Source organism: Pseudomonas sp. S2_E01 (assembly GCF_054668365.1).
This window is the reverse complement of the sequence record NZ_CP162762.1, coordinates 282,744-339,898: the sequence shown is the minus strand read 5'-3', so window position 1 is coordinate 339,898 and position 57,155 is coordinate 282,744. Positions and strand designations below refer to the sequence as shown.

Sequence of the window (57,155 nt, the reverse complement as noted above, 5' to 3'; positions counted from 1 at the left end):
ATTCGGCTTGCACCCCGTGGCACCGGCTTGCGGCCGGGTGCGGGTGGGGGCTGATGTCGCAGCTGAGCGCCTCGCATGGACTTACCCTCGCGGCTCTTCGTTGTCGGCAATGCTTGCCGCCAGGATTGCCAGCACCAGTTGCTGGAAATCCAGGCCGGCGGCACGTGCCGCCATCGGCACCAGGCTGTGATCGGTCATGCCCGGTGCGGTGTTGACTTCAAGGAACCAGAATTGACCGTCAGCATCCTGCATCACGTCTGCCCTGCCCCAACCGGCGATACCCAACGCCTCACACGCCTTGGCCGTGAGGTCCATCAGTTCCTGTTCCTTGGTGCTGTCCAGCCCGCATGGAATGCGGTACTGGGTATCGTTGGCGATGTACTTGGCGTCGTAGTCGTAGAAACTGTGTGTCGTGCCCAGGGCGATCGGAGGCAACACCTGGTCACGCAGCGTGGCGATGGTGAACTCGGGACCTTGAATCCATTGCTCGACCAACACTTGCGAATCGTAGGTACTGGCCGCTTTCCAGGCGTCGATCAAGGCGTCGCAGGAAGTCACTTTGGCCATACCGATACTTGAACCTTCATGGGCCGGTTTGACGATCAAAGGAAAGCCCAGTTCCGTCGCTGCCGAAATACAATCGGCCTCGCAAGTCAACACGGCGTGACGCGGCGTCGGGATGCCGAGGCTGTGCCAGACCTGCTTGGTCCGCAGCTTGTCCATGGCCAACGCCGACGCGAGGATGCCGCTGCCGGTGTACGGAATGCCCAGGCACTCCAACAGCCCCTGCATGCTGCCGTCCTCACCGCCACGACCGTGGAGAATGATGAAGGCCCGGTCGATTTTCTCGCTCAGCAGCCGCTGCAACAGATCGTCTCCGACGTCGAGGCCGAATGCGTCAACGCCAGCGTCTTGCAGCGCCTGGAGGACCGCGTTGCCCGATTTCAGGGACACCTCACGTTCGGCACTCTTGCCGCCGAACAGCACGGCGACGCGACCGAAGTCCTTCGGCGCGACAGTGGAGACGAGGTTCGCGTATGCAGCAGTCATTTCAATTTCCCCACGGCCGGTGCCGCCACGGCGCCGGTGAACAACGGACTTTTCAACAGATTCGGAGCGAGGCCGCCCACATCACCAGCGCCCTGGCACAGCAGGATGTCGCCGGCACGCAGCAGCGGCTTGACCACGGGCGCGAGGTCGACACCGCGCTCGATGTAGATCGGGTCGAGCTGGCCGCGCTGACGGATGCTGTTGCACAGCTTGCGGCTGTCAGCGCCCGGGATCGGCTCTTCGCCTGCCGGGTACACTTCCATCAGCAACAGGACGTTGGCGTCGGCCAGCACCTGGACGAAATCGTCGTACAGGTCACGGGTCCGGCTGTAGCGGTGCGGCTGATAAACCATCACCAACCGGCGCTCCGGCCAGCCACCGCGTACGGCCTTGATCACGGCGGCGACCTCGGTCGGGTGGTGACCGTAATCGTCGACCAGCATCACGTTGCCGCCTTCGACCGGCAGTTCGCCGTAGACCTGGAAGCGTCGACCCACGCCCTGGAACCCGGACAGCCCCTGGACAATGGCTTCGTCACTGACGCCTTCGTCGGTGGCGATGCAGATGGTCGCCAGTGCGTTGAGCACGTTGTGATTGCCCGGCATGTTCACCGAGACGTCCAGTGGCTCACGGTCAGGACGCAGTACGGTAAAGAACGTCTGCATACCCTGCTGGCGTACATTGATCGCACGCACGTCGCAGTCGTCGCCGAAGCCATAGGTCACGGTCGGACGTTTGACCTGAGGCAGGATTTCACGCACGACTGGATCATCGAGACACACCACGGCCAGGCCGTAGAACGGCAGGTTGTGGAGGAACTCGACAAAGGTTTTCTTCAGTTTGTTGAAGTCACCGTCGTAGGTCGCCATGTGGTCGGCGTCAATATTGGTCACCACGGCCACCAGCGGTTGCAGGTGCAGGAAGCTGGCGTCACTTTCATCGGCTTCCGCGATCAGGTAACGACTGGTACCGAGTTGTGCATTGGTGCCCGCGGCGTTCAGGCGGCCACCGATGACGAAGGTCGGGTCCAGGCCACCGGCGGCAAACACCGAGGCAATCAGGCTGGTGGTGGTGGTTTTGCCGTGGGTACCGGCAACGGCAATGCCGTGGCGATAGCGCATCAGCTCGGCCAGCATTTCGGCGCGCGGCACCACGGGAATGCGACGCTCCAGCGCGGTGGCAACTTCCGGGTTGGAGGTGTTCACCGCGCTCGACACCACCAGCACGTCAGCGGCAGCGGCGTTTTCGGCGCGGTGACCAATGAAAATCTGCGCACCAAAGGTTTCCAGGCGCTCAGTCACCGGCGACGCTTTGAGGTCGGAGCCGGACACTTCATAACCCAGGTTCAGCAACACTTCGGCGATGCCGCACATGCCCACGCCGCCGATACCCACGAAGTGGATGTGACGGATGCGGCGCATTTCCGGTTGTGGCATGGCTTTCTGATTCTCAACCATGGGCCACCTCCAGGCAGGTATCGACCACGTTACGGGTGGCATCGGGTTTGGCCAGGCGACGGGCAGCGGCCGCCATGTCAGTGAGTCGTTGTGGTTGCATCAAAACCTCTGTCAGGCGAGCGGCAAGATCCGCTGCACCAGTCGTTCTTTGCGGCATCAGGAAGGCAGCACCTTCGCGGGCCAAATAATCGGCGTTGCGGGTCTGGTGGTCGTCGATCGCGTGGGGCAAAGGCACCAGCATCGAGGGCAGACCGGCGGCGGCCAGTTCACTGATGGTCAATGCGCCTGCACGGCACACCACCAGGTCAGCCCAGCCATAGGCTTGGGCCATGTCTTTGATGAAAGGCTGCACTTGCGCCTCGACGCCAGCGGCGCCATAGCGCTCTGCAGTCACTTCATCGTGTTTTTTGCCAGCCTGATGGAACACTTCCGGGCGCAGGTCGGGAGCGACTTGCGCCAGGGCTTCTGGCAGCAACTTGTTCAACGGTTCTGCGCCCAGGCTTCCGCCCAGGATCAGCAAACGCGCCTTGCGACCTGCCAGGGCAGGTCGCGGGGTGTCGAGGAACAGCTCGGAGCGCACTGGATTACCCGTGGTCCGTCGGCTGTCCGACAGGGTAAAGGTGTCGGGGAACGCTTCACAGACTCGGGCGGCCAACGGCACCAGCAACCGATTGGCGGTACCGGCCACAGCGTTCTGTTCGTGAACGATCACCGGCACACCGGCCAGTTTGGCCGCAACACCGCCAGGACCGGTCACATAACCGCCAAATCCGACGACACATGCCGGGCGCAACTGACGAATGATCGTGCGCGCCTGCCAGATCGACTTGAGCAACATGAACGGCGCCTTGAGCAGGGACAACTTGCCCTTGCCACGCAGGCCACTGGCGTTGATTCGATGCAACTCGATACCGGCCATCGGCACCAGGTCGTTTTCGATGCCGCGCGGCGTCCCCAGCCAATGCACCGTGTAGCCGCGCATCTGGAATTCGCGTGCACAGGCCAGCGCCGGGAACACGTGGCCACCGGTGCCGCCGGCCATGATCAGGACGTTAGCGCCCATGTCTTGGCTCCTCGGCAAAGTCGCTCTCATGGAACTCCATTTCCTCGCTGCCCAGGTGGGTCCGACTCTCCCACTCGATACGCAGCAGCAAACCCAGACAGGCGCAGCAGATCACCAACGAGCTGCCGCCGTAGCTGAGGAACGGCAAGGTCAGGCCCTTGGTTGGCAGCAGGCCGACGTTCACCCCGATATTGATCAGGAATTGACCAATCCAAAGGAAAGACAAGCCATAGGCGATATAGGCGGCGAAGAACTGCTTGGACTTCTCGGCCCAATAACCGATGTACATGCCGCGCACACAAACGAAAACGAATAGCGCCACGGTCAACAACGACCCCACGGCACCCAGTTCTTCGGCCAGAACCGAGAATACGAAGTCAGTGTGGGCTTCGGGCAGGTAGAACTGCTTCTGCACGCTATTGCCCAAGCCAACGCCGAGCCATTCGCCACGACCAAACGCGATCAGCGCCTGGGACAACTGATAGCCGGCACCGAACTGGTCGGCCCATGGGTCAGCGAAGTTGGTCAGGCGCGCCATCCGATACGGCTGCACTTGAATCAACAACACCACCGCCGCGACGGCCAGGACCACCATCAGCGAGAAACGGAACAGTCCGACCCCACCGAGGAAGAGCATCGCCGCTGCGGCCCCCATCATGACGACGGTGGCGCCGAAGTCCGGCTCCATCAGCAGCAGGCCGGCCATCGGCAACAGCACGATGAACGGCTTGAAGAAACCCATCCAGCTCTCGCGCACTTCTTTCTGGCGACGCACCAGGTAACCGGCGAGATAGATCACCACGAAGACCTTGGCGATCTCGGACGGCTGGACGTTGAAGAAGCTGAAGCCGATCCAGCGCATCGAGCCGTTCACTTCGCGGCCGATCCCGGGGATGATCACCATCACCAGCAAGCCAAACGCACCAATGAGCATCATCCAGCCCAGGCGTTGCCAGGTGGCGATCGGGACCATCATCGTGACAATGCAGGCACCCAGACCCAGCGCCACGTAGATCAGGTGGCGAATCATGTAATACAGCGCGCTGCCCGATTGCACCGCCGCCACTTCGGTCGATGCCGAGGCAATCATCACCAGCCCCAGCCCCAGCAGCGCCAGGCAGCCGGCCAGCATCGGGAAGTCGAGGTCGATACCACGCCCGGTGATGATCGGCGACGGATACGGCTTGATGATGTTCAAAAGGCTCATGCCAGATCCTCCACTGCATGGACGAACTGGTGACCACGGTCTTCGTAGTTCTTGAACATGTCGAAACTGGCGCAGGCTGGCGACAGCAGCACCGCGTCACCGGCTTGCGCAACGGTGCGGCATTGCTCCACCGCTTCGACCAGCGACGCGACACGGATCAGTTGCACACCATCGCCAATGGCCGCGCCGATCTTGTCCGAGTCACGACCCATCAGGATCACGGCACGGCAGTTGGCAGCCACCGGATCGCGCAGGTCCTTGAATTCGGCACCCTTGCCATCGCCACCGGCGATCAGCACCAGCTTGCCGTCAATGTCGGCCCCCAGGCCTTCGATGGCGGCCAGTGCAGCGCCCACATTGGTGGCCTTGGAGTCGTTGTAGTAACTCACGCCGTCCAGGTCTCGGACCCATTGGCAGCGGTGCTCGAGGCCCGCGAAGGTGCGCAGGCTCGAGAGCATGGCATCGAACGGCAGGCCGACCGCATGCCCCAGCGCCAAGGCCGCGAGGGCGTTGGACTGGTTATGGGCACCGCGAATTTTCAACTCGCGCACCGGCATCAGGTTCTGGAATTCGAAGGCCAGATATTTCTCGCCGTTCTCTTCGCGGATACCAAAGGCCTTGAAATCGGGTTTACCCAGGCCGAAGGTCCAGCAAGGTTGACCTTCGCCCATCAACGGACGGGTCAGGGCGTCCTGGCGGTTGACCACAAACTGCCGGGCACCGCGGAAGATCCGGTGCTTGGCCAGGTGATAGGCCGGCAGGCCGCTGTAGCGGTCCATGTGGTCTTCGCTGATGTTGAGCACGGTCGCCACTTCGGCGTTGAGCTGGTCGGTGGTTTCCAATTGGAAACTCGACAGCTCCATGACGTACAGCTCGATGTCGTCATCCAGCAGGTCCAGCGCCGGCGTGCCCAGGTTGCCACCCACGGCGACGCGCTTGCCTGCGGCTGCAGCCATTTCGCCCACCAGGGTGGTCACGGTGCTTTTCGCGTTGGAACCGCTGATGGCCACGATCGGTGCCTTCGCGTGACGCGCGAACAGCTCGATGTCGCCGGACAACTTCACGCCACGGGCCGCGGCCGCCTGCAGGGCCGGGGTCGCCAATGCCAGGCCGGGGCTCACGTAGAGCTCATCGGCACGGCACAGGAATTCGACGTCCAGCTCGCCACAACGCACTTCCACGTGCGGATAGTCACGCTTGAGCGTGGCCAGTTCCGGCGGGTTTTCGCGCGTATCGGCCACGGCAAACGACGTGCCCCGGCTCGCCAGGAAGCGAACCAGGGACATGCCGCTCTTGCCGAGGCCGACAACGATGCGGAAGTGGTCAGAAGCGATCAGAGACACTCGTTCTACCTCAGCTTCAGGGTGGCAAGGCCGATCAGCACGAGAATCACGGTGATGATCCAGAAACGGACGATCACGCGTGGCTCGGGCCAGCCCTTGAGTTCAAAGTGGTGGTGTATCGGCGCCATGCGGAACACACGGCGACCGGTCAATTTGAAGGAGGCCACCTGGATGACCACCGACAGGGTTTCCATCACGAACACGCCGCCCATGATGAACAGCACGATTTCCTGGCGAACGATCACCGCGATGGTGCCCAGGGCTGCGCCGAGCGCCAGTGCGCCGACGTCGCCCATGAAGACTTGGGCCGGATAGGTGTTGAACCAGAGGAACCCCAGGCCCGCACCGATCAGCGCGCCGCAGAACACGATCAGCTCGCCCGCGCCCGGTACATAAGGAATGAGAAGGTATTCGGCGAACTTCACGTTACCCGACAGGTAGCAGAAGATCCCCAGGCCACCGCCGACCATCACGGTCGGCATGATTGCCAGGCCGTCGAGGCCATCGGTCAGGTTGACCGCGTTGCTCGAGCCGACAATCACGAAATAGGTCAGGACGATGAAGCCCGCGCCCAGCGCGATGCTGTGGTCCTTGAGCATCGGCAGGATCAGCGTGGTCTCGACCGGCGTTGCTGCGGTCTTGTACAGGAAGATCGCCGCCGCGAGGCCGAACACCGACTGCCAGAAATACTTCCAGCGGCTTGGCAGGCCACGGGAGTTCTTCTCGATGACCTTGCGGTAGTCATCCACCCAGCCGATGGCGCCGAACAGCAGGGTGACCAGCAAGACCACCCAGACATAACGGTTGCTCAGGTCAGCCCACAGCAGCGTGCTGACGCCGATCGAAGACAGGATCAGTGCGCCGCCCATGGTGGGCGTACCCGACTTGGACAGGTGCGATTGCGGACCATCGTTGCGAACGGACTGGCCGATCTGACGGTTCTGCAGGGTGCGGATCATCCAGGGGCCATAGCACAACGACAAGACCAGCGCGGTCAACACACCCAGAATCCCGCGCAGGGTCAGATACTGGAAGACCGCGAAGCCTTTGTAGAACTGTTGCAGATACTCCGCTAGCAGCAGCAGCATTAATGTTTCTCCGGACTGGACCCGCACAAGGCCGCGACGATGTTTTCCATCGCCGCGCTGCGCGAACCCTTGATCAAAATGGTGGTGTTTGTGTCTTGCTCGGCGCCCAGGGCCTCGATCAGCGCTGCCTGGGTGGCAAAGTGATAAGCCTGTTCGCCAAAAGCGTTCACGGCGTGAGTCATCATCGGACCCACGGCATACAGAGCCGAGACCTTGCCACGGGCGTACTCGCCCACGTCGTGGTGCCCCTGCTGCGCCCAGTCGCCCAATTCGCCGATGTCCCCGAGCACCAGGACGGTGCGGCCGGGAAAGCCGGCGAGAATATCAACGGCTGCGCACATGGAAGTGGGGTTCGCATTATAGGTGTCATCGATCACGCGCATGCCATTGCTGGCCAACTGCGCCACGGTGCGGCCCTTGACCGGCTGCACCGCGCCAAGGCCGGTGGCGATACCGAACAACGACACGCCCAGGGCATACGCTGCCGCAGCAGCGGCCATGGCGTTGGCCACGTTATGGGTGCCGAGCAGGTTCAGTTGAACGTGCTCCACACCTTCGGGGCTGTGCAGTTTGAACGACGGGCAACCACGAGCATCGGTGGACAGGTCGCTGGCATGGAAGTCCGCCTGGCTGTTGGTCAGGGCGAATGTCAGCACCCTGCGACCGGCGGCGCGGGTTTTCCAGATGTCGAATGCCTTGTCGTCAAGATTGAGCACGGCGACGCCATCGGCGGCCAGCCCTTCGATGATCTCGCCCTTGGCTTCGACGATCTTGTCCGGGCCGCCAAACTCGCCAACGTGGGCAGTCCCGGCGTTGTTGAGGATGGCGACGTGGGGTTTGGTCATAGCGACGGTGTAGGCAATCTCGCCGAGGCGCGATGCGCCCAGTTCGATGACGGCGGCGCTGTGCTCTGGCGCGAGTTCGAGCAGGGTCAGCGGTACGCCGAGGTCGTTATTCAGATTGCCACGGGTGGCGTGCACAGGCCCGCGCGTGCGCAAGATGCTGGCGAGCATTTCCTTGACCGTGGTCTTGCCGCTGGAACCGGTCACGGCGGCGACGGGCTTGTCGAAGGCTGCACGGTTCAACGCACCGAGTTGCCCCAGCGCCTGACGGGTATCGCCGACCTGCAGTTGCGGCAAGGTGCTGTCAGAAACTTCCCGCTCGACCAGCGCGCCAACGGCGCCTTTAGCCGCGACCTCATTCAGATAGTCATGACCATCAAAACGCGGACCGGTCAGCGCGATGAACAACTGGCCCGGTTGGATGGCCCGGCTGTCGATGCTGACGCCGTTGAAAGTGGCTTCCTTGCTGACCAGGCGGCCGCTGAGGGCGGTGGTCAGTTCACTGAGTTTCAAAGCTTTAAGCATGGGCCACCTCCCACGCGGTCAGGGCGCGATCGGCCTCGACCAGGTCCGAAAAATCATGGCGCTCGCCGTTGATTTCCTGGTAGTCCTCGTGCCCCTTGCCGGCCAGAACGATCACATCGTCCGCCGAAGCTCCGGCGATCAACTGGGCGATGGCCTGGCCGCGACCCGCCACGAAGGTGACGTTATCCACATTCGAGAAGCCGGCGCGGATGTCATCGAAAATCACCGAGGGATCTTCGGTACGCGGGTTGTCATCGGTGACCAGGACGCCATCGGCCAAACGCTCGACCACTTCGGCCATCAGCGGACGCTTGCCGCGATCGCGATCACCGCCGCAACCGAACAGGCAGAGCAATCGGCCCTTGGCGTGGGGACGCAGCGCCGTCAGTACTTTTTCCAACGCATCCGGGGTGTGGGCGTAGTCGACCACCACCAGCGGATGAGTGCCGCCACCCAGGCGCTGCATGCGCCCTGCCGGGCCTTCGAGCTCGGGCAGGACCTTGAGAATTTCATCCAGTGCGTAATCCAGACCGAGCAAGGCGCCAATGGCGGCCAACACGTTGCTCAGGTTGAACCGGCCGAGCAAGGTACTGCGCAAATGGTGCTCGCCTTGCGGCGTGACCAGCGTGGCGCGTACGCCTTCGTCGTCGAATTGCGCATCGCGGCAGAACAGGTAGGCGCTGCGGTCGAGCAAGCTGTAGGTAATCAGCCGCGGCTCACGTTTTTCACTGGCCAGTTGCTTGCCGAAATCGTCATCGAGGTTAACCACCCGGCATTTCAGGTCGTTCCAGGCGAACAGCTTGGCCTTGGCTTCGCCGTAGGCCTGCATGGTGCCGTGGTAATCCAGGTGATCGCGGGACAGGTTGGTCATCACCGCCACGTCGAACGCCAATGCACTGACCCGGCCCTGGTCCAGTCCGTGGGACGACACTTCCATGGCGACAGCCTTGGCGCCGGCCTTTTTCAAGTCGGCCAGGGTCGCCTGCACCGCAATCGGGTTCGGGGTGGTGTGCAGGCCGCTTTGCAGCGCGCCGTAGAAACCGGTGCCCAATGTTCCAACGATGCCGCAGTGCTGGCCGAGCAGGTCCAGAGCCTGGGCCACCAATTGGGTCACACTGGTTTTGCCGTTGGTGCCGGTAACGCCCACCAGGTTCAGGTGACGGCTCGGCTCACCGTAAAAACGTCCGGCGATGTCCGACAGTTGCGCCGCGAGCCCCTTGACCGGAATCAGCGGAACGTCGGTGATCGGCAACACGGTGGCGCCTTCGACTTCATAAGCCACCGCCGCCGCACCGCGCTGCAAGGCATCGCCAATGTGCGCGCGGCCATCGAAGCGTCCGCCCGGCACGGCCAGGAACAGGTCGCCGGCGCGCACATTGCGGCTGTCGATCGTCAACTCACGGATCAGCAGATCGCGGCCAGCGTGGGCGAAAATCTTGTTCAGGCTTAGAGACATCAGCCGCGCCCTCCATTGGCTTTCAGTGGAATGGCCGGAACCGCGTTGGCCTGTTGGACCGGCGGCAAGTTGTCCGGCGTGATATTCATCAGACGCAAGGTCCCGGACATCACTTTGCTGAATACGGGCGCAGAGACCAGGCCACCGAAGTAGCCGGCCTTGGTGGGCTCATCGATGACAACGACGATGGCGTAGCGAGGGTCGCTCATCGGCCCGAAACCGGCGAACAGTGAGCGATAAGAGTTTTCGGCATAGCCTTTGGTGCCGACCGAGGTTTTACGTGCAGTACCGGACTTGCCGCCCACGTGATACGCCGGCACTTGGGCACGGAATACACCGCGCGGTGCTTCGATCACTTGCTGCAGCATGGTCTGCATGGTTTTCGCGACGTTTTCCGGCAGCACTTGCGTGGTTTGCGGTGCCTTGTCGGTCTTGATCAGGGTCAGTGGTGCCAGGCGGCCGTTGTTGGCCAGGGCCGAGAAGGCATGGACCAACTGGATTGCAGTCACGGAAATACCGTAGCCGTAGGACAACGTCGCCGTTTCGGCCTTACGCCATTCGCGGTAGTTGGGCAGGTTGCCCACACGCTCACCCGGGAAGCCCAGACCGGTGTCCTGGCCGAGGCCGAGCTTCTGCGCCAGACGGAAGATGGTTTCGCCACCGATGTCGAAGGCCACCTTACTCATACCGACGTTACTGGAGTTGATCAGGATGCCGGTCATGTCCAGCACCGGACCTTCGGTCTTGGACACGTCCTTGATGGTGTATTTGCCGATCTGCAGCGTGCCCGGGTAAACCTCGACGCTGTCGGTTGGTTTCCAGCGTCCGGTTTCGATCGCGGCACTCATGGAGATCGCCTTCATGGTCGAGCCTGGCTCGAACACGTCGATCATCGCGCGGTTACGCATCATTGCCGGCTGCAGGTTGCGACGGTTGTTCGGGTTGTAGGTCGGCTGGTTGACCATGGCGAGGATCTCGCCGCTCTTCACGTCCATGATCACCAGGCTGCCGGCCTTGGCACCGTTCTCGATGATCGCGTTACGCAACTCGCGGTTGGCCAGGTATTGCAGGCGCAGGTCAATGGACAACGCCAAGGGCTTGCCGGCCTTGGCGTTTTTTGTCACCTGAACATCTTTGATAAGTCGCCCGCGCCGGTCCTTGATGACCTGTCGCTTGCCGGGCACCCCGGCGAGCCACTCATCGTAGGCCAGCTCGACGCCTTCACGCCCGTGATCATCGATGTCGGTGAAGCCGACCATGTGCGCGGTCACCTCACCAGCAGGATAGAAGCGGCGGAACTCTTCGATGCCGTAGACGCCCGGTACTTTGAGGTCGAGCACGGACTGGCCCTGCTCGGGGGTCAACCCACGAACCAGGTAAATGAATTCCTTGTTGGCTTGCGCCTCAAGGCGCTCGGCCAGGGCTTTCGGATCCTGACCCAAGGCAGCCGCCAGTGCTGGCCACTTCTCTTTGGCCAGTTGCATTTCCTTGGCATTGGCCCACAGCGTGGTGACCGGCGTACTGACGGCCAGCGGCTCGCCGTTACGGTCGGTGATCAGGCCACGGTGTGCCGGAATCGGGATATGGCGAACACTGCGCGCGTCGCCTTGGCCTTTGAGGAAGGCACGGTCAACCACTTGCAGGTCGATGATGCGCCAGCAAATGGCCGCGACCATGACGCCGAGCAGGCCCAGCACCAGGCGAAACCGCCACGGGAACAGTGCGCCTTCAAGCTTCATCATGGCGCCACCATCTGCACGTCAGCGGCGCCAGGAATGTGCATCTTCAGTTGTTCGGTGGCCAGCACTTCGATACGGCTGTGGGCGGTCCAGGTGCTCTGCTCGAGAATCAACCGCCCCCACTCGGCCTGCGCCTTGTCGCGCACGCTCAACTCGTTGTACAGCGTGTTCAATAACTGACGGTTCCAGTGGGCGCTGTAGGACACGCCGATGGCCGACACGAGCACGCCAACAAACAGCAGCAACATGAAGAAGCTGCCGCCTGGCAGGGGTTTGGCGAAAAGCTTGCTCACCGCAACTTCTCCGCAACGCGCATGACGGCGCTGCGAGCACGTGGGTTGGCTTTGAGTTCGGCCTCGGAGGCGGACTGCGCTTTGCCATGGACTTTGATTTTGGGTTCGAAAGCCACGTGACGAACCGGCAGGTTGCGCGGCAGGTTGTCGGCTTCGCCTTTTACCAGCTTGCGCATGAACAGTTTGACGATGCGGTCTTCCAACGAGTGAAAGCTGATCACCACCAGGCGACCACCGACTTCCAGGCATTCCAGTGCGGCCTCGAGGCCGGCTTCCAGATCACCCAGTTCGTTGTTGACGTGAATACGCAGGCCCTGGAACGCACGGGTCGCCGGGTTCTTGCCCTTCTCCCATGCCGGGTTGGCGACTTTCAGCACTTCAGCCAGGTCGCCCGTGCGCTCGAATGGCGCGATGTCGCGACGCTCGACCACGGCACGGGCCATGCGTCCGGAGAATCGCTCTTCACCGTATTCCTTGAATACGCGGGCAATTTCTTCCACTGGCGCGGTATTGACGAACTCGGCCGCGCTGATGCCGCGGGACGGGTCCATGCGCATGTCCAGCGGACCATCGTTGAGGAAGCTGAAACCGCGCTCAGGGTCATCGAGCTGTGGCGAGGATACGCCCAGGTCGAGCAAAACGCCGCTCACCTTGCCGGCCAGACCACGTTCGGTCACTTCCGACCCAAGCTCGGCAAAGCTGCGCTGCACAACGACAAAGCGGCCGTCTTCGGCCGCTAGCGTCTGCCCGGTGGCAATCGCTTGAGGATCCTTGTCGAATCCGAGCAACCGGCCATCGGGACCGAGCTTGCTGAGAATCAACCGACTGTGCCCTCCGCGCCCGAACGTGCCATCCAGATAGCAGCCATCAGCACGCACGGCGAGAGCCTCGACAGCCTCGTCAAGCAGTACGGTGATGTGGTTAAAGCCGCTATCAATAGTCACAAGATCAAATCACGCAGTTCATCAGGCATGGCGCCCGGTTGTTGAATAGCAGCAAGGTCGGCGGCAGAAACCGCGTTCCAGGCATCTTCGTCCCACAATTGGAACTTGTTCAGTTGGCCCACCAACATCGCGCGTTTATCCAACCTGGCATATTCACGAAGACGCGGCGGTACCAGAAAACGACCACTGCCATCGAGCTCGAGGTCGACGGCATTACCAATCAGCAAACGTTGCAGACGACGGTTCTCTTCGCGAAGCGAAGGCAGTGCGCGCAGCTTGGTTTCAATAATTTCCCACTCATCGAGGGGGTAAACACACAAACATGGATCAACGGCATCAATGGTGACGATCAACTGTCCGGAACTACGCGAAACGAGCTCGTCACGGTACCGGCTCGGCATGGCGAGACGGCCCTTTGCGTCGAGACTGATAGCGTTAGCTCCGCGAAACACGTCAGCGTTTCTCCAAATATTAGCGTTTTGCTCTCAAAAAACCCACTTCATGCCACTTTCCGCCACTTGCGCACACTATAGGAACGCGCCCACTGCACCGTCAAGGCGCGGATTAAAGGAAAACCCTTACAGAACTGAGATTTAGGAGCACATCAGGAGGGGTAACGAGAATCTGGAGGTGGAATCTGCCCAACAATTCGAATGAACACAGAAAGCTGCGCTCACAAGTTAAAGTAATTTATTAAGAGTAAGATTTTTTCGGTATTACAAGGTGGGTTCTGCGAATCATTTACAAGGAGGGAAATTGCCATTACGCGCACCCTGCTCATGACTTTAAACAGGGAGAAAGGAAAAGGTGGAGAGTCGATCTGTAAGCCGGGTTCTGTCTTGAACAGTCATTCGTCTACGATGGCCATCACTGGACATCTTTAGCAACCTACCCGGTCCCAGCGCGGGCCACGCCTTGGGACCCTATTTGGTCTTGCTCCAAGTGGGGTTTACCTAGCCACGAACTGTTGCCAGACGTGCGGTGCGCTCTTACCGCACCTTTTCACCCTTACCGGTGCCGAAGCACTTAGGCGGTTATTTTCTGTGGCACTTTCCGTAGGCTCACGCCTCCCAGGCATTACCTGGCACTTCGCCCTATGGAGCCCGGACTTTCCTCCCCCCCTAATTTTCATAGCGGGCAGCGACTGTCCGATCGACTCTCCGCCGCAAAGGTTAACGGCAGAGCGCCCGAAGAACAAGCGCTAAACGCCTCCAGGCGCGTCGCGCGTCGGCTTTCACTCGCCTTTCTGTTTCTCCAGGGCGACCTGATAAAGAACGTTCTTGCGCTCGCCGGTAATTTGCGCCGCCAAGGCTGCGGCCCGCTTGAGCGGCATCTCCTCGAGCAACAGGTCGAGAATGCGCATGGCTTCACTGCTCACGGCATCCTCGGTCTCGGGGGCGGACCAGCCAGCGACCAGCACAACGCACTCCCCGCGCTGCTGGTTGCTGTCCGACTCGACGAACTCGCGCAGCTCGGCCAGGGGCAAGCCCTTGAGCGTTTCAAAGGTCTTGGTCAGCTCGCGGGCCAGCAACGCCGGGCGCTCGGGCCCGAATACAAGTTCCATGTCCTGCAGGCACTCAAGAATGCGATGCGGCGCCTCATAAAAAATCAGCGTGCGCGGCTCTTCCCTGACCTGCTCCAGGCGGGAACGTCGGCCGACAGTCTTGGCCGGCAAAAAGCCTTCGAAAATGAACCGATCCGACGGCAGGCCCGCTGCGGATAGCGCAGCGATCAAGGCGCAAGCCCCCGGCACCGGCACCACATTGACGCCCGCCGCTCGAGCCTGGCGAACCAGGTGATAACCAGGATCGGATATCAGCGGCGTTCCGGCATCGGAGATCAGCGCCACGTCATCGCCCGCCAGCAAACGGGCGATGAAGCGGTTACCTTCGTCGCGCTCGTTGTGCTCATGGCAGGCAGCCAGCGGCGTGGAAATACCAAAATGCTGCATCAATCGCTGGGAATGACGCGTGTCTTCGGCAGCGATCAATGCCACCTCCCGCAGGATTTTCAGCGCACGCGCACTGATGTCGTCCAGGTTGCCGATGGGCGTCGCCACCACATAAAGCGAGCCAACAGCGGAATTCAAAGCACCTGGGGCAGTCAAAGCGCACACCTCATGAACGGTAAAAGCCGCCATTGTAACCCTTGGCGACGCTTTCGACAGGCACTGACAAACGCGGTTTTTTCGAGGTTTCATGCCGGCCTGCGACGATTGCATGAGCTAAATTGATCGATTCACGCCAGTAACATCGCGCCCCGGCCAGTGCTTGGGTACAATTCCACGCTAATTTGATCGAGTATCAGGAACACTACATGATCGCTTGCCTGCGGCTGTTTACTGCCCTCTGCCTCGCTGCCCTACTGGCGGCCTGCGCCAGCTCGCCGTCCTCCAGCCTTGACGAAATCCCACGGACCGCGGATGCCAGCATCGAGCAACTGCTCGATCAGGCTGCGAAAAGCAAAACGCCGGAACAAGCGGCACTGTATCGCTTGAGTGCAGCCGACCTGGCCTATCGCCAGGGCAATGCCGGCCAGTCCGCGCAAATCCTGCAACAGGTACCGGTCGAGCAACTCAAACCGGGCCAACAGGTGTTCGCCAACACCCTGGCGGCTGAACTCGCCATGACCCGCAACCAGCCAAAAGCCGCGCTAACGGCCCTGAACCACCCGAGCCTGCAACAACTGGCCGAGCTGCCGGTCGAGCAACAGGTTCGGACCGGCACGGTGCGCGCTCGCGCCCTGGAAGCCGACGGTCAGACCCTTGCGGCCGCTCGTGAGCGCATCTTCATTGCTCCGATGCTCAGCGGCGAAGCAGCCAGTAAAAACCACGAAGCGATCTGGACACTGATCGCTTCGCTGCCGACCGACCAATTGCAACCGTCGAGCAACGACGACCTCGGCGGCTGGCTTGCCCTGGCGCTGGCGGTGAAAACCGCCGGCACGCTGGAACAACAGCAAGCGGCCATCGACCAGTGGCGCGCCCAGAACCCGAAACACCCGGCCGCCATCCAGTTGCCACAAGCGCTGACCAACCTCAAGGAACTGGCCAGCCAGCCCCTGAGCAAGATCGCCCTGCTGCTGCCACAAGACGGCCCGTTGGGCTCGGTGGGCAAAGCCCTTCGCGACGGTTTCATGGCCGCTCACTACCAGGCTCAACAGGCCGGCCAAAAGCCGCCAGCCATTGCCTTCTATGACAGCTCGCGCCTGACGTCGCTCGACGAGTTCTACCGCAAGGCGCAAGCCGACGGTGTGCAACTGGTGGTCGGCCCCCTGGAAAAGCCGCTGGTCAAACAACTCAGCACTCGCCCCCAATTGCCGATCACCACGCTGGCACTGAACTACAGCGAGGGCACGCAGGGTCCGGCGCAGTTGTTCCAGTTCGGCCTGGCTGCCGAGGACGAAGCTCGCGAAGTGTCCCGCCGCGCTCGCGCCGACGGCCTGCATCGCGCTGCGATCATGGTGCCGAAAGGCGAATGGGGCGATCGCGTGCTGCGCGCATTCAGCCAGGACTGGCAAGCCAATGGCGGCAGCATCGTGGCCACCGAGCGAGTCGATCAGCCGGTGCAACTGGCCCAGCAGATTGCCGACATGTTCCAGCTGCGCCAGAGCGAAGGTCGCGCCAAGAGCCTGCAAAGCACCGTTGGCTCGCAGGTGGCTGCCCAGCCTTCGCGTCGTCAGGACATCGAGTTCATCTTCCTGGCCGCCACGCCTCAACAGGCCCAGCAGATCAAACCAACCCTGAACTTCCAGTACGCCGGTGACGTACCGGTCTACGCCACCTCTCACGTGTTCAGTGCCAGCGGCGACGTCAACCAGTACAACGACATGAACGGCATTCGCTTCTGCGAAACCCCGTGGTTGCTGGAAGCCAACGACCCGCTGCGCCAACAAGTCACCGCGCAATGGCCACAAGCGGCAGGCAGCCTCGGTCGCCTGTATGCGATGGGGGTCGATGCCTATCGCCTGGCCCCGCGCCTGGGTCAACTCAAAGCCCTGCCAGACAGTCAGATCGAAGGTCAATCCGGCAGCCTGAGCATGACGCAGAACCAACGCGTCGTTCGTCAGTTGCCCTGGGCCGAGTTCGTCGACGGCCAGGTTAAACGCCTGCCGAACACCCCGCGCTGATGCCCGAGAGGTCACGCCAGCAACGCGGCAAGGATGCCGAGCGCCATGCGCTCGAGCATCTGCAACAACAGGGTCTGCGCCTCCTGGCGCAGAACTGGTTGTGTAAACGGGGTGAGCTTGATCTGGTCATGCTGGAGGGCGATACAGTAGTATTCGTTGAAGTTCGCTACAGAAAAAACACTCAATGGGGTGGCGCACTCGATAGCATCGATAAGCGCAAACAGCAGAAACTGATCCTTGCCGCGCAGTATTTTCTTCAGCGCGAGCCGCGTTGGGCCAATTCCCCCTGCCGTTTCGACGTGGTCGCCATCGACAGCGATCACGATGAGTTGAATTGGCTGCAGAATGCCTTCGACAGCTGATCACCTGCCCCGGACACCTACACCCAAATTTTGCTCTTTGCTTTGCGGGCTGCACATTCATGTGGGCCGCGCCAATTAAGGTCACACAGATGGACATGCAATCCCGAATTCGCCAGCTTTTTCAGGCCAGTATCGATACCAAGCAAATGGCGATGGACGTACTTGCACCGCACATCGAGCAAGCCAGCCAGGTCATGGTCAACGCCCTGCTCAACGAGGGCAAGATGCTGTCCTGCGGCAACGGCGGGTCTGCCGGCGACGCCCAGCACTTCTCGTCCGAGCTGCTCAACCGTTTCGAGCGCGAACGCCCGAGCCTGCCGGCCATCGCCCTGACCACCGATAGCTCGACGATCACCTCGATCGCCAACGACTACAGCTACAACGAGGTCTTCTCCAAGCAGATCCGCGCGCTTGGCCAGCCGGGCGATGTGTTATTGGCGATTTCCACCAGCGGCAACTCCGCCAACATAATTCAAGCGATCCAGGCCGCACATGATCGCGAAATGATTGTCGTAGCATTGACGGGACGTGACGGTGGCGGCATGGCGTCGCTGCTGTTGCCCGAGGACGTGGAAATTCGCGTACCGGCCAACGTCACCGCACGTATCCAGGAAGTCCACCTGCTGGCGATCCATTGCCTTTGCGACTTGATCGACAGCCAACTGTTCGGGAGTGAAGAATGACCCCTAATCGCCTTGGCCTTCTGGCCTTGACCCTGTGCCTTGGCATCAGCGGCTGCACCTCGGTGGTTAACGCCAGCCGGGAAGCACCTATCGATGACGACCGCGGCACACGTACCCTGGGCAGCAAGATCGACGATTCCCTGATCGACACCAAGGTCGGCGTGAACGTGCGCAAGGCCGACCCGGCCCTGGACAACGAATCGCACATCGTCGTCACCAGCTACAACGGCATTGTGCTGCTCGCCGGGCAAACCCCGCGCGAAGACCTCAAGGCCAAGGCCGAACAGGCCGCCGCCGCAGTGCAGCGCGTCAAAAAGGTCCACAACGAACTGCAAGTACTGCCACCGTCAGGCTTCCTGGCCCGCCAGAACGACACCTGGCTGACCTCGAAGATCAAGACGCAGATGCTCACCGACCCCAACATCCCGGGCTCTCGCATCAAGGTGGTCACCGAGAACGGCATCGTCTACCTGCTGGGCCTGCTGACCAAGCAGGAAGCAGCCCAGGCGACCAATCTGGTGCAGAGCGTTTCCGGCGTGCAGAAGATTGTGAAGTTGTTCGAATACATCGACTGATAGCTGTATTCCCATCCCTGTAGGAGCGAGCACGCTCGCGATGATAGCCCAGACACCGCGGGCCTTCAGACAGCCCGCGTCATCGCTAACGACCATCGCGGGCAAGCTCGCTCCTACGGGGGACTCGGGCACAAAAAAGGCGATCCATCTGGATCGCCTTTTTTTTATTTCACCACTTTCAAACTTGGACGACCGCTGGGACGCGGCGGTTCATCGTCCGGTGGAGGCAGGTCATCATCCGGCTCGATCTCGTCCTCGCCTTCCATAGGCGATTCCAGATCGAAGACCATGCCCTGGCCGTTCTCACGGGCGTAAATGCCCAGAATCGACGCGATAGGCACGTACAGGGTGTGAGGCACCCCACCGAAGCGCCCTTCGAAACTGACGGCTTCGTTGTCCATGTGCAAATGACGCACAGCAGCCGGCGATACGTTGAGTACGATCTGGCCGTCACTGGCGAAACCTTGAGGCACCTGTACCGACGGATACTCGGAATTGACCAGCATGTGCGGGGTGCAATCGTTATCCACAATCCACTCGTAGAGCGCGCGGACCAGATAAGGTCGACTGGAGTTCATAGCGGCTCCTTAAGCCTTAGCGCATATCGCGCTCGACACCAGACAGACTCGCCTGGAAAGTCTCACGCGCAAACTGGCGCTCCATGTAATCAAGCAGCGGCTTGGCAGGCCGCGGCAGTTCAATACCCAGAATCGGCAATCGCCAGAGTATTGGCAATAGGCAGCAATCCACCAGACTTTGTTCCTCACTGAGGAAAAACGGCTTGTCGGCAAACAGCGGCGACACGCCAGTCAGGCTTTCACGCAGTTCCTTGCGAGCGACAACGCGAGCAGCTTCCTTGGTTCGCGAATCCAGGATCAGATCTACCAGGCCACACCAGTCACGCTGGATACGATGAATCAGCAAACGACTGTTGGCACGCGCCACGGGATAAACCGGCAGCAAAGGCGGGTGCGGGTAACGCTCATCCAGATATTCCATCACCACGGTCGACTCCCACAATGCCAGGTCACGATCGACCAGGGTGGGCAGGCTTCCATAGGGGTTCACCTCAATCAGTTTAGGCGGCTGGCGGCCAGCTTCCACGTAAATGATCTCGGCGCTGACACCCTTCTCTGCCAGTACGATGCGCACCCGGTGGGAATAGTGGTCGGCGGGGTCGGAGTAACAGGCCAACCGATTGGTCACGCCCATGGCGGTCCTCCTCGCTTGTAGAATTTATCGAAAGCGGAAAAACGAGCGCGCCCAGAGGGTGCCTCCCGTAACGCCTGGATGACCAGGATCGTTACACTTTCAGAGGCGCCCTTGGGCGCGCGCGATTAACAGCAATTGCTTGAAACGTTATCAGTGCACGTCTTTCCAGTATTCGCGCTTGAGCAGGTAAGCGAATACAAAGAAGAACGCCAGGTACAGCAAGACATAAGTACCAATGCGCTGATGTTGCAACTTAACCGGGTTAGCCGAATAAGCCAGGAAGGTTACCAGATTCTTCACCTTCTCATCGAACTGCTCTTCGGTCAGAGCACCGCTCTTCGGCACGATGGTCAGCTGGTCGCACGCTTCATGAGTCAATGCGGTACCGGTCAGCGGATCATATTGCTTCTTGCCGTCTTCGACGATCTGCACTTGTTTGCAACCTACGACCTGGCGACCTTGCAGGCCCACCAGTACGTTAGGCATACCCACGTTCGGGAACACCTTGTTGTTCACACCCCAAGGACGCGCTGGATCTTCGTAGAACGACTTCAGGTAACCGTAGAGCCAGTCAGTACCACGAACGCGAGCCACCAGGGTCAGGTCAGGTGGCGCAGCACCGAACCAGGTCTTGGCGTCCGCCGGCTGCATGCCGATATTCATGTGGTCGCCGATCTTGGCGCCCGTAAGCACCAGGTTCGACAACATCAGATCATGGGGAATGCCCAGGTCGTCGGCAACACGTTCATAGCGCTGGAACTTGGCGCTGTGGCAGCCCATGCAGTAGTTGGCGAATGTACGTGCGCCATCCTGCATGGCGGCCTTGTCGGAAACGTCGATATCGACCTTTTCCAGCTCCGGACCACCATGTTCAGCCGCGAAGGACAGTACAGGCAAAGCAGCAAGAATCAGTACAGCAAATAGCTTTTTCATCAGCCAGTCACCCTATCCGGAACCGGTTTGGTCTTCTCGAGCCTGGTGTAGAACGGCATCAAAATGAAGTAGGCGAAGTACAGGAAGGTGCAGACCTGCGACAGCAACGTACGGCCAGGGTTTGGCGCCAGTACGCCCAGCACGCCCAGGATCACGAACGAAATGCAGAACACCCACAGCCAGATCTTGCTCAGCCAGCCTTTGTAGCGCATCGACTTGACAGGACTACGGTCCAGCCACGGCAGGACGAACAGGACCGCGATGGCCGCGCCCATGGCAATAACACCGAGCAGCTTGTCCGGAACCGCGCGCAAGATCGCGTAGAACGGCGTGAAGTACCAGACCGGAGCGATGTGCTCTGGGGTCTTGAAGGCGTTCGCCACTTCGAAGTTAGGCTTCTCGAGGAAATAACCACCCATTTCCGGGAAGAAGAACACGATCGAGCAGAAGACAAACAGGAACACCACGACACCGACGATATCTTTCACGGTGTAGTACGGATGGAACGGAATACCGTCCAGCGGGATGCCGTTTTCGTCTTTGTGTTTTTTGATATCCACGCCGTCCGGGTTGTTCGAACCGACCTCGTGCAGGGCCAGGATGTGCAACACCACCAGACCGAGAATCACGATCGGCAGGGCGACCACATGGAGGGCGAAGAAGCGGTTCAGGGTGATGCCGGAAATCAGGTAGTCACCACGGATCCACTGGGTCAGGTCGTCACCGATGACCGGGATCGCACCGAACAGCGAGATGATCACCTGGGCACCCCAGTAGGACATCTGGCCCCATGGCAGCAGGTAGCCCATGAAGGCTTCCGCCATCAGCGCCAGGTAGATCAGCATGCCGAAGACCCACACCAACTCACGCGGCTTCTGGTACGAACCGTAGAGCAGGCCACGGAACATGTGCAGGTAAACCACGATGAAGAACGCCGAAGCGCCGGTGGAGTGAAGCAGACGCAGGATCGAGCCGTACTCGACGTCGCGCATGATGTATTCAACGGAAGCGAAAGCCTCTTCCGCCGATGGGGTGTAGCTCATGGTCAGCCAGACACCGGTGACGATCTGGTTGACCAGAACGAGCAGTGCCAGGGAGCCAAAGAAGTAGAAGAAGTTGAAGTTCTTCGGGGCGTAATACTTGCTGAGATGGTCTTCCCACATTTTGGTCGCGGGAAAGCGCGCATCAACCCAATCCATGAACTTGCTCATCACGCTTTCTCCGTATCGACGCCAACGACAATGATCTCGTCGGACTCATAGGAATGCGGGGGTACTGGCAGGTTCAAAGGCGCAGGTTGCGACTTGTAGACACGGCCAGCCAGATCGTAGTGGGAACCGTGGCAAGGGCAGAAATAGCCACCTACCCAGTCTTTACCCAGATCCGCGGGCGCCACTTCCGGACGGAAGGTTGGCGAGCAACCCAGGTGCGTGCAGATGCCGATCAGCAGCAGAATCTCGGGCTTGATCGAACGCACTTCCGGATCGACATAAGTCGGTTGAACAGAGTTCTTGGAGGTCGGGTCAGAGAGCTGGCCCTCGATCTTTTTCAGATTCCCCAGGATTTCCTCAGTACGGCGGACGATGAACACCGGCTGACCGCGCCACTCAGCAACCATCTGCTGGCCTGGCTCGATTTTGCTGACATTCACTTTCACCGGTGCACCTGCAGCTTTCGCCTTGGCACTGGGAAACCATGACCCCACGAACGGGACCGCAGCCCCCACCGCTCCTGCAGCACCCACCACGGATGTGGCTGCTACCAAGAAGCGACGCCGGCCTGCATTCACGCCGTCATTGCTCATTCAGTCCTCTCCCATCAGCTTTGTGGCCTGTTAAATCAGGCATCTACTAAATAAAACTATGTACTTATAAAAATTTTGCCGAATGGTAATGAAAAGCCCCAATCCTGACAAGGTAATTACCGAAGGGCTCCAGTGCCAAGCCTTGCAGTATAGGGGCTCTACGGATGTGGCACGTTGTCACAGAGCAATTCTTTGTTAAATCGCGCACATAAAAAAACGCCCAGCTCCGTAAGGGGCTGGGCGTTCTTTTTGAACGAGAAAGCGAATTAACGCTTCGAGTACTGCGGACGCTTACGCGCTTTACGCAGACCGACTTTCTTACGTTCAACTTCACGGGCGTCGCGGGTAACGAAGCCAGCTTTGCGCAGAGCGCTACGCAGGGTTTCGTCGTAGTCCATCAGAGCGCGAGTGATACCGTGGCGGATTGCGCCAGCTTGACCACTTACACCACCGCCGATCACGGTGACGTAGATGTCGAACTTCTCGACAGTCTCGGTCAGCTCCAGCGGCTGACGAACTACCATGCGGGCAGTTTCGCGACCGAAGAAGGTTTCCAGCGAACGGTTGTTGATGGAGATGTTACCAGTACCCGGACGCAGGAAAACGCGTGCGGTTGCGGTCTTGCGACGGCCAGTGCCGTAATTTTGAGTCGCCGACATAATGAACTATTCCGTTAAATCTTCAGTTCTTGGGGCTGCTGAGCAGTATGAGGGTGTGCAGCGCCCGCATAGACTTTCAGCTTACGGTACATGTCGCGACCCAGCGGGTTCTTAGGCAGCATGCCTTTGACCGCGGTCTCGATCACGCGCTCAGGGGCCTTGGCGATCAGCTTTTCAAAGTTGATCGACTTGATGCCGCCCGGGAAACCGGAGTGGGAGTAGTACATTTTGTCAGTGGTTTTAGCACCGGTAACACGGATCTGCTCGGCATTGATAACGACGATGTAGTCGCCGGTGTCAACGTGAGGAGTGTACTCAGGCTTGTGCTTGCCACGCAGACGGCTCGCGATTTCGGTGGCCAGACGACCCAGGGTCTGACCAGCAGCGTCGACGACAAACCAGTCGCGCTTTACTGTTTCCGGTTTAGCAGTAAAAGTTTTCATTCTTTATAGCCTCAGGGGCCGCCCTGTAAATTAGACGGCGGATCTTACTGAATAGTGCGTACTTTGACAAGTCAAAGGCAGCCGGATACAGACGCTTTCGGGGGCTCGGGTCGGCGCGTCCGTTCAACGGCAAGATTCTTCGGCGGCGGCGCATCACTTCCACTGCAGAAAGAGGTGCGCAATTATGCAGATTGCGAAAAATATTTCAACCTGCTTTTATGATTGTTTTGCCCAAGGAGCACCCGATGGACTATCGCCAGCTAGGCCGTACCGATCTGAACGTCAGCGCCCTCTGTCTCGGAACCATGACCTGGGGTGAGCAAAACAGCGAAGCCGAGGCCTTCGCCCAGATCGAGCGGGCCAAGGACGCCGGGATCAATTTCATCGACACCGCCGAGATGTACCCGGTGCCGCCCAAGGCCGAGACCTACGCCACCACCGAGCGCTACATCGGCAACTACTTCAAGAGCCGCGGCGACCGTGCCGACTGGATTCTGGCCAGCAAAATTGCAGGCCCCGGCAACACCATCGACTACATTCGCGATAAAAACCTGCGCCACAACCGCCAGCACATCACCGAGGCGGTGGACGCCAGCCTCAAGCGCCTGCAGACCGATTACATCGACCTCTATCAGTTGCACTGGCCGGAACGCAGCACCAACTTCTTCGGCCAATTGGGCTACAAGCACAAGATCGAAGCTAACCTGACACCGCTGGAAGACACCCTCGAAGCACTGGACGAACAGGTCAGGGCCGGCAAGATCCGCCACATCGGTCTTTCCAACGAAACGCCCTGGGGCACCATGCGTTTCCTGGCGCTGGCCGAAGCCCGTGGCTGGCCGCGTGCGGTTTCGATCCAGAATCCGTACAACCTGCTCAACCGCAGCTTTGAAGTCGGCCTGGCGGAAATCGCCATTCGCGAACAATGCGGCCTGCTCGCCTATTCACCGCTGGCGTTCGGCTTCCTCTCGGGCAAGTACGAAGGGGGCGCCCGCCCGCCGAAAGGTCGCCTGAGCCTCTACAGCCGCTTCAGTCGCTACTTCAATCCACAGTCCGAAGCGGCGTGCAGCCGTTATGTCGCCCTGGCCCGTGAACACGGCCTGGACCCGGCGCAAATGGCCCTCGCCTTCGTGACCCAGCAGCCATTCGTGACCAGCAACATCATCGGCGCCACGACCCTGGAGCAACTGGACAGCAACATCGCCAGTTTCGACCTGAAGCTGTCGGATGAGGTGTTGGCGGGGATCGAGGCGATTCACAAGGATCATCCGAATCCAGCGCCGTAACGGGCCTTTAGCTCCTATCGCGAGCAAGCTCGCTCCTACAGGTTTTCGGGTGAAACACAGATAGCGTGAACACCAAAAAACCTGTGGGAGCGGCGGTGCGACGATTCCACAGGGCCAGGAAAATAGATCAAAGCGCCCGAGCAATGATCTCCTTCATGATTTCATTGGTCCCCGCATAAATGCGCTGCACCCGCGCATCCGCCCACGCCCGCGCGATTGGGTATTCCCACATGAAACCGTAGCCGCCATGCAACTGCACGCATTCGTCGAGCACCTTGCATTGCAGGTCGGTCCCCCAGTACTTGGCCATCGCCGCCGTCGGCACATCGAGTTTGCCCTGCAAGTGCAACTCCAGGCAGCGGTCGACGAAGACCCGGCCAATCTGGATTTCGGTGGCCATTTCCGCCAGTTTGAATCGAGTATTCTGGAAATCGGCAATCGACTTGCCGAACGCCTTGCGATCGCGGGTGTAGTCCAGCGTCCACTGCAACGCCGCTTCAGCTGAAGCCAGGCCACCGATCGCCACGGTCAGGCGTTCCTGTGGCAACTCCTGCATCAGGTAGGCAAAGCCCATCCCCGCCTGCCCCAACAGGTTTTCCTTGGGCACGCGCACGTCCTGAAAGAACAGCTCCGAGGTGTCCTGCGCCTTCATCCCGACCTTTTCCAGGCGCTTGCCCTTGTCGAAGCCTGGCGTTCCGGCCTCGACCAGAAACAGGCTGGTGCCCTTCGCGCCGGCCTTCGGATCGGTCTTGGCGACTACGATCACCAGGTCCGCCAGATAGCCATTGGTGATGAAGGTTTTCGAGCCATTGATCACATATTCGTCGCCATCGAGCACGGCGGTGGTCTTCACCCCTTGCAGATCGGACCCTGCACCCGGCTCGGTCATGGCAATCGCCGTGACCATTTCTCCAGAAACCAGTTTTGGCAAGTATTTGTGCTTCAGCGCTTCACTGCCGTAGTGCAGGATGTAGGGTGCGACGATGTCCGAATGCAGGGAAAAACCGATGCCGGTCAAACCGAGCCGTCCCACTTCCTCTATCACCACCGCACTGTAGAGAAAATCTGCGCCCAGCCCGCCGTAAGCCTCCGGCAGGTGCGAACAGAGCATCCCCGCCTCCCCCGCCTTGTTCCAGAGTTGACGGTCGATATGCCCCTGCTTTTCCCATTGTCCGTGGAACGGCACGGCCTCTTTTTCGAGGAAGGTGCGCACGCTGTCGCGAAACAGTTCGTGCTCGGGACTGAACAAGGTTCTGGGGATCATGGGGCACCTGTCGTTATTGTTAGAGGATTGATCTCCAGAGACTAAGGCGCAGGACCGATACAGGACACTGGACACATCCGACAAAAAATAAGACGATCCAGCCGTCTGGTGACCACTTTCCCCTATAAGAATAAGTTTGAATTATGTCTAACCAAGCCTCCACGCCCTTGCGGCGCGTCAGCATCCTGGCCATCGACCGGGTTTTCGCTACCACCCTCATGCAAGCCAAGGATTTTTTCCACCTGGCCAGCCTGCGCTATGGCAAACAACTGGGCCAGGGACTGGTACCGGCGTTCGAAACACGCCTGGTCAGCCCCGACGGCAAGCCGGTGAACAGTTTCAGCGACGTGATCATGCCCGTTGATGGCAGTCTCGAAGACGCCGACGTGATCATCCTCCCGGCGTTTTGGGACGACTTCGAAACCCTGTGCCAACGTTATCCACAGGTGCTGCCCTGGTTGCGCCAGCAACATGCGCGTGGTGCGGTGCTATGCGGCGAAGCCACCGGTGTGTTCTGGCTGGCCGAGGCAGGCTTGCTCAATGGCAAGGAAGCGACCACCTACTGGCGCTTCTTCAACGCCTTCGCCGAGCGTTACCCCAGGGTTCACCTCAACCAGGACAAACACCTGACCGACGCCGACAACCTCTACTGCGCAGGCGGCACCACCTCGGCGTGCGATCTCTACATCTACCTGATCGAACGCTTCTGCGGCGCCAACATCGCCCAGGCCGTGGCTCGCGACATTCTCTATGAAGTACAGCGCAGCTATTCCCCGGGCCGCATCGGCTTTGGCGGGCAGAAGCTGCATCAGGACGTGATCATCCTGCAGATCCAGCACTGGCTCGAAGAGCATTTCGCCGACAAGTTCCGTTTCGAAGACGTCGCCCGTGAACACGGCATGAGCATCCGCAACTTCATGCGTCGCTTCCAGACGGCCACGGGCGACAAGCCGCTGCATTACCTGCAACGACTGCGCATCGAAACCGCCAAGGGCCTGCTGTCCGGCAGTCGCAAGAGCATCAAGACCATCAGCTACGAAGTCGGCTACGACGACGCGAGCTTCTTCGCCCGCTTGTTCCGCCAGCACACGGAACTGTCGCCCAACCAATACCGCCAGCAGTTCCAGCAGGCGGCGTAACCAGACGGGGCCGGACGACTGTTTTCCCACAAAAAAAGGGAATGCGCGACGGCACGGCCCCCGACTTTACTCACAGACAACGCCCTCTGAAAGCACCAGCATCTTCCGGGTATTCACCCTCAAGGAAGATCGCCAGTGACCATCGGATCAAGCTACGAATACCCCGCGTCCGTCAGCCGGGACACCACCCGCAGCAAACGTACCCCGCCATCCAAATGGGCCGGGCGCTTTCCCAACCCCCAGACCTGTGCTTCGACTATCGCGCATTGGTCGAGCAGGAACACGGCATTGCCCAGGCCACCGACCCGCAACACAGCATTTGCATCATCGGCGCCGGTATCACTGGGCTGACCGCCGCCAGGGAGCTGTATCGCTCAGGCTTCAGGCGGATTTCGCTCATCGAGCAATCCCGGCGCATCGGCGGAAGACACTGCACCGTGCCAGGCAGCCCGCATTCCACGCGAAGCCACACCCCTTTCGAGATGGGCGCCATGCGCATGCCCTTTTTCAACCGTACCGACGAGCCACCGACCCAGGGCCGCTCGTTGATGGCCTACTACACCCAGTTGTTTGACCTGGCGTTTTCAGACTTTGCCAACCCCGGCAGCCCCGGGGTCCGTTCGACCGGCATCTACATCCGGGAGGGCAGTGTGGGCAACGGCCCGGCGCCGCAGATGTTGATCTGGAAGAATCCGGACGGCCAAACCCCGCCGCCCGGCGACGAGCTGCAAAGGGTCTACGGCAAATGGAAAGCCTTTGCCGACCGTCTGACCCGCCACGTTGCCCAGGTGTATGGCCACCCGGAATGGGAGGCGATGTGGGCGGCCATCGTCGCGCAATACGAGCGGGTGTCGTTTCGCGATCTGGTCAGTCGGCCAGCCCTGACCCACTGGGATCAGCGCTCACCGGGGGACTTTGGCGGGATGGGCATGTCCGCCGAAGAGTCAGCGATTTTCTACGCCATTGGCATCGGTGACGGCAGTTGGGGCGCCTTTTACGACGTCTGCTGCCTCTATCCCCTGCGCACGGCGATCTTCGGGTTCAGCAGCCAGCTGCAACTGATCCACGGGCGAGTTGACGCCAAGGGAGATCCCCTGGAGGCACCCTACCTCCAGGGGAACCCCGTGGTGGATTCCCGAGGACTGACTTTTGTGCGGCCTCGCTATATCGGTCTCGCCGCGCTGAGCGAATGCCTGATGTTCATGAAGATCGCCGAAACCGGGAAGTCCGTCCATGAACACAGCCTTGAATCAATGAACGGTCTGCTGACAGACAGCTCCGTGACCCGACTCAAGAAACTCGCCAACGGCAAGACCCGCGTTTATTTCAATTGGCAGCACAGTCAGCCCGACCAGAGCCGGCAGCTCTTCGATGACTTTGATTCGGTGATCATGACCCTGCCGTCCTGGTTGATCGAAACCCGCATCCAACTGGAAGGTTTCACCCCCCAGATGCTGCCATTCGAAACGATCAATGCCTATAAAACCGCACACTGGGAAACCAGCTGCAAAGTGTTTGCGCCATTGAAGAAAACCTTCCTGTCGAAAAACACCCTCATCCCCCAGGCCATCGTTACCGACAGTTTCATCCACGACGTCTACACCTACCGCTATAACGAGCACTACAGCTACGACTGCATCCTGTTGAGTTACACCTGGGAGGACGACGCCACCAAGCTCGCCGCCTTCGGCGACAAGGAGCTGGTTGCCCGCTGTGTCACCGAACTGGACCGCATCCTCATGAATGCCAGCAATATCCAGGAAAAAATCTCGCCCTACATCGGCCTCGACCAGGCCGTAGTGCAACGCTGGATGACCGATCGCAATGCCTTGGGATGCGCCAAGCTGTATCGCCCTGGCGCCTATCAGGACGCCGTGCGCCTGATGAGATACAACCGGGATTTCGGCCACGTTTCCGGCCTGTATCTGTGCGGCGAATCGTTTTCCGTGGATGCCGGCTGGACCGAGCCGTGCTTTCGGGGCGCCGTGGATGCGGTGATCCACATCTGCCACAAGACTGCCGCGACCTTCAACGGCGGCTTTTCCATCAACGACCTGCCCCACTACCAGCTCAAAGCCTGACGACCCCGTCCCAGAGCCACTCACGCCAGTGTGCTGGCTCTGCCCCACACCCTCGGGCCCCCCCCGGTTAAAAATTCCCCATACATATTCGGATTGGGCCTACAACCCTCGCGGAATCCGCCGACTGTTTCTCGCTCGCCATTTCAACACCTAATAAACGCGCTGTTAAACAACGTGAATAACAATAAAAAGAGGTCATCGGAATGAGCGAGCCAGCAAGCCCTGTTCGTGTAGCAGTCGTGCAATTCGATCCACAAGTTGGCGTCGGCAATCGCCAGGACAATCTGCATCGCAGCCTGGAGCTGGCCGAAGAGGCGGTAAAAGGTGGCGCCAATCTTATCGTCCTGCCTGAGCTGACCAGCACGGGCTATTTTTTCAGCAACCGCCAGGATGCGTTTGCGCATTCCGAAGGCGTACCGGACGGTCCAAGCGTCCGCCTATGGATAGAGTTCGCCCGCCAGCACCGCATCTACCTGGTCGCCGGCCTGGCCGAACGTGACGGCATGCAGCTGTTCAACACCGGCGTGCTGGTCGGGCCTGACGGTTTCATCGGCAAGTACCGCAAAGCCCATCTGTGGAATCTGGAAAAGCTCTGGTTCACCCCCGGCAATCTGGGCTTTCCGGTGTTCGATACCCCAATCGGGCGCATCGGATTATTGATCTGCTGGGACATCTGGTTTCCGGAGGTACCGCGTCTGCTGAGTCAGCAAGGTGCAGACATCATCTGCAGTCTGAACAACTGGGTCTGGACGCCACCGCCGCTGTTCGATGACGCAGGCAAGTGCATGGCCTCGTACCTGACGATGACCGCCGCACACGTAAACAACGTGTTTATCGCCGCCGCCAGCCGTATCGGCGAGGAGCGAGGGGCGCGTTACCTGGGTTGCTCCCTCATTGCCGGGACCCATGGCTGGCCGATTGGCGCGGTGGCCTCGGCGGACCAGCAGGAAATCCTGTTCGCCGACATCGACTTGACCAGCGCCCGCAGTGCGCCGATCTGGAACAGCCTTAACGACCTGCATCGCGACCGCCGTGCCGATCTCTACGATCCGATGCTCGGTTATCGCCTGCATCCGTGCCTGCCGCGCTGACCGGAGGGACGACTGATGCATACCTCAACCGAAAACAACCGTCTGGCGCGACGCTCGCTATTCGATATGGCAGTCATCCTGCTACTGATCGTCTTGTCGCTGCTGGTGATCTGGCTATCACTGACTCACCGAATGCACGGGTCGGCTCACTGGCCCGGGTACAGCGATCTGCTGAAGGGTTTTCCCGCACCCAGCGCCTGGCTGCGCTGGGTGCTCGGCGACATCAGCGAAGTGGCCTTCTACAAACACGAGCTGGCGTCCATCGGCCTGTTGGCCGGCGCCTACCTGGCCTATTGGGCGAACCGCACGCGCCAGCGCTGGCAAGGCTTTGCCATCTGCTACGGCAGCGGTCTGTGGCCCTGGCTGGTCACCAGTTCGCTGCTCGGGTTGCTGCTGAGCAACCTGTTGTGGGGCTGGACAGTGACCGCCACGAGCTGGCAACCGACCTTTGCCGCGTTCGTTTCACTGCCGGCGGCGATGGTGCTGATGTTTGGTGGCGGCTGGAAGGTCACGATCAACGGCGCCATCATGGGCGCGGTGCTGGTGACGCCGATGTGCCTGCTGATGGTCAATTACGTGTGCAACCCGCTGGCGTTGCCGGTGGTGATCGGCAACGTTACGGGGATGGCGGTCGCCAGTGTGGTGGCCTTCCTGCTCTGTCGGTACCTGCCCGGCCTCGTCAGTTCGGCGCATGTGAGCGAGCCGCCGGCCGCGCCCGTGCCCTTGCAGACGCCGGACTACGGGATGATCTGGAGCTTGCGCCGGGTTCTCGCCGACTTTTCCGAAGCACCGTTCTACGGCAATGAGTGGGCCAGCCTCGGCCTGATCCTGGGCGCGTTGCTGGCGTTTACATTGAACCCGGCGAGTCCGGTCTACGGTTCGATGCTGCTGCCGCAACTGATCGGTGCCCAGGCGCTGACCTCGGCGATAGGCGTGGTGATCTGGCGGCGCAACTGGATGGAACACGGCTGGTACCCCACTTACATCCCGCTGGTGTCCGTGGTGCCGGCTGCGCTGCTCACCTACGGCGGCAGCTGGCAGGTGATCGTCATGAGCGCGCTGCTGGGCGCCCTGATCGCGCCGCCGCTGGCCTGCGAAATATCAAGGCGCCTGCCGGGCTATATGCATGGGTACATTGGCAATGTGCTGTCGATGGCGATCAGTACGTTGCTGATCATTCCGTTTGTTGGCTTCCTGATCACCCACTGAAATGCCGCCCCTGTAGGAGCGAGCTTGCTCGCGATAGCGGTGTATCAGTCACCATTGATATCGACTGACACACCGCATCGCGAGCAAGCTCGCTCCTACAGGGGAGATGAAACCGCCTACGGCTTGTGGGCCCGCGACAGGAATTCGTGGGACTGCATTTCCAGCAGGCGGCTGAGGGTGCGCTGGAACTCGAAGTTCAGGCGACCGCCGGTGTACAGGTCCTTCAGCTCGACCTCGGCCGAAATGATCAACTTGACGTTACGGTCGTAGAATTCGTCGACCATGTTGATGAAACGTCGGGCGATGTCGTCGGTGGTCACGCTCATCTGCTCGACGCCGCTGAGCAACACGGCGTGGAAGATCTTGCCCAGTTCGATGTAGTCGTTCTGGCTGCGTGGACCGTCGCACAGTTCGCGGAAATCGAACCAGGCCACGTCATCGCAGGTGCGCAAGGCGCGGATTTCGCGGTTCTCGATGATCAGCACATCGTTCTCGACCGCCGCCGTGCATTCCGGGGTCAGCGCGCGGAAGCTCTTGCGCAGGCTTTCGTGGGACGCCTCGTCCAGCGGGAAGTGGAACAATTCCGCCTGTTCGAGGTGGCGCAGACGATAATCGACGCCGCTGTCGACGTTGACGATCTCGGTATTTTGCTTGATCAGCGCGATGGCCGGCAGGAATCGGGCGCGTTGCAGCCCGTCCTTGTACAGACCGTCCGGCACGATGTTCGAGGTGGCGACCAGGGTCACGCCATTCTTGAACAACTCTTCCATCAGCGTACCGAGGATCATCGCGTCGGTGATGTCGGAAACGAAGAACTCATCGAAGCAGATCACCCGCGATTCGGCGGCGAAGCGCTTGGCAATGATGGTCAGCGGGTTTTTCTCCCCGCCCAGGGTCTTCATTTCTTCATGCACGCGCTTCATGAAGCGGTGGAAGTGGGTACGGGTCTTTTCCTTGAACGGCAGTGCTTCAAAGAAAGTGTCGACCAGATAAGTCTTGCCGCGCCCTACGCCGCCCCAGAAATACAGGCCCTTGACCGGGTTCTGATCTTTCTTGCCAAACAGTTTGCTCAACAGGCCTGGCTTGTTCTGATCGGCTGCGATCAGATCGTCGTACAGGCGCTGCAAATGACGCACAGCCGTTTCCTGCGCAGCGTCATGGAAGAACTCCGGGCGTTTCAGATCAGCTTGATATCGTTCTAGGGGCGTCATAATTCGTTAGCAAGGCAACAAAAACGGGCCGTCACTGTAGCGATGGCCCGGGAGAATGGCAATCAGCCCTTGGTTTGGCCGTGCCGTCGTTTATTCCTGAACCGGTGTCAGGGCGACCCGCAATGCGTCAATTGCGCTATCACGAGCGGCACTGTCGGCGAAGGTCGGACTGTCGGCGACGCACTCGCCTTCCAGCCAGACACTGAAGCTCAGCGCATCGCTGCGCACGTCCAGAGGCTGCCCCGCTTGCAACTGCTTGCTCACCTGGCCGGCCGCTTTGCCGTCGGCGAAGTTGCGCGAGAGCAGCAGTTGCTCGCCATCGGCCGCCAGCAGACGGAAACGGAAACTGCCATCGTCTTCACGGAAGCTGACAAAACGCGCCGCTTTCGCGGCTTTCTTCCTGGTGGTCGCCGCGACTTGCGCCTGCGCCACGAAAGAACGCAAGCCCACCGCTTCACGCAGTTCGTTGAGGAACGGCGTCGCCACTGCACGAGCCTTTTTCGCACCGTGTTGCAGGATGTCTTCCAGGTCCGCCGGGCGCTCGATCAGCTGTTGATAACGCTCACGGGACTCGCCCAATTCGTTGTCCAGCAGTTGGAACAAACGGTTTTTCGCCTCGCCCCAACCCAGGCCCTGCAGCAGTTCGCTGCGGAACTCGTCGGCCTGTGCCGGGGTGGCGAAGGCCTGGAACAGGGTGAACAGATGCGAATTGTCCGGATCTTTCGCTTCGCCCGGGGCGCGGGAGTCGGTGACGATCCGCGAAATCGCGTCTTTCATGTCCTTGGCGCTGCTGAACAACGGAATGGTGTTGTCGTAGCTTTTCGACATCTTCCGACCGTCGAGGCCTGGCAACGTGGCCACGCTCTCCTCGATCAGCGCCTCGGGCATGGTGAAGAATTCCTTGCCCTGGCCAAACAGGTGGTTGAAGCGCTGGCCGATGTCGCGGGCCATTTCCACGTGCTGGATCTGGTCACGACCGACCGGGACCTTGTGGGCGTTGAACATCAGGATGTCCGCTGCCATCAATACCGGATAGCTGTACAAGCCCATGGTGATACCGGCATCCGGGTCTTCGCCGGTCTCGACGTTCTTGTCCACCGAGGCCTTGTAGGCGTGGGCGCGGTTGAGCAGGCCCTTGGCGGCGACGCAGGTCAGCAGCCAGGTCAGCTCGGGGATTTCCGGGATGTCGGACTGGCGATAGAACGTCACGCGCTCGACATCCAGGCCACCGGCCAGCCAGGTCGCAGCGATTTCCAGGCGCGAGCGCTGGATGCGCAACGGGTCATCGCACTTGATCAGGGCGTGATAGTCGGCCAGGAAATAGAACGAATCGGCATTGGCGTCACGGCTGGCGACGATCGCCGGGCGGATGGCGCCAGCGTAGTTGCCCAGGTGCGGCGTGCCGGTGGTGGTGATGCCGGTGAGGATACGGGTACGAGTCGTCATGGGTAATCGCTTGTCAGACTGCAATCAATTCGAAAGACGCGGCAGGATAAGATCCTTGAGATCGGTCAGCTTGCCATGAAAAAAGTGTCCGCATTCTGCCACTTTCAGCAGCTCATGGGGGCGCTGGAGTTGCGCGGACCAGTCGTAGACGACTTGCGGCTCGATGACTTCGTCGGTTTCCGGCTGGATCAGAGTCAGCTCGCCGTGCTGCGGCAGTTGATCCTGATCGCCCAGGCGCATGACCGCCGGCGCCACCATGAACAGATGCTTGAGCTGCTCGCCGCTGGCTTCCAGACGCCCGCCGAGGCTGGCGGCGACAAAACCGCCAAAGGAAAAGCCGAACAGGGTCAGGGGCAGGCCCGGGTGTTTTGCCCGCAGCCAGGCCGCCACCGCCTGGGCATCATCGACCTCGCCGGTGCCCATGTCGTGGCTGCCGGCGCTGGCACCGACGCCTCGGTAATTGAAACGCAAGGTAATCAAACCGGCATCGCGTGCGGTGCGCTGCAGGGTCGACACGACTTTATTGAGCATGGTGCCGCCCTGCACCGGGTTAGGATGGCAGATCAACGCCACACCGCGAGGGGCCTCGACTTCCAGGTAGAGGGCTTCCAGTTGACCCACCGGGCCATCAATCACTACAGGGGTTTCGCGCATAAGCAAGAAAGGAACTCCGTGACCTTGATTCCGGTCGACTCGTCTAGCAAATTGTCTGTGCCAGTGTATTGCGAGTGAATCGCGGTATACAGCGCAGGTTCGAGCCGTTAACGTAAAGCAAAGCCGTTTATAGAGGAAGGACTCGTGGAACACTCGCTCTTAGTTTGGTTGTTGCCGACTCTTGCCCTGGTTGTGGGTGTCGCCGTTGGTTTCCTGATCGCTCGCCTGGTGCCCAATGCAGCGCCGAGCAGCACACAACGTCAGCTGGATGACATTCAGGAACGTTTCGACAGTTATCAGAACGAGGTGGTCACCCACTTCAACAGCACCGCATCACTGGTCAAGAAACTGACTCAGAGCTACCAGGAAGTGCAGGATCATCTCGCCGAGGGCGCCAACCGCCTCGCCCTGGACGAGCAGACCCGCCAACGCCTGCTCGCCTCGTTGCATTCCGAAGCGACGGTGGCAGCCCCACGTGAACGCCTGACGCCACCACGCGACCAGGAGCCGCCTCGCGACTACGCGCCGAAAGCCCCGAACGCACCGGGCATGCTGGATGAGCATTATGGCTTGAAGAAGTAATCAACCTTCGCGCCAATGAAAAGCCCCCGGACAGGTGATGTCCGGGGGCTTTTTTGTGTCTGGTGGTTTGAGGGTGAATGTTCTGGCCCTATCGCGAGCAAGCTCGCTCCTACAGGGGCCTGCGGTGCTCTTGTAGGAGCGGGCTTGCCCGCGATGAGGCCATAAGCATCAACACAAAACCCTCAGCCCAACACCTCCTGCGCCACCTGATCAATCGCCTGCTTGGCAATGCCCACAATCAGGTCCGCCTCCGCCTCGGTCAGTACCAAAGGTGGTGCAAACCCCAGGATGTCGCCATGAGGCATCGCTCGAGCAACCATTCCGTGTTCCAGGCAAGCCGCCGAGACCTTCGGACCCACCTTCAAGGACGCATCGAACGGCGTACGCAGCTCGCGATCGGCCATGAACTCGACGGCGGCCAGCATGCCGTCCCCGCGCACTTCGCCCACCAGCGGATGGCCTTCGAGGGTTTCGCGCAGCCGCCGATTGAGATAGGCGCCCACCATGTCGGCATTGTCCGTAAGGTTTTCCCGCTCGAGGATGTCGAGGTTGGCCAGTGCCGCCGCCGCACAGATCGGATGCCCGGAGTAGGTCCAGCCATGGCCCATGGGGCCTTGGGATTCAGAAGCTTTTTCGATCACGTCCCACACCTTTTCGCCGACGATCACCGCTGACAACGGCGCGTAGGCACTGGTCAACCCTTTGGCGGTGGTGATCAGGTCCGGGCGCATGCCGTACCGCTGACTGCCCATTTTCGAACCCAGGCGACCAAAGGCGCAGACCACCTCGTCGGCAATCAACAACACGTCATATTTGCTGAGGACGGCCTGGATCGCGTCCCAATACCCGGCTGGCGGTACGATGATGCCGCCGGTGCCCATCAGCGGTTCACCGATGAACGCGGCCACGGTGTCCGGGCCCTCGGCCAGAATCATCTTTTCCAGTTCGTCGGCGCAATAACGCACGAACGCCGCCTCATCCATGCCGATTGGCGCCTTGCGATACCAGTGTGGGCAAACGGTGTGCTTGATGCCTTCGGCTGGCAGGTCGAAATGCTGGTGGAAACTGGGCAGGCCGGTCAGGCTGCCAGTCATGATGCCCGAGCCGTGATAGCCACGGTCGCGGGAGATGATTTTCTTCTTCTGCGGCCGCCCCAGCACGTTGTTGTAATAACGCACCAGCTTGATCTGGGTTTCGTTGGCATCGGAACCCGACAGACCGTAATAGACCTTTTTCATGCCGTCGGGCGCCCAGTCGATGATGCGGCTCGACAGTTCGATGATGGCTTCGGTCGAGTGGCCGACGTAGGTGTGGTAATACGCCAGTTCCTTGGCCTGCTTGTAGATGGCGTCCGCCACTTCGGTACGGCCATAACCGATGTTCACGCAATACAGCCCGGCGAAGGCGTCAATCAGCTCCCGGCCTTCGTGGTCACGGATGCGGATGCCCGACGCGCTCTTGATGATGCGTCCCTTGAGCGCACCACTGGCATGGTCGTGGGCGTGGGTCGACGGGTGCATGAAGTGGGCACGGTCTTGTGCGAACAGCGAGTCGAATTCTTGGTTCATGGCAATCTCCTGAGTACGGGCCTTAGAACTGGCCTTGATGGTGCAAGCAAAAGTATTTGGTTTCGACAAAGGCTTCGAACCCTTCCGTGCCGCCTTCCCGGCCCAGCCCCGACGCTTTCATGCCACCGAAGGGGATTGGATGGCCGGTGAACTTGACGCCGTTGACCGCGACCATCGCATGGTCGAGGCGGCGGATCAGCGGGTAGATCAGGTCCAGGCGATTGGAACAAATGTAGGCCGCCAGACCGTATTCGGTGTCGTTAGCCATATCGATGGCCTGGTCGAGGGTGTCGAACGGCATCACCCCGGCAATCGGCGCGAAGTTCTCTTCGCGGTAAATGCGCATCTGAGGAGTGACATCGGCCAGGACCGTAGGCTGGTAGAACAGACCGCCGAGGGCATGGGCTTCGCCTCCGACCAGCCGCTGTGCGCCCTGCTGCAAGGCATCGGCTACCCGCTCGGCGGTCACGTCAAAAGCGGCCTGATGCATCAACGGGCCGATATCGACCTGCTGCTCGCGATCGCCGAGCATGGCCGGGCCAACACGAAGCTCACGTACCGCGGCAGCAAAGCGCTGGAGAAATTGCGAATAGATTGATCGCTCGACCATGATCCGGTTGGCTGCGCAGCAATCCTGACCGGAGGTCTGGAACTTGGCTTGCACCGCGACTTTCACTGCCAGCGCCAGATCGGCGTCGGCGCAGACAATGAACGGCGCGTTGCCGCCCAGTTCCAGCGCGACTTTTTTCACGTCCTGGGCAGCGGCCTGCAGCACCAGTTGGCCGACACGAGTCGAGCCCGTGAAACTCACCGAACGTACGCGCTTGTCCTGCACCAGGGTTTGCATGGCCATCTGCGGCTCGCCCAGTACCACGTTGAACACCCCGGCCGGAAAACCGGCTTCTTCGGCCAGTTGCGCGAGGGCGAAGGCCGAGTACGGGGTTTCGTGGGCCGGTTTGATAACCACCGTACAACCGGCCGCCAGGGCGGCAGCGGCCTTGCGGGTGATCATCGCCGAAGGGAAATTCCACGGCGTCAGCAATGCGCAGACACCGACCGGTTCCTTGACTGTGCCCAGGTGAGCACCGGGAATGTGGCTGGGAATGTTCTGCCCATAGAGGCGTCGGGCTTCTTCGGCGAACCACGGGATGAAACTCGCGGCGTAGGCGATTTCACCGCGCGACTCGGCCAGGGACTTGCCCTGCTCCAGACTGAGAATCCGCGCCAGGTCTTCCTGGTGCTCGAGGATCAACGCCGCCCAACGCCGCAGAATCACCCCGCGCGCATCGAGGCTCTGTTCGCGCCAATCGTTAAACGCCCGGTGCGCGGCATCGACAGCCGCGACGATTTGCGGCTGATCGAGCATTGGCACATGGCCAATCAAGGTCTGGTCAGCCGGGTTGTGCACGGCGATGCTGTGGCCACTGTCGCTGTGCACCCAATGGCCATCGACGTAGCAAAGCGCTTTGAACAGCAGGGGATGTTTGTAGGTCATGGCGTGAACTCCGAACCGTGTGCGTGGAGTCCATGCTAGGGCAGCAGAAGGTCGGGCAATTGCGGTTTGGAAGGGGGTGGGCAGGTGGTTTTTTCTGATTGAACAGTGCCAGACAGCAGATTTCTGTGGTGATTGGAAAATCAGGATTGCTGAGACAACTCAGCCGGCAACGCCCCAGCCGTCTTGATGGTCTTGGTGACGATGTAGGTGAAGTAGCGCTCGATGCCCAGGTCATCGAGCAGCAGTTGGTCGATGAAGCGCTGGTAATGGTCGATGTCCGGCGTCTGGATCATCGCCATGTAATCGACACCACCGCCGGTGGCGTAACAGAAGGCCACTTCGGGCGCGTCGTTCATCCGTTGCTCGAAGCGCCGCATGTCCTGCGCGGTGTGCCGGGCGAGAGTGATTTCCACCAGCACCTGCTGGCTCTTGAACACCGCGCCCCAGTCGATCTGCGCCCGATACCCCTTGATCAGGCCGAGGGCTTCCAGTTTGCGCACGCGCTCCCACGCCGGGGTGACCGACAGGTTGATTGCCTCGGCCAGGCTCGACTTGGTGATACGCCCGTCGTCAGCGAGGATTCGCAGGATTTTCAGGTCGTAGCGATCGAGTTTGTGCATGGGCAAAGAGCTCCTGGAAAATAAAGCCCCCTGTAGGAGCGAGCTTGCTCCGGGCGGCGTTCCGACGATGGCGGTGTATCCGTCACCATTGGTCTCGACTGACACACCGCATCGTCGGAACGCCGCCCGGAGCAAGCTCGCTCCTACAGGGGGTCATGGATCAGGTCAGTATGTCCGCGATGACGGCGATGGTATCGCCACACTGCACCAACCCCGGGAAATGCCTGGCTGCCAACAGGCCACTGCGGGCAGCACGATACTCCACCGGGGCCACACCGCTGCGGGTCGCGTCGTAGACCCGGGCGATGACTTCGCCCTGATTCACGGTGTCACCCAGGTCGCGACACATTTCCAGCAGGCCTTCGTGCTCACTGGCGATAAAACAATCACTGCCGGGCATGTCGAGCATGACCGATGGCCCCGTTTGGACTTCACCTTCAAGAATCCCGGCATGCACCAGCAGGTTACGCACGCCCCGCTCGGCGATCGCCACACTGCGCGCGGTGGACGAGCCGCCGCCACCCAATTCCGTGGTGACGAACACTTTGCCCTGCGACTCGGCAGCCGTGTCGTACATCGCCTCGGCATCCAGCTCCAGCATGCGCATGCTGTAAGGCGCGTTGAATGCACGCATACCGGCCTCGCAGCGGGCCTGCTGTTGTTTGTCCGGCAACACATGGCACGCGGCGAATGGCAGGAAGTCCAGGGTGCGCCCGCCGGAGTGGATGTCCAGCACGATGTCGGCCAGGGGCAACAAGGTGCGGGTGAAGTAGTCGGCGATCTTCTCGGTGACCGTACCGTCCGGTTTGCCGGGAAAACTTCGGTTGAGGTTGCCCCTGTCGATGGGCGACGTACGCCGCCCGGCATGGAACGCCGGGGTGTTCATGAACGGAATGATGATCACCCGTCCGCTCACCTCGGCGGCCGTCAGTTCTTGAGCCAGTTTGCTCAGGGCCACCGGGCCTTCGTATTCGTCGCCATGGTTGCCGCCGGTGAGGAGCGCGGTCGGCCCTTCACCGCGCGCGATCACCGTGACTGGAATCATCACCGCACCCCAGGCCGAATCGTCCCGGGAATACGGCAGTTTGAGAAACCCGTGTTGCACGCCTTCACGGTTGAAATCCAGCGTGGTACTGATCGGGTTGGCAGGCAGATCGCTCATGGGCTCAATCCTTCACGAACAGTTGGCGCGGCACGTTGCACAGTGTTTCGACACCCGTCTCTGTGATCAAAATGCTCTCGGTGATTTCCAGCCCCCAGTCGTCCATCCACAGACCGGGCATGAAATGGAACGTCATGCCCGGTTGCAACACGCTGGTGTCGCCGGGACGCAGGCTCATGGTGCGCTCGCCCCAGTCCGGCGGGTAGCTGATACCGATCGGGTAGCCACAGCGGCTGTCCTTGTGGATGCCGAACTTCTCCAGCACCTTGAAAAAGGCCACGGCGATGTCACCGGTGGTGTTGCCTGGTTTGGCCGCTTCCAGGCCGGCGGCGATGCCTTCGACCACGGCTTTTTCGCCCTCGAGGAAATGCTGGGGCGGCTTGCCCAGAAACACCGTGCGCGACAACGGGCAGTGATAGCGCTTGTAGCAACCGGCGATTTCAAAAAAAGTGCCGGCGCCTTTTTCGAACGGCGAATCGTCCCAGGTCAGGTGCGGCGCGCTGGCATCGGCACCGGTCGGCAACAACGGCACGATGGCCGGGTAATCACCGCCATGGCCGTCGGCGCCCTGGATGCCGCTGCTGTAGATCTCCGCCACCAGATCGTTCTTGCGCATGCCCGGTTCGATCCGTTCGAGGATCCGCCCATGCATGTTTTCGACGATACGTGCAGCGATGCGCATGTAGGCGATTTCCTGTGGCGACTTGACCGCCCGCTGCCAGTTCACCAGCCCGACTGCATCGATCAGCCTGGCCTTGGGCAGGTTTTTCTGCAGCGACAGGTAGGCGGCGGCGCTGAAATAGTAGTTATCCATCTCGACGCCGATGGTCAGCGCATCCCAGCCACGGGCAGCGATCACTTCCCGCGACAGGTAGTCCATGGGATGGCGCTCGCGGGACTGCACATAGATGTCCGGGTAACCGACGATGTTTTCCTGCTGCATGAACACCGTGCGCTTGGCGCCGTTGGCGTCCTGGCCACGACCAAACCACACCGGCTCGCCATCCAGGGCCAGCAGCACGCATTGGTGAACATAAAATGACCAACCGTCATAGCCAGTCAGCCAGGCCATGTTCGACGGATCGGTGACCAGCAACAGCTCGATGCCCTGGGCCTGCATGGCCACTCGCACCTTGGCCAGCCGCTGGGCGTATTCCTCCCGGGTGAACGGGAGATTGACGACTATCTGAGACATGCACCTGCCCTCTTGAAGATGAAGCGGGATAAATGACGCGCGGATAAAAAAGCGGATTAGCTGCCGAACTGAAAACCCTTGCCCGCCGAGCGCGCGCGTTCGAACGCCAGGTTGGCCATCGCCGTGTCCTGGGCGCCAGTGCCGGTGAGGTCGCACAAGGTGACCTGCGAGGCCTGCGTGCGACCGGGCCGCTGGCCAGCCAGCACCTGCCCCAATTCGGCAAAGCTCGACGCGTCGCTGACAGCACCCGCCGCGAGGGCGTGATGCAACTCGCCGAGGATGCGGGTCTGGCTCAAACGATCGGCCACGTAGCAGTCGACCTGCGCCAGCGCTTGCGGGGCAATTTCGTTTTTATGCTCGGCGTCCGAGCCCATGGCGGTGATGTGCAGACCGGGATGCAAATGGCGCACATCGATCAACGGCTCACGACTGGGCGTGCAGGTGATGGCGATATCGGCGTCGGCCATGGCCTCGTCGATGCTCGTGCAGGGTTTGACGTCCAGGCCACTGTCACGGGCCAATTCGACGCTGAAGGCTTGGGCCTTGGCCCAATCCCGCGCCCATACCCGCACGCTGTCGATGGGCCGCACAAGCCGCAGGGCCTGCAACTGCAAGGCCGCCTGCTCCCCGGCACCCATCAGCGCCACGCTGCGGCTGTCGGCCCGCGACAATGCCCGCGCCGCCACCGCCCCCGCTGCCGCCGTGCGCACCGCCGTGAGATAGCCGTTGTCCAGCAGCAAAGCATCGAGCAGGCCAGTGCGTGCCGACAGCAACATCATCATGCCGTTGAGGCTGGGCAGGCCGAGTTTCGGATTGTCGAAAAAACCCGGGCTGACCTTGATCGCAAAGCGCTCCAGCCCCGGCAGGTAGGCAGTCTTCACATCCACCTCGCCATTGTGCTCGGGGATGTCCAGCCGCAGGATCGGCGGCATCGCGACCGCCGCGGTAGCCAACAGCACGAAGGCTTGCTGGATGGCTTCGATACTGGCCAGATCCAGCGCCACACAGGCGCGCAGATCGGCTTCGCTCAACAGGGTGATTTCACTCATCAACGGGCGCTCCCAGGGAGTCGTTATTGTTGGTTTTCATGCCTCGGCACCCGCGAGCACACGCAGATGCTGATCGGTATCGACGTTGCGCCCACTGACCACCACGACGACCGGGCCGCGAGGTTCGATCAGGCCATCGAGCAGCGCAGCGATGCCCACGACCGCCGCCCCTTCAAGCACCAGGCGTTCTTCGCGATAGGCATGACGCAGGGCATTGGCGATGGAGCCTTCGCTGAGCAGATGCACGTGATCGCAGGTGTCGCGGGTCATGTTGAAGGTGTAACGGTTGTCCAGGCCGATACCACCGCCGAGGGAGTCGGCCAGGGTCGGCAGCTCTTCGACCTCCACCGGGCGCCCGGCAGCGAGACTGGCGTGCATTGCCGCGCCGCGCTGCATGCTGATGCCGTGGGTGATGATCTGCGGGTTGGCACTTTTCAGCGCCAGCGCCACGCCGGCGAACAGGCCACCGCCGGACAGCGGCACCAGCACCTGGGCGACGCCCGGTTGCTGTTCGAGAATTTCCAGCCCCAACGTGCCCTGCCCTGCAATGATCGCCGGGTGATCGAACGGCGGCAGCAGCGTGGCGCCCTGTTCGGCGGCAATCCGCTCGGCTTCACGCTGGGCGTCGTCCTGGGAATGGCCGACGATGCACACGTGCGCACCGAGATCACGTATGGCCTGGACCTTGTTGTCCGGCACCAGTCGCGACAGACAGATCGTGGCCTTCACGCCTAGTCGAGATGCGGCGTAAGCCAACGCCCGTCCATGGTTGCCAGTGGATGCGGCGACCACGCCTCGGGTTTTCTGTTCGGCGCTGAGCTGTGCCACGGCATTGCTTGCACCACGCAACTTGAAGCTGCCGGTGACCTGCTGGGATTCGAGCTTGAGATAGACCGGCGCACCCAACAGCCGGGACAGGCTGGGCGAATGCTCCATGGGCGTACACCGCACCAGCGCTTCGATACGCTGACGCGCGAGGTAAACATCGTTGAGCTGTAGCACTGACATGACCGCGTCCCGATGAGGTGTTGGGCGCAGTCTAAGAGGGCAGGATTGTCACACTGAATGTACTAGGGCAATTTAGCCGACAAATTTTTATTGTTCAAAAATCATGGATCCGAGGGTATTGGCCGAAGATTTCGCGCATGTTGATCAAGGCTTCGCGTGCTTCTTCGTCGCTGCATTCCGCGCCCACACACACGCGAACCGCACGGGCCTTGGGCGTGCCACGCACGGTGAACGGGTCCGGTGAGGTCACGGCGATATGCCGATGACGCAGGGCACGCACCAGGCTGTCGACCTCCCAGTGCGGCGGAATACCGATCCAGGCATTCAGCGCATGTGCATGTTGGCCCAGCACGTACTCCCCCAGGTACTCGGTGACCATCGCCTGGCGCACCGACAGCATTTTTCGTTGCAGGCGCAGCAGCGTGTCGGCACGCCCATCGCGAATCCAGCGCGTGGCGATTTCCGAGACCATCGGCGTGCCCATCCAGCTGTTGACCCGCAGGATGCTCTCGGTGCGCAGGGCCAGTCGTTTGGGCATCACCAGAAACCCCACGCGCAATCCGGTCAGCACCGATTTGGTCATGCTGGTGCAGTAGAAGGACAGTTCCGGCAGATAGTGGCTGATCGGCGGGGCGTGCCGTTCTTCGAGCAACGGGCCATACACGTCATCCTCGATGATGTGCACGCCGAAGCGCCGGGCGATCTCGGCGATTTCCCGGCGGCGACTGTCCGGCATCAGCGTGGTGGTCGGGTTGTTGAGGTTCGGCGTGCACACCAGCGCAGTGATGCGTTCATTGCTGCACATGTCCTCGAAGTGTTCCGGATCAATGCCAAAGCGGTCCATCTCCAGGCCTTTGAGGGTGAACCCCAACACCTGGGAATTGCCGATTACCCCATGGTCGGTGCTGCCTTCACACAGCACCACATCGTCGGGCCCGGCGAGCGACGCCAGGGCGAGAAATATGCCGTGGGCGGCGCCGTTGGTGATCAGGATATCGTCGCGTTCGACCTTGAGACCCTGGCGCCCGATCCAGTGCATCGCCGCTTCGCGGTGCGATTCGAAACCGGCAATCGGGCGAAACGCGTGGATCCACGGTTGATCTTCTTCGGTGCTGAGTTCCCGGCAGGTGTCGCGCCAGAACTGGTCGTGCTCGCGGGTGTGCAGGATGCGCGCAATGGAAAAGTCCACCAGCGCCCGCTCGGGGCTGTCGAGGATGTAAGTGGCCACCCGGTCGCTCATGCGCCGGGATACAAAACTGCCGCGCCCGACTTCGCAGCGCACCAGGCCCTGGCGCTCCAGCTCCTTGTAGGCGTTGGTCACCGTCTGCACGCTGATGCCCATGGCATCGGCCACATTGCGCTGCGGCGGCAGCCGCTGATCGTTGGCCAACACGCCCTGCTCGATATCGGCGGCGATGGCCTGCACCAGGATCTTGTATTTGGATTCGCCGCTGCGGGCGACATCCAGGGCTGCTTTCCACTTATTCATCAACGCTGAAACCCGCGTGATTGACCGTGTCGACAGCATCTCCCGAGAATCTGTGCAAAGCAATTGTCCTAGTGCAATGCAATGTGGTGCAGGGCTTTTGTATGCTCGGTCCAAGGTCGATGCACGGGCTTGTCAGCAGGTCCGCAAAATAAAACCAATCGACCTGTACCGGCGCGGTGTCCAAACCCTGGCATCGACGCTCGTACGCTTTGCTCTTGTCACACTGCCTCCTAACACAGAGCCGTCAACGACGGGTCCACAAGAAACAGGAGATTTTATCGATGAGCAATTCCCTTTCCCGCAACTCCCATGCTTTCCGCCGCCTGTTCGTGGCCTGCGCACTGTTTGGCCTGGCCGCGGGCGCCCATGCCGCGACGACCCTGGAAAACATCACCAAGAACAGCAGTATCCGCATCGGTTACGCCAATGAAACGCCCTTTGCCTTTACCGAGACCGATGGCCGGGTAACCGGAGAATCTCCGGAAATCGCCAAAGTCATCTTCGCCAAGATGGGCATCAAGCAGGTCAACGGCGTGTTGACCGAGTGGGGTTCATTGATTCCGGGTCTGCGCGCCGGTCGTTTCGACGTGATCGCCGCCGGCATGTACATCACGCCGGAGCGCTGCAAACAGGTGATCTTCACCGACCCTCAATACCAGTTGCCCGACGCCCTGCTGACCGCCAAAGGCAATCCGAAGAACCTGCACAGCTATGAGGACATTGCCAAAAATCCGGACGTGAAACTGGCGATCATGGCCGGCACGGTCAACCTCAAATACGCGCGGGACTCTGGCGTGAAAGATGCGCAGATCCTCCAGGTGCCCGACACCACCGCCCAGTTGCAGGCCGTGCGCGCCGGCCGCGCTGACGCAGCAGTGGGCACCCAACTGACCATGAAAGGCCTGGCGGCCAAGGGCGGCGAAAAAGTCGAAGCGGTCACCGAGTTCAAGGACGACCCGTCGCACACCGGCTACGGTGCGCTGGCCTTCCGCCCCGAAGACAAGGACTTGCGCGATGCGGTCAACGCTGAGCTGAAAAAATGGCTGGGCTCCGAAGAACACCTCAAGACGGTCGCGCCCTTTGGCTTCGACAAATCCAACGTGACAAGCAAAACGGCTGCCGAGCTCTGCGCTCAATAGCCGAAACAGGCATGGCGCTGCGGCGCGATGCCTATTTCCCTGCTTAATCGGGATGTTGAACCATGGGTGAATTACTTCCGCTATTGATACAAGGCGCCTGGGTCACGCTCCAGGTGACCTTCTTCGGTTCGGTGCTGGCGATTGTCGCCGCCATTCTGGCCGCGCTCGGGCGCATGTCCTCGTGGCGACTGCTGAGCTGGTTTTCGGTGGCCTACATCGAAGTTTTCCGCGGTACTTCGTTGCTGGTGCAACTGTTCTGGTTGTTCTTCGTGTTGCCATTGCCACCGTTCAACATCGAACTGAGCCCTTATGCCGTGGCGATCGTTGGACTGGGCCTGCACATTGGCGCCTATGGCGCGGAGGTGATGCGCGGTGCGATCAGTTCCGTGGCCAAGGGTCAGTACGAAGCGGCCACTGCGCTGAACTTCAGTGGTTACAAGCGCTTTCGCCGAATCATTCTGCCCCAGGCATTGCTGGCTGCGATCCCTCCCGGCACCAACCTGTTGATCGAACTGCTGAAGAACACTTCACTGGTGTCGCTGATCACCCTGTCCGACCTGAGCTTTCGCGCCCGGCAACTGGATCAGGCCACCTTCCAGACCCTGGAAATCTTCAGCCTGGCGCTGGTGATGTATTTCATCCTCGCCCAGGCCATCAACCTCGGCATGCGCGCCATTGAGCGTCGTCTGGCTCGCGGCCGGATGCGTGGAGGTCTGTCATGACCCTGTTCGACTGGACCTACGCCTGGCAGATTCTTCCCGACCTGCTGCGCGCCTCGCTCAACACCGTGGGCATTACCCTGATCGGCTTTCTGATCGCCATCGTGCTGGGGCTGTTTCTCGCCATCGGCCGGCGCAGCCGCCTGTACTGGGTATCGTGGCCGATTGCCGGGATCATCGAGTTCATCCGCAGCACGCCGCTGCTCATCCAGGTGTATTTTCTCTACTACGTGCTGCCCAATTACGGGGTGAGCCTGTCGGCCATGCAAGTGGGGATCATCGGTATCGGTGTGCATTACGCCTGCTATATCGCCGAGGTCTATCGCGGTGGGCTGGATGCCGTTCCACGGGCGCAATGGGAAGCTGTCACGGCGCTGAACATCGCGCCGTACAGTGCCTACCGCAACATCATCCTGCCCCAGGCGTTGCGGCCGATCCTGCCACCGCTGGGCAACTACCTGGTGGCGATGCTCAAGGACACGCCAGTGCTGTCGGCCATCACCGTGGTCGAAATCATGCAGCAGGCCAAGAACATCGGCTCAGAGAACTTCCGTTACCTGGAACCGATCACCATGGTCGGCCTGTTTTTCCTCGCCCTGAGCATCGCCCTGGCTTATCTGGTACGGCGCCTCGAACTGCGCCTGGAGCTACGCTAATGACTTCTCCACTCTCGACTTCCCACGACCTTTCCCGGCGCGGCAACCTGACACCGCTGCATCCGCAGGAGGCCACGGCCATGCATCAACCGCAAGCGGTCAAGCCGATTGTCAGCTTCCAGGACGTCACCAAGAGTTACGGCAACTTCACCGTACTCGACCACTTGAACCTGGATGTCACGCCGGGTGAAAAAGTCGCGATCATCGGCCCCAGCGGTTCGGGCAAGTCCACGCTGTTGCGGGTGCTCATGACCCTCGAGGGCATTGATGACGGGGTGATCCGCGTCGAAGACGACCTTCTTACCCACATGCCCAATCGCAATGGGGTGCTGGTGCCCGCCAATGACCGGCACATACGCCGGGTGCGTGGGAAAATCGGCATGGTCTTCCAGAGTTTCAACCTGTTCCCGCACATGACCGCGTTACAAAACGTGATCGAAGCACCCGTGCAGGTGCTGGGCATGAAGCCGGCTGAAGCACGCGAGCGTGCGGCGGACTTGCTCGAACTGGTGGGACTGGGCAGTAAGCTGGGCCATTACCCCTCACAGCTTTCCGGCGGCCAGCAGCAACGGGTCGCCATTGCCCGGGCACTGGCGATGCGGCCCAAACTCATGCTGTTTGACGAAGTGACCTCGGCGCTGGACCCGGAACTGTGTGGCGAAGTGCTCAACGTGATCCGCAAGCTCGGCGCCGAACACAACCTGACGATGCTGATGGTCACCCACCAGATGGGCTTCGCCCGCGAGTTCGCTGACCGGGTGTGCTTTTTCTACAAGGGGCAGATCCACGAACAGGGCACCCCGGCGCAGATCTTCGAGCATCCGCAGCAGGAAAGGACCTGTGCGTTTCTGAGTGCGGTGAAGGAGGCTAATTAAGCGGTTTAATCGTGTGCCCTCATCGTCAAATTTCACACAAAAAAAAAGCCCGATCATCAGATCGGGCTTTTTCATTGAGCCTGGTATTACGGGTACTGCTGAACATTCCCCTGTTGCTGACCACCATACTGCTGACCCGGAATCGCCTTGAGATTGACCTCCACACGACGGTTCTGCGCGCGGCCATTGACGTCAGCGTTGCTGGCCACCGGGTTATCCGGACCGGCACCACGGGCGCTCAGGTTGGCACCACTGACGCCTTGCGAGGTCAGGTAGGTCGCGACGCTTTGGGCGCGGCGCTGGGACAGGTCCATGTTGTGCTGGCGGCTGCCGGTACTGTCGGTGTAGCCGACGATTTCGATCTGGTTCTGGTTGAACTCTTTCAGCGAGCCCGCCAGGTTGTTCAGCGGCTGGTAGAAGCTGGGCGCAATGTTTGCCGAATCGGTGGCGAAGGTGATGTTGCCCGGCATGATCAGCTTGATCTGGTCGCCCTGACGCTGCACTTCAACCCCGGTGTTGGCCATGCTGGCGCGCAGTTTTTTCTCCTGCTGGTCGGCGTAGTAACCGTAACCGGCAGCGGAAGCCCCCACCACGGCGGCGCCGATCAGCGCACCCTTGCCACGGTTGTTGTGATCGATAGCAGCGCCTGCGAGTGCACCGGCCAGTGCGCCGAGGCCGCCGTATTTCGCGGTTTTGCTCATGCCTGCGGAGCCGCCGTCAGCCTGACCCTGGTTGTCGTACGGGTTGGGCGAGGCGCAGCCAGACAGCAAGGCCACAGCGGTAGCGACGATAATCAAACGCTGTTTGGTGAACATGGAAAGCTCCTGGATTTGGCATTCTGTGGTGCAAACGGACATCGGCCTTTGCGGGCGTTGGATCATTTTGCCCGCAGAAAATTCCGTTGCAGCCCCTTATGCGCGCACAAAAGGGTTGTCGCGCATTTCATCGCCCAGTCGTGTGTCCGGACCGTGGCCGGTGACCACCGTCGCGTCTTCGTCCAGGGTGTACAAACGCTGTTTGATCGAACGCACGATGGTCGCCTGGTCGCCGCCCCACAAATCCGTGCGTCCGACACCACGACGGAACAACGTATCACCGGCAATCAGCAGTTTAGCCTCTGAAAACCAGAAACTCATGGACCCCGGCGTATGGCCCGGGGTGTGCAGCGCCACGCCGCAGCTGCAGGCAAGCTCTTCGTCATCGGCCAGCCAGCGGTCGGGCGAAGGCACCGGGGTGTAGGGCACACCGAACATCTGGCATTGCATTTCCAGGTTATCCCAGAGGAACTGATCCTCTTTGTGCAGGTGCAGGGTCGCGCCGGTCTTTTCCTTCAATTGCCCGGAGGCCAGGAAATGATCAAGGTGCGCGTGGGTGTGAATGATGCTCACCACTTTCAGGCCCAGGGCATCGAGTCGCGCGAGGATCAACTCATGATTGCCCCCCGGATCGACCACGATGGCCTTTTTCGTCACCGGATCGCCAATGATCGTGCAGTTGCACTGCAAGGGGCCGACGGGGAAGGTTTCGCGGATAAGAGCCGGTTTTTGCGACATTGAGGTACGCTCGATCAACAGGATATCGCGGATTTTCGCACACATTGGCCGGCCAGCCCTTACACCGTCAATCCAGCAATCCCAACTCCTTGGCCCGCGCCACCGCCTGTGTCCGCCGCTCGACCCCCAGCTTGCTGTTGATGTGGCTGGCGTGGGTTTTCACCGTGTGCAGGGAAATGAACAACTGATCGCTGATTTCCTGGTTCGAGCAACCCTGGGCGATGAGTTTGAGCACCGCCAGTTCACGTGAGCTGAGCTGTTCGCAGGGGGCATCCACACAATGCCGGGAGACGGCGGCAGGCAGTTGCGCCAACAAGCCTGGCGAAACCTTGGCGGTCGCGCTGTGCTGTAGCTGGTCGCGCAGCCAGTCAGGGTGCTTTTTCAACAAACTGTCGAAAGGTTGCAACGCCCCACCGTTGGCCGCCTCAAGCGCCTGGACGAACGCTTGTCGGGCTTGAGGTTCGCGGCCGGTATCGAGCAGCAATTCGATGTGTTGTGTCAGCGCCAGGGTGCTGAGTAATTGGTGACCGGTTTGCTCGCCACGCTCAAGCAGGGCGTGTAAACGACCCTCGGCGAGCATTGGCTGCCCCTGGATGACCTCCAGCAAAGCCTGCTGCAATTCGATGTGCAGCGGCAGTTGTGGATGAAACTCCGGCGGCGCCGCCGGCTGTTCGCCGTTGTAGGTCTGACCCAGGCGGGCGAGCCAGGCTTCGGCCAGATCGGTACGCCCCTGCGCCAGCCAGAGCTCGCATTTGACCAGGGTGATCATCGCCAGGTAGTAGATCGGCGGCACGTCCCAGATGTGCATCAGACGCTCGGCTTCGGCCAATTCGGCGAAAGCCTTGGCGAATTCACCGCTGCGGCCTTCGATCCGGGCAATTACGCAGTGGCCGATCAACACGCTGATGTCGCGACAGGCACGGGCTTCGCTCAAGCCCGCCTGCAAACGCTGGCGCGCGGCTTGGGGTTGCAGGCGCAGCGCCAGTAGAAACCCTTCGTACAACGTCAGTCGCGCCCTGACTGCATACAACCGCTGCGGCGACAGACCTTGCAGGCGTTGCAGCCCCTGGCGGACTTCTTCCAGCGAACGCAGGATTTCGCCCCGGGCCTGCAACACTCGGGCGCGGTCGTAATGGGCCAAGGCTTCGAACAGCGGATTGCCGACCCGCTGCGCCAGTTCCAGCGATTCGCGGTTCAGGCCGCGAGCGCGCCACAGGTCACTGTCGGCTATCGCCAGGTTGGACAGGGTCGACAGACACATCAGGCGCTGGCCATAACGCTTGGCGGGAAGACTCTCCAGCGCCTCCGTGCAGTAGAGCAACGTCAACTCCCGGTTGCCGCGTCCACGGGCGATGATCCCGCTCAAGGCCAACCATTGCGCAAGCATGGATTTCTGCGCGGTGGCCGACGGCGCTGGCAGGAAACGGCTGAGGTGGCTGGCCAGCTCTTCGGCCGCGTCCAGTTGACAGGCCAACCCCAACGCCCAGCTGTAGAGCACGATCAGCCGTGGCGTGCTGATCAGCAGGCTGTCGGGCAAGTCCATTTTCCAGCGCAGCAACATGCCGACATTCTGCTCGGCCAACAGTTGTTCTTCGGAAAGGTTTTGCACAAGGTTCGCCGCGACGTCCAGGTGACCGGCACGCAAGGCCTGCTCCACGGCTTCATCGAGCAACCCCTGGGCGTTGAACCAGCGACAGGCCCGCAAGTGCAGGCTGGCCGCCGGAACAATGGCCTGTCGGGTAGGACGGGTGCGCAGCAGGTCGGAGAACAGGTGGTGATAGCGGAACCAGTGACCGTGTTCGTCCAGTGGCACCAGGAACACCTGGTGAGCGAGCAGAAAACGCAGGATTTCGGCGCTGTCATGGGCTTCGCGAATGGCGTCGCACAGTTCGCTGCAAAAACGCTCCTGGGGCGCCGTGTCGTACAGAAATGCCTGGACCTCGGCGGGCAGGCAGTCGATGACTTCTTCGAGCAGGTAATCGCGAATCAGCCCTTCCCCGCCATTCAGCGATTGCGGCAACGCACCTTCGGAGCCGGCCTCGGAAGCCGCCAGCAACCAGAACCGCAAGCCGGCGACCCAGCCTTCGCTGCGCTGGATCAGGTTCTCCAGCGCTTCGCCGCGCAGGGAGGTGCTGTGTCGATCGAGCAACGTCGAGGCTTCGTCGTAAGTCAGGCGCAGGTCTTGCTCGTGCAGTTCAAGTAACTGGCGGGACAGGCGCAGGCGCGCCAGATGCCAGTCCGGACGCTGGCGGCTGGTGACCATGACCAGCAGGCCGTCGGGAAGATGATTGAGGAAAAACTGCAGGCAGCGATCGAGCACCGGACCCTGGACCAGATGGTAGTCGTCAAGGACCAGCAGCAGCGGCGCGGTGGGCAGCAGGTGCATCGCCAACTCGTCCAGCAGGCCATCCAGCCATTCCTCGAAGGCGAAGGGTTGGTGGCGCTGGCGCATTTTCAACAGGCCGAGGGACTGGCGACCCAATTGCGGAAAAAAGTCCTGCAGGCCTTCGAGCAATCGTTCAAGAAACCGGCCCGGGTCGTTGTCCCGTGGGCTCAACCCCAGCCACAGGCTTTGCCAGTGCGAAGGCAACCCCTGGCAGAACTCCACGGCCAGCGAACTCTTGCCAAACCCCGCCGGTGCAGACACCAGCAACAACCTGCCACCGAGCCCGGCGCTTAAACGCTCGCATAAACGCGGCCGCAGGACGTAGCCGTCAGGCAACGGCGGGCGGAAAAAGCGTCCGTCCAACGTCGCGACGGAAACGCTGGCAGGGCCCGGGATGGGGGACAGATCAGTCATGGCCGGCTCTTGTTTGGATTGCGGGTGGCGGCGTTGCAGATTTTTGCAGACTAGCGGTAAACGCGCAGGGAATGAAGGTTATTGCTACAAATGGCTACAAAAAGTCTACGAAGGCGGGATGGTTTCTTTGAACCTGTAGGAGCGAGCACGCTCGCGATGGTAGTCCAAACAACGCGGGGAATCAGTTAGCCAGCGTTATCGTTGACGACCATCGCGAGCGTGCTCGCTCCTACAGAGGAATGGTGTAAGCAAAAAAAAACCCGAACAAGTCGGGTTTTTTTTCGAGGATGCGGCCTCTTCAGTGAAGGTTAGCGAACCCCTTCCTGACGCAATGCAGCGGGGGTGAAGTCGCTGGTATTGGCGGTGAAACCGAAGTCATACGCCTGCTTCTCTTCGTTTTTCATGCCCAGAGCCAGGTAACGGCCCGATTGCAGGTCGTACAGGGTTTCCAGGGCGTACCACGGCACTTGCTTGTCGTAGTAGTTCTCGGCATGCGCCTCGGCTACGCGCCACAGTTGGCCACGACCGTCATAGTGGTCAATGACCGCCGCTTGCCAGGTGTCTTCATCGATGTAGAAGTCACGCTTGGCGTAGATGTGGCGCTGGCCGTCCTTCAGGGTGGCGACCACATGCCAGACACGGCGCAGCTCGTAACGCGCCAGGTCCTGGTTGATGTGCCCGGCCTTGAGGATGTCCGCATACTTCAATGTCGGATCGTCGAGTTTGTAGCTGTCGGAGGCGATGTACATCTCTTTCTTGCCTTCGAGTTTCCAGTCGTAACGATCCGGTGCACCGTTGTACATGTCCAGGTTGTCGGAGGTGCGCAAGCCATCGGCAGCGGTACCCGGCCCGTCATAGGACACTTGCGGTGCCCGTCGCACACGACGTTGCCCGGCGTTGTAAACCCAGGCCGCGCGCGGTTCCTTCACCTGGTCGAGGGTTTCGTGAACCAGCAGTACACCACCGGCCAGACGTGCAGGCGCCGTCACTTTCTGCTTGAAGTAGAACAGGATGTTGCCCGGGTTGGCTGGATCGTAGTCCTTCATCTTGTCACGGAACACGAACTGATCCTGGAAGTACACCAGGCTGAAGGAACCATTCGCCTGAGGCGTGGCCTGGGTGACCAGTCGAGTCACGCTGCCGCCACGGTAGCGGGTGATGTGGTTCCAGATCACCTCGACACCGCTCTGCGGAATCGGGAACGGTACGGCGGTCTCGAAATTTTCCAGACCGTTGCCGCCACCGACCAGCTTGGTATTGGTGGCGTTTTTCTTGATGGCGGCGAACACGTCATCCGGCACCGTGGCACCGCGATGGGACGTATACACCGGCATCTTGAAGCTGTCCGGGTAACGCTTGAACATCGCGTACTGACCCGGTGCCAGCTTGTCCTTGTACTGATCGACGTTCTGCGCGGTGATGGTGAACAGCGGTTTTTCGCTGGCGAACGGGTTGGACAGGAAACCTTTGCTGTCGACGCTGCCAGCGTTCTTCGCCATTGGCTTCCAGGCCGGGATCGAACCGTCGGCATTACCCGCCATTTCGGCGCCCATCGGCGTCAGGCTCTTGCCCAGCTTGTCCGCTTCGGCCGCCGGGACCGCAGCCATCACGCTGGAGGCCAGCAGTGTCAGCCCCAGAACACCAACGTGGAACAGACTCTTTGTTGTTTTCATAAGTGTGTTCGTCCTGAAAATGCAGTGCTTAGAAGTTCACGCCGAAGCTGAGCGCAACGAAGTCGCGGTCGTCCACGGTGGTGTACTTGCCGTCGAAGAAGTTGGTGTAGGCCAACGACGCGGTGTAGGTGTTCTGATACTCGGCGTCCAGACCCAGGCTGACCGCTTTGCGGCCTTCCTCGAAGTTGCCGCCAGGGCCAGGCGAGTAACCGTCGACGTCATGCTGCCAGGCGATGTTTGGCTTGAGGTTCACACCGGCAAACACGTCGTTGTATTCCCAGATGGCCCGTGCACGGTAGCCCCAGGAATCCGTCGTGGTGAAACCGTCGTTTTCGCAGTAACGGCTGACGTTGTTTTGCGGGCCACCGGCCAGGGTAGACGCGTTCAACGCCTGGCACTGACCGCCTGGCAATGGACCAGGGCCGTAGCTCGGGTCACGACCGTAACGGGCTTTGGAGGTGCTTTCCAGGCCACCGACGTGAGTCCAGCCCACCTCGCCCACCAATGTCAGGCGCTCGGCGCCCATCACTTGGTCGAAGAAGTGGGTGAAGGTGGTTTGCAGCTGGCTGACTTCCTTGCGGCGATAGCCGTGCTGATCCGTATTCGGGCGGCCTTGCAGTACGGACACGCGCGGGTCCAGCGGGGTCAGGCCGGAATACAGGATGTCGGTGGTGTTGAGCTGCACCGGCGCGTTCGGACGGTAGCTGAACTCACCGCTCCACGCGGTGCCGGTAGGCAAGGTGGTGGAGAAGCTCAGGCCGTACAGGCGGATGTCTTCCGGATACTCGACGAAGTAGCTGGAGTTGCCCGCTACCTGCAATGGCAGCAACGATGGAGCCAACGCAGTTGCGGTACCAAGGGGAATACCTGAACCGACCAATGCGCCAACCAGTCCCGCGCCGTTATAGGCACTCGCCGGCGCTCCTTTGCCGCTGAAAATCGGCGCGCGGCTGTGGTAGTTCATGAAATAGGCACCGAACTCGGTGTCCAGCGGCTCGAACATGTACTTGAAGGACACGCCGAACTGGCCGCTATCGCGGGCATCCCGGTCCGGGCCACGGCGAACGATCGCGCCTTCATCCGGGCTGCCCCAGTTCACGCCGCGAGCCGCGAGCGTGTTGAGCACGGCGTTACGCGCGCCAGCTGGCAAACCCGCAGCCGCCAGCGAACTGTTGACACCGTTGCGGGTACGCAGCACAGCCAGGTTATTGTCGCACCCGTCGGCAATCACGTCCGGCTGCGAGAAGAACGTGCCGCAGTTGTCGGCGACGGTCTGGTCCCATTCGAGCTGATAGAACGCCTCGGTCGACAGGTTCTCGGTCAGGCTCTGGGACACGTAGAACATGTTGACCGGGATCAGGCCTTCCTTGATCTCGGCACCCGGGCGACGGAACGCGGACACGTCGATCGGGTTGATCGAGTTGATGCCGCCGCCGATGAAGGTACTTTCACCCCAACTGACCACTTGCTTGCCCAGACGCACGGAGCCCGGCTGATCGGCAATCGCGTAGTTGTGATAGACGAATGCGTCGAGGATCTGGCCGCCGGAGGACTTGGCGCCCTCCTTGCGGTTGCTGTCGCTGATGTCCTTGAACGGACGGCTCTCATCCTTGAGTTCAAAGTCATACCAGTATTTGCCACGGACGAAGATACCGGTGTCGCCGTATTTCAACTCAAGGTCATGGATACCCTTGAAGATCTTCGAGAAGGTGTCACCGCTCTTGAAGTTCAGGTGACCGTCGTCGGAGGTCTGCGACAGGCCACGACCACCGTTGTTGACGCCGATGAGGTTCTTGTTGGCGCTCTCGGTCGACCAACTGGCACCAATCGACAGCGACGAGTCGAACTGACCTTCGATTTCACCGATGTTGAAACTGACGCCGAATGCGGGCCCGGCGAGCGTGGAGGCAAGACTGACAGCCAGAGGCAGTTTCGCCCGGCGCCAGAACTGGTTTGCTGATGTCATCGACGCTACTCCATGTGCATTATTGTTATGGCAGTGAGTACTTTTAAAAACGCCTGGTTGACCGGGCGCCAAAGGCCTCCCGAAGTCACTCCAAAGTTGCATCGCCCCGTCTTGTGCGTGTGCCCCGTTCTTAAAAATCCTTGAGCGGACTATAGCCAGCAGGTAGTAGAGCTTGATCCCTCTAAAGTGTGATTTGAGCTGCCAGCCACTCTGGAACAGTCCTTTCGCCAGGCCGACCCCTGTCGGCAGGGGAAGGATGGCTGAAAATTCGGATTTGACAAGCCAAGCGCTTGCTTGGTGGGGCTGGCGCGCCCTTTCGGGCACGCCAAGGGAGGGTTAAAGCGTCGAGAGGAAGGTGCTGTTGTTCGCCTGCCATTCGGTGATGTCGAGGCGGATGCGCTTCTTGTCCAGCTTGCCGA

At 60.7% G+C, this 57,155-nt stretch carries 52 protein-coding genes, 1 other RNA gene and 1 pseudogene (2 of these 54 cut by a window edge); 14 read left to right on the top strand and 40 right to left on the bottom strand.

From position 1 onward, the window contains the following. From AB4O36_RS01670 to rsmI, 15 genes are all read right to left on the bottom strand, one after another. Window positions 1–77, bottom strand: the 5' portion of a protein-coding gene (locus AB4O36_RS01670; RefSeq protein WP_460121083.1) for a cell division protein FtsQ/DivIB. The gene continues 793 nt to the left of window position 1, outside the view; 77 of the gene's 870 nt are visible here — the first part of the coding sequence; it begins with the start codon at window positions 75–77; its stop codon lies off the left edge, out of view. 4 nt (window positions 78–81) lie between these two features. Continuing rightward, window positions 82–1,050, bottom strand: coding sequence for a D-alanine--D-alanine ligase (locus tag AB4O36_RS01665; protein ID WP_460140937.1), 969 nt, complete (start codon window positions 1,048–1,050; stop codon window positions 82–84). Next, entirely contained in the window at window positions 1,047–2,507 is a 1,461-nt protein-coding gene (gene murC, locus AB4O36_RS01660; protein WP_460121080.1) for a UDP-N-acetylmuramate--L-alanine ligase, read from the bottom strand. Before murC ends, AB4O36_RS01665 begins: the two co-directional genes overlap by 4 nt. Continuing rightward, window positions 2,500–3,570 (bottom strand): undecaprenyldiphospho-muramoylpentapeptide beta-N-acetylglucosaminyltransferase, encoded by a 1,071-nt coding sequence (murG, locus tag AB4O36_RS01655; protein ID WP_460140936.1) that lies wholly within the window; start codon window positions 3,568–3,570, stop codon window positions 2,500–2,502. The genes murC and murG overlap by 8 nt, the downstream gene beginning before the upstream one ends. Then, the gene (gene ftsW, locus AB4O36_RS01650; protein ID WP_460121076.1) at window positions 3,560–4,777 is read right to left on the bottom strand and encodes a putative lipid II flippase FtsW; all 1,218 of its coding nucleotides are present in this window, start codon (window positions 4,775–4,777) and stop codon (window positions 3,560–3,562) included. The genes murG and ftsW overlap by 11 nt, the downstream gene beginning before the upstream one ends. Beyond that, window positions 4,774–6,120 (bottom strand): UDP-N-acetylmuramoyl-L-alanine--D-glutamate ligase, encoded by a 1,347-nt coding sequence (gene murD, locus AB4O36_RS01645; protein ID WP_460121074.1) that lies wholly within the window; start codon window positions 6,118–6,120, stop codon window positions 4,774–4,776. The genes ftsW and murD overlap by 4 nt, the downstream gene beginning before the upstream one ends. Before the next feature lie 5 nt (window positions 6,121–6,125). After that, the gene (gene mraY / locus AB4O36_RS01640) at window positions 6,126–7,208 is read right to left on the bottom strand and encodes a phospho-N-acetylmuramoyl-pentapeptide-transferase (RefSeq protein ID WP_460121072.1); all 1,083 of its coding nucleotides are present in this window, start codon (window positions 7,206–7,208) and stop codon (window positions 6,126–6,128) included. Then, the gene (locus AB4O36_RS01635) at window positions 7,208–8,575 is read right to left on the bottom strand and encodes a UDP-N-acetylmuramoyl-tripeptide--D-alanyl-D-alanine ligase (RefSeq protein WP_460140935.1); all 1,368 of its coding nucleotides are present in this window, start codon (window positions 8,573–8,575) and stop codon (window positions 7,208–7,210) included. The genes mraY and AB4O36_RS01635 overlap by 1 nt, the downstream gene beginning before the upstream one ends. Continuing rightward, window positions 8,568–10,031: a UDP-N-acetylmuramoyl-L-alanyl-D-glutamate--2,6-diaminopimelate ligase gene (locus AB4O36_RS01630; RefSeq protein ID WP_460140934.1), complete on the bottom strand. Its 1,464-nt coding sequence runs from the start codon at window positions 10,029–10,031 to the stop codon at window positions 8,568–8,570. The genes AB4O36_RS01635 and AB4O36_RS01630 overlap by 8 nt, the downstream gene beginning before the upstream one ends. Continuing rightward, a complete protein-coding gene (locus AB4O36_RS01625) occupies window positions 10,031–11,770 on the bottom strand; it encodes a peptidoglycan D,D-transpeptidase FtsI family protein (protein WP_460126557.1) in 1,740 nt (579 codons plus the stop codon). Before AB4O36_RS01625 ends, AB4O36_RS01630 begins: the two co-directional genes overlap by 1 nt. After that, on the bottom strand, window positions 11,770–12,063 hold the full coding sequence (gene ftsL, locus AB4O36_RS01620; RefSeq protein WP_368555240.1) for a cell division protein FtsL: 294 nt from the start codon (window positions 12,061–12,063) through the stop codon (window positions 11,770–11,772). The genes AB4O36_RS01625 and ftsL overlap by 1 nt, the downstream gene beginning before the upstream one ends. Further along, window positions 12,060–13,007 (bottom strand): 16S rRNA (cytosine(1402)-N(4))-methyltransferase RsmH, encoded by a 948-nt coding sequence (gene rsmH, locus AB4O36_RS01615; RefSeq protein WP_460140933.1) that lies wholly within the window; start codon window positions 13,005–13,007, stop codon window positions 12,060–12,062. Before rsmH ends, ftsL begins: the two co-directional genes overlap by 4 nt. Next, the gene (gene mraZ, locus AB4O36_RS01610) at window positions 13,004–13,459 is read right to left on the bottom strand and encodes a division/cell wall cluster transcriptional repressor MraZ (RefSeq protein ID WP_186530428.1); all 456 of its coding nucleotides are present in this window, start codon (window positions 13,457–13,459) and stop codon (window positions 13,004–13,006) included. Before mraZ ends, rsmH begins: the two co-directional genes overlap by 4 nt. Window positions 13,460–13,814: 355 nt before the next feature. Then, window positions 13,815–14,167, bottom strand: an RNA gene (rnpB, locus tag AB4O36_RS01605) — RNase P RNA component class A. A 74-nt stretch (window positions 14,168–14,241) separates the two neighbouring features. After that, the gene (gene rsmI, locus AB4O36_RS01600) at window positions 14,242–15,147 is read right to left on the bottom strand and encodes a 16S rRNA (cytidine(1402)-2'-O)-methyltransferase (protein ID WP_460121063.1); all 906 of its coding nucleotides are present in this window, start codon (window positions 15,145–15,147) and stop codon (window positions 14,242–14,244) included. Between the two features lie 176 nt (window positions 15,148–15,323). On the opposite strand from rsmI, the gene AB4O36_RS01595 reads away from it, so the two are divergent. The 4 genes from AB4O36_RS01595 to AB4O36_RS01580 all read left to right on the top strand — a co-directional run bounded on the left by AB4O36_RS01595 (window position 15,324) and on the right by AB4O36_RS01580 (window position 18,755). After that, complete coding sequence (locus tag AB4O36_RS01595; protein WP_460140932.1) at window positions 15,324–17,135, top strand: penicillin-binding protein activator; 1,812 nt, start codon at window positions 15,324–15,326, stop codon at window positions 17,133–17,135. Continuing rightward, a complete protein-coding gene (locus tag AB4O36_RS01590) occupies window positions 17,135–17,497 on the top strand; it encodes a YraN family protein (protein WP_460121058.1) in 363 nt (120 codons plus the stop codon). Before AB4O36_RS01595 ends, AB4O36_RS01590 begins: the two co-directional genes overlap by 1 nt. A gap of 89 nt (window positions 17,498–17,586) precedes the next feature. Further along, window positions 17,587–18,180: a phosphoheptose isomerase gene (locus AB4O36_RS01585; protein ID WP_368555245.1), complete on the top strand. Its 594-nt coding sequence runs from the start codon at window positions 17,587–17,589 to the stop codon at window positions 18,178–18,180. Next, window positions 18,177–18,755 carry a BON domain-containing protein gene (locus AB4O36_RS01580; RefSeq protein ID WP_460121056.1) on the top strand — a complete coding sequence of 193 codons (579 nt, stop codon included), beginning with the start codon at window positions 18,177–18,179 and terminating at the stop codon, window positions 18,753–18,755. The genes AB4O36_RS01585 and AB4O36_RS01580 overlap by 4 nt, the downstream gene beginning before the upstream one ends. 164 nt (window positions 18,756–18,919) lie before the next feature. On the opposite strand, the gene AB4O36_RS01575 is transcribed toward AB4O36_RS01580, so the two are convergent. The 7 genes from AB4O36_RS01575 to rplM form a co-directional block, all read right to left on the bottom strand. Further along, entirely contained in the window at window positions 18,920–19,333 is a 414-nt protein-coding gene (locus AB4O36_RS01575; RefSeq protein ID WP_460121054.1) for a ClpXP protease specificity-enhancing factor, read from the bottom strand. Window positions 19,334–19,349: 16 nt separating this feature from the next. Next, window positions 19,350–19,967 (bottom strand): glutathione S-transferase N-terminal domain-containing protein, encoded by a 618-nt coding sequence (locus AB4O36_RS01570; protein ID WP_460121052.1) that lies wholly within the window; start codon window positions 19,965–19,967, stop codon window positions 19,350–19,352. Window positions 19,968–20,117: 150 nt separating this feature from the next. Further along, a complete protein-coding gene (locus tag AB4O36_RS01565; protein ID WP_460121050.1) occupies window positions 20,118–20,900 on the bottom strand; it encodes a cytochrome c1 in 783 nt (260 codons plus the stop codon). Continuing rightward, complete coding sequence (locus AB4O36_RS01560) at window positions 20,900–22,111, bottom strand: cytochrome b (RefSeq protein WP_460121048.1); 1,212 nt, start codon at window positions 22,109–22,111, stop codon at window positions 20,900–20,902. The genes AB4O36_RS01565 and AB4O36_RS01560 overlap by 1 nt, the downstream gene beginning before the upstream one ends. Beyond that, entirely contained in the window at window positions 22,111–22,704 is a 594-nt protein-coding gene (gene petA, locus AB4O36_RS01555) for a ubiquinol-cytochrome c reductase iron-sulfur subunit (protein WP_368555251.1), read from the bottom strand. Before petA ends, AB4O36_RS01560 begins: the two co-directional genes overlap by 1 nt. A 266-nt stretch (window positions 22,705–22,970) precedes the next feature. Further along, window positions 22,971–23,363 (bottom strand): 30S ribosomal protein S9, encoded by a 393-nt coding sequence (gene rpsI, locus AB4O36_RS01550; protein WP_119427677.1) that lies wholly within the window; start codon window positions 23,361–23,363, stop codon window positions 22,971–22,973. Between the two features lie 14 nt (window positions 23,364–23,377). Further along, complete coding sequence (gene rplM, locus AB4O36_RS01545) at window positions 23,378–23,806, bottom strand: 50S ribosomal protein L13 (protein WP_003228062.1); 429 nt, start codon at window positions 23,804–23,806, stop codon at window positions 23,378–23,380. A gap of 245 nt (window positions 23,807–24,051) precedes the next feature. Between rplM and AB4O36_RS01540 the strand changes: the two genes are divergently transcribed. Beyond that, the gene (locus AB4O36_RS01540; protein WP_460140931.1) at window positions 24,052–25,092 is read left to right on the top strand and encodes an NADP(H)-dependent aldo-keto reductase; all 1,041 of its coding nucleotides are present in this window, start codon (window positions 24,052–24,054) and stop codon (window positions 25,090–25,092) included. Window positions 25,093–25,219: 127 nt separating this feature from the next. Here AB4O36_RS01540 and AB4O36_RS01535 read toward each other — a convergent pair whose 3' ends face one another. Further along, a complete protein-coding gene (locus tag AB4O36_RS01535; RefSeq protein ID WP_460121043.1) occupies window positions 25,220–26,356 on the bottom strand; it encodes an acyl-CoA dehydrogenase family protein in 1,137 nt (378 codons plus the stop codon). 242 nt (window positions 26,357–26,598) lie between these two features. Between AB4O36_RS01535 and AB4O36_RS01530 the strand changes: the two genes are divergently transcribed. The 4 genes and pseudogenes from AB4O36_RS01530 (at window position 26,599) to AB4O36_RS01515 (ending at window position 31,876) form a co-directional block, all read left to right on the top strand. Continuing rightward, window positions 26,599–27,495: a GlxA family transcriptional regulator gene (locus AB4O36_RS01530; protein ID WP_460126556.1), complete on the top strand. Its 897-nt coding sequence runs from the start codon at window positions 26,599–26,601 to the stop codon at window positions 27,493–27,495. A gap of 135 nt (window positions 27,496–27,630) precedes the next feature. Beyond that, window positions 27,631–29,576 (top strand): annotated as a pseudogene (locus AB4O36_RS01525) (flavin monoamine oxidase family protein). 203 nt (window positions 29,577–29,779) lie between these two features. Further along, window positions 29,780–30,667 (top strand): nitrilase family protein, encoded by an 888-nt coding sequence (locus AB4O36_RS01520; RefSeq protein WP_460121039.1) that lies wholly within the window; start codon window positions 29,780–29,782, stop codon window positions 30,665–30,667. Window positions 30,668–30,682: 15 nt separating this feature from the next. After that, window positions 30,683–31,876, top strand: coding sequence for a hypothetical protein (locus AB4O36_RS01515; RefSeq protein WP_460121038.1), 1,194 nt, complete (start codon window positions 30,683–30,685; stop codon window positions 31,874–31,876). A gap of 116 nt (window positions 31,877–31,992) precedes the next feature. On the opposite strand, the gene zapE is transcribed toward AB4O36_RS01515, so the two are convergent. From zapE to AB4O36_RS01500, 3 genes are all read right to left on the bottom strand, one after another. Further along, a complete protein-coding gene (gene zapE / locus AB4O36_RS01510; RefSeq protein ID WP_460121035.1) occupies window positions 31,993–33,087 on the bottom strand; it encodes a cell division protein ZapE in 1,095 nt (364 codons plus the stop codon). 90 nt (window positions 33,088–33,177) lie between these two features. Beyond that, window positions 33,178–34,533 (bottom strand): tryptophan--tRNA ligase, encoded by a 1,356-nt coding sequence (locus AB4O36_RS01505; RefSeq protein ID WP_460121033.1) that lies wholly within the window; start codon window positions 34,531–34,533, stop codon window positions 33,178–33,180. A 24-nt stretch (window positions 34,534–34,557) separates the two neighbouring features. Further along, window positions 34,558–35,187, bottom strand: coding sequence for an alpha/beta hydrolase (locus AB4O36_RS01500; RefSeq protein WP_460140930.1), 630 nt, complete (start codon window positions 35,185–35,187; stop codon window positions 34,558–34,560). Between the two features lie 144 nt (window positions 35,188–35,331). Here AB4O36_RS01500 and AB4O36_RS01495 point away from each other — a divergent pair, with 144 nt between their 5' ends. Beyond that, the gene (locus AB4O36_RS01495; protein ID WP_460121029.1) at window positions 35,332–35,769 is read left to right on the top strand and encodes a Z-ring associated ZapG family protein; all 438 of its coding nucleotides are present in this window, start codon (window positions 35,332–35,334) and stop codon (window positions 35,767–35,769) included. A 182-nt stretch (window positions 35,770–35,951) separates the two neighbouring features. Here the strand turns inward: AB4O36_RS01495 and AB4O36_RS01490 are convergent, their stop codons facing one another. From AB4O36_RS01490 to ehuR, 8 genes are all read right to left on the bottom strand, one after another. Next, window positions 35,952–37,337, bottom strand: coding sequence for an aminotransferase (locus AB4O36_RS01490; RefSeq protein WP_460140929.1), 1,386 nt, complete (start codon window positions 37,335–37,337; stop codon window positions 35,952–35,954). Window positions 37,338–37,359: 22 nt separating this feature from the next. Then, complete coding sequence (locus AB4O36_RS01485; protein WP_460140928.1) at window positions 37,360–38,832, bottom strand: NAD-dependent succinate-semialdehyde dehydrogenase; 1,473 nt, start codon at window positions 38,830–38,832, stop codon at window positions 37,360–37,362. 140 nt (window positions 38,833–38,972) lie between these two features. Then, window positions 38,973–39,452 (bottom strand): Lrp/AsnC family transcriptional regulator, encoded by a 480-nt coding sequence (locus tag AB4O36_RS01480; protein WP_460140927.1) that lies wholly within the window; start codon window positions 39,450–39,452, stop codon window positions 38,973–38,975. A gap of 160 nt (window positions 39,453–39,612) precedes the next feature. After that, complete coding sequence (gene doeB, locus AB4O36_RS01475; protein ID WP_460140926.1) at window positions 39,613–40,614, bottom strand: N(2)-acetyl-L-2,4-diaminobutanoate deacetylase DoeB; 1,002 nt, start codon at window positions 40,612–40,614, stop codon at window positions 39,613–39,615. Window positions 40,615–40,618: 4 nt separating this feature from the next. Next, a complete protein-coding gene (gene doeA / locus AB4O36_RS01470) occupies window positions 40,619–41,809 on the bottom strand; it encodes an ectoine hydrolase DoeA (protein WP_460121019.1) in 1,191 nt (396 codons plus the stop codon). Window positions 41,810–41,865: 56 nt separating this feature from the next. Continuing rightward, window positions 41,866–42,858 (bottom strand): ectoine utilization protein EutC, encoded by a 993-nt coding sequence (gene eutC / locus AB4O36_RS01465; protein WP_460140925.1) that lies wholly within the window; start codon window positions 42,856–42,858, stop codon window positions 41,866–41,868. Between the two features lie 36 nt (window positions 42,859–42,894). Further along, on the bottom strand, window positions 42,895–43,866 hold the full coding sequence (gene eutB / locus AB4O36_RS01460; RefSeq protein WP_460140924.1) for a hydroxyectoine utilization dehydratase EutB: 972 nt from the start codon (window positions 43,864–43,866) through the stop codon (window positions 42,895–42,897). Window positions 43,867–43,960: 94 nt separating this feature from the next. Continuing rightward, on the bottom strand, window positions 43,961–45,355 hold the full coding sequence (gene ehuR / locus AB4O36_RS01455) for a MocR-like ectoine utilization transcription factor EhuR (RefSeq protein WP_460121013.1): 1,395 nt from the start codon (window positions 45,353–45,355) through the stop codon (window positions 43,961–43,963). A 281-nt stretch (window positions 45,356–45,636) separates the two neighbouring features. Between ehuR and ehuB the strand changes: the two genes are divergently transcribed. From ehuB to ehuA, 4 genes are all read left to right on the top strand, one after another. Then, the gene (gene ehuB / locus AB4O36_RS01450; RefSeq protein ID WP_460140922.1) at window positions 45,637–46,494 is read left to right on the top strand and encodes an ectoine/hydroxyectoine ABC transporter substrate-binding protein EhuB; all 858 of its coding nucleotides are present in this window, start codon (window positions 45,637–45,639) and stop codon (window positions 46,492–46,494) included. A gap of 62 nt (window positions 46,495–46,556) precedes the next feature. After that, a complete protein-coding gene (gene ehuC / locus AB4O36_RS01445) occupies window positions 46,557–47,216 on the top strand; it encodes an ectoine/hydroxyectoine ABC transporter permease subunit EhuC (protein ID WP_460121009.1) in 660 nt (219 codons plus the stop codon). Beyond that, entirely contained in the window at window positions 47,213–47,869 is a 657-nt protein-coding gene (gene ehuD / locus AB4O36_RS01440; protein ID WP_460121007.1) for an ectoine/hydroxyectoine ABC transporter permease subunit EhuD, read from the top strand. Before ehuC ends, ehuD begins: the two co-directional genes overlap by 4 nt. Window positions 47,870–47,949: 80 nt before the next feature. After that, on the top strand, window positions 47,950–48,744 hold the full coding sequence (ehuA, locus tag AB4O36_RS01435; protein ID WP_460142099.1) for an ectoine/hydroxyectoine ABC transporter ATP-binding protein EhuA: 795 nt from the start codon (window positions 47,950–47,952) through the stop codon (window positions 48,742–48,744). Window positions 48,745–48,830: 86 nt separating this feature from the next. On the opposite strand, the gene AB4O36_RS01430 is transcribed toward ehuA, so the two are convergent. The 6 genes from AB4O36_RS01430 to AB4O36_RS01405 form a co-directional block, all read right to left on the bottom strand. Further along, on the bottom strand, window positions 48,831–49,559 hold the full coding sequence (locus AB4O36_RS01430) for an OmpA family protein (protein WP_460121005.1): 729 nt from the start codon (window positions 49,557–49,559) through the stop codon (window positions 48,831–48,833). 96 nt (window positions 49,560–49,655) lie between these two features. Then, window positions 49,656–50,297 (bottom strand): MBL fold metallo-hydrolase, encoded by a 642-nt coding sequence (locus AB4O36_RS01425; protein ID WP_460140921.1) that lies wholly within the window; start codon window positions 50,295–50,297, stop codon window positions 49,656–49,658. 67 nt (window positions 50,298–50,364) lie between these two features. Then, window positions 50,365–53,097 (bottom strand): LuxR C-terminal-related transcriptional regulator, encoded by a 2,733-nt coding sequence (locus AB4O36_RS01420; protein WP_460140920.1) that lies wholly within the window; start codon window positions 53,095–53,097, stop codon window positions 50,365–50,367. Between the two features lie 308 nt (window positions 53,098–53,405). Then, window positions 53,406–54,770, bottom strand: a complete 1,365-nt coding sequence (locus AB4O36_RS01415) for a DUF1329 domain-containing protein (protein ID WP_460120994.1) — start codon at window positions 54,768–54,770, stop codon at window positions 53,406–53,408. A 28-nt stretch (window positions 54,771–54,798) separates the two neighbouring features. Continuing rightward, window positions 54,799–56,736 carry a DUF1302 domain-containing protein gene (locus AB4O36_RS01410; protein WP_460120993.1) on the bottom strand — a complete coding sequence of 646 codons (1,938 nt, stop codon included), beginning with the start codon at window positions 56,734–56,736 and terminating at the stop codon, window positions 54,799–54,801. A 336-nt stretch (window positions 56,737–57,072) separates the two neighbouring features. Then, window positions 57,073–57,155 carry the 3' portion of a fatty acid--CoA ligase gene (locus tag AB4O36_RS01405; protein WP_460120990.1) on the bottom strand. 1,600 nt of this gene lie beyond the right edge of the window, so the window shows 83 of its 1,683 coding nt (coding positions 1,601–1,683); the start codon falls outside the window, past its right edge — the gene reads right to left on this strand; the stop codon is at window positions 57,073–57,075.

Bases quoted from the DNA above. Each gene is read 5' to 3' on its own strand.
- AB4O36_RS01665 (WP_460140937.1), bottom strand. From the start codon at position 1,050: ATGACTGCTGCATACGCGAACCTCGTCTCCACTGTCGCGCCGAAGGAC.
- murC (WP_460121080.1), bottom strand. From the start codon at position 2,507: ATGGTTGAGAATCAGAAAGCCATGCCACAACCGGAAATGCGCCGCATC.
- murG (WP_460140936.1), bottom strand. From the start codon at position 3,570: ATGGGCGCTAACGTCCTGATCATGGCCGGCGGCACCGGTGGCCACGTG.
- ftsW (WP_460121076.1), bottom strand. From the start codon at position 4,777: ATGAGCCTTTTGAACATCATCAAGCCGTATCCGTCGCCGATCATCACC.
- mraY (WP_460121072.1), bottom strand. From the start codon at position 7,208: ATGCTGCTGCTGCTAGCGGAGTATCTGCAACAGTTCTACAAAGGCTTC.
- AB4O36_RS01635 (WP_460140935.1), bottom strand. From the start codon at position 8,575: ATGCTTAAAGCTTTGAAACTCAGTGAACTGACCACCGCCCTCAGCGGC.
- AB4O36_RS01630 (WP_460140934.1), bottom strand. From the start codon at position 10,031: ATGTCTCTAAGCCTGAACAAGATTTTCGCCCACGCTGGCCGCGATCTG.
- AB4O36_RS01625 (WP_460126557.1), bottom strand. From the start codon at position 11,770: ATGAAGCTTGAAGGCGCACTGTTCCCGTGGCGGTTTCGCCTGGTGCTG.
- rsmI (WP_460121063.1), bottom strand. From the start codon at position 15,147: ATGGCGGCTTTTACCGTTCATGAGGTGTGCGCTTTGACTGCCCCAGGT.
- AB4O36_RS01595 (WP_460140932.1), top strand. From the start codon at position 15,324: ATGATCGCTTGCCTGCGGCTGTTTACTGCCCTCTGCCTCGCTGCCCTA.
- AB4O36_RS01590 (WP_460121058.1), top strand. From the start codon at position 17,135: ATGCCCGAGAGGTCACGCCAGCAACGCGGCAAGGATGCCGAGCGCCAT.
- AB4O36_RS01585 (WP_368555245.1), top strand. From the start codon at position 17,587: ATGGACATGCAATCCCGAATTCGCCAGCTTTTTCAGGCCAGTATCGAT.
- AB4O36_RS01580 (WP_460121056.1), top strand. From the start codon at position 18,177: ATGACCCCTAATCGCCTTGGCCTTCTGGCCTTGACCCTGTGCCTTGGC.
- AB4O36_RS01575 (WP_460121054.1), bottom strand. From the start codon at position 19,333: ATGAACTCCAGTCGACCTTATCTGGTCCGCGCGCTCTACGAGTGGATT.
- AB4O36_RS01570 (WP_460121052.1), bottom strand. From the start codon at position 19,967: ATGGGCGTGACCAATCGGTTGGCCTGTTACTCCGACCCCGCCGACCAC.
- AB4O36_RS01565 (WP_460121050.1), bottom strand. From the start codon at position 20,900: ATGAAAAAGCTATTTGCTGTACTGATTCTTGCTGCTTTGCCTGTACTG.
- AB4O36_RS01560 (WP_460121048.1), bottom strand. From the start codon at position 22,111: ATGAGCAAGTTCATGGATTGGGTTGATGCGCGCTTTCCCGCGACCAAA.
- petA (WP_368555251.1), bottom strand. From the start codon at position 22,704: ATGAGCAATGACGGCGTGAATGCAGGCCGGCGTCGCTTCTTGGTAGCA.
- rpsI (WP_119427677.1), bottom strand. From the start codon at position 23,363: ATGTCGGCGACTCAAAATTACGGCACTGGCCGTCGCAAGACCGCAACC.
- rplM (WP_003228062.1), bottom strand. From the start codon at position 23,806: ATGAAAACTTTTACTGCTAAACCGGAAACAGTAAAGCGCGACTGGTTT.
- AB4O36_RS01540 (WP_460140931.1), top strand. From the start codon at position 24,052: ATGGACTATCGCCAGCTAGGCCGTACCGATCTGAACGTCAGCGCCCTC.
- AB4O36_RS01535 (WP_460121043.1), bottom strand. From the start codon at position 26,356: ATGATCCCCAGAACCTTGTTCAGTCCCGAGCACGAACTGTTTCGCGAC.
- AB4O36_RS01520 (WP_460121039.1), top strand. From the start codon at position 29,780: ATGAGCGAGCCAGCAAGCCCTGTTCGTGTAGCAGTCGTGCAATTCGAT.
- AB4O36_RS01515 (WP_460121038.1), top strand. From the start codon at position 30,683: ATGCATACCTCAACCGAAAACAACCGTCTGGCGCGACGCTCGCTATTC.
- zapE (WP_460121035.1), bottom strand. From the start codon at position 33,087: ATGACGCCCCTAGAACGATATCAAGCTGATCTGAAACGCCCGGAGTTC.
- AB4O36_RS01505 (WP_460121033.1), bottom strand. From the start codon at position 34,533: ATGACGACTCGTACCCGTATCCTCACCGGCATCACCACCACCGGCACG.
- AB4O36_RS01500 (WP_460140930.1), bottom strand. From the start codon at position 35,187: ATGCGCGAAACCCCTGTAGTGATTGATGGCCCGGTGGGTCAACTGGAA.
- AB4O36_RS01490 (WP_460140929.1), bottom strand. From the start codon at position 37,337: ATGAACCAAGAATTCGACTCGCTGTTCGCACAAGACCGTGCCCACTTC.
- AB4O36_RS01485 (WP_460140928.1), bottom strand. From the start codon at position 38,832: ATGACCTACAAACATCCCCTGCTGTTCAAAGCGCTTTGCTACGTCGAT.
- AB4O36_RS01480 (WP_460140927.1), bottom strand. From the start codon at position 39,452: ATGCACAAACTCGATCGCTACGACCTGAAAATCCTGCGAATCCTCGCT.
- doeB (WP_460140926.1), bottom strand. From the start codon at position 40,614: ATGAGCGATCTGCCTGCCAACCCGATCAGTACCACGCTGGATTTCAAC.
- doeA (WP_460121019.1), bottom strand. From the start codon at position 41,809: ATGTCTCAGATAGTCGTCAATCTCCCGTTCACCCGGGAGGAATACGCC.
- eutC (WP_460140925.1), bottom strand. From the start codon at position 42,858: ATGAGTGAAATCACCCTGTTGAGCGAAGCCGATCTGCGCGCCTGTGTG.
- eutB (WP_460140924.1), bottom strand. From the start codon at position 43,866: ATGTCAGTGCTACAGCTCAACGATGTTTACCTCGCGCGTCAGCGTATC.
- ehuR (WP_460121013.1), bottom strand. From the start codon at position 45,355: ATGAATAAGTGGAAAGCAGCCCTGGATGTCGCCCGCAGCGGCGAATCC.
- ehuB (WP_460140922.1), top strand. From the start codon at position 45,637: ATGAGCAATTCCCTTTCCCGCAACTCCCATGCTTTCCGCCGCCTGTTC.
- ehuC (WP_460121009.1), top strand. From the start codon at position 46,557: ATGGGTGAATTACTTCCGCTATTGATACAAGGCGCCTGGGTCACGCTC.
- ehuD (WP_460121007.1), top strand. From the start codon at position 47,213: ATGACCCTGTTCGACTGGACCTACGCCTGGCAGATTCTTCCCGACCTG.
- ehuA (WP_460142099.1), top strand. From the start codon at position 47,950: ATGCATCAACCGCAAGCGGTCAAGCCGATTGTCAGCTTCCAGGACGTC.
- AB4O36_RS01430 (WP_460121005.1), bottom strand. From the start codon at position 49,559: ATGTTCACCAAACAGCGTTTGATTATCGTCGCTACCGCTGTGGCCTTG.
- AB4O36_RS01425 (WP_460140921.1), bottom strand. From the start codon at position 50,297: ATGTCGCAAAAACCGGCTCTTATCCGCGAAACCTTCCCCGTCGGCCCC.
- AB4O36_RS01420 (WP_460140920.1), bottom strand. From the start codon at position 53,097: ATGACTGATCTGTCCCCCATCCCGGGCCCTGCCAGCGTTTCCGTCGCG.
- AB4O36_RS01415 (WP_460120994.1), bottom strand. From the start codon at position 54,770: ATGAAAACAACAAAGAGTCTGTTCCACGTTGGTGTTCTGGGGCTGACA.
- AB4O36_RS01410 (WP_460120993.1), bottom strand. From the start codon at position 56,736: ATGACATCAGCAAACCAGTTCTGGCGCCGGGCGAAACTGCCTCTGGCT.